The following is a 56,801-nucleotide window of genomic DNA, read 5'->3' as shown; positions in this document are numbered from 1 at the left end:
GTCATCGCTTGCGGCGCCGACCCGCAGGAGGTTTTTGACACGCTGCCGCATCTCACCACCGTGCGGGGCCGGATGCAGCTTGCCGCCACCCGCGACAATGGCGCGGCGGTTTTCGTCGATTACGCCCATACGCCCGATGCGGTGGCCACGGCGCTCGCCGCCATGCGCCCGCATGTCATGGGGCGGCTCGTCGCCATCGTCGGCGCGGGCGGTGATCGGGACCGCGCCAAACGCCCCTTGATGGGGCAGGCCGCGGCAGAGAATGCGGATATGGTCATCGTGACCGACGACAACCCGCGCAGCGAAGACCCGGCGAGCATCCGGGCCGCCGTGCTGGGCGGCGCGCCCGAGGCTTGGGAAGTCGGCGACCGGGCCGAAGCCATCCTGCGTGGGGTGGATGCGCTGGAGCCGGGCGACGCGCTGCTGATCGCGGGCAAGGGGCATGAGACCGGGCAGACCGTAGGCGACGATGTGCTGCCTTTCGACGATGTGGAACAGGCCAGCGTGGCCGTGGCGGCACTGGACGGGAGACTGGCATGAGCCTTTGGACAGCGAGCGAAGCGGCAGAGGCCACGGGGGGCCGCGCGCAGGGTGATTGGGCTTGCGACGGTATCTCGATCGACACGCGGACCCTGCAGCCCGGTGATCTCTTCGTCGCACTCAAGGCCGCGCGGGACGGGCATGAATTCGTGGCGCAAGCGCTCGACAAAGGGGCCGCTGCCGCGCTCGTGACCCATATCCCCGAGGGCGTGGCCAAGGATGCGCCGCTGCTGATCGTAAAGGATGTGCAGCAGGCGCTCGAAGCGCTTGGCCGGGCAGGGCGCGCGCGGCTTGGCCCGCAGGCCAAGGTGGCAGCGGTGACCGGCAGCGTCGGCAAGACCTCGACCAAGGAAATGCTGCTGGCGATCTTTGGCGATCAGGGAAAGGCCCATGCCAGCGTCGACAGCTACAACAACCATTGGGGCGTGCCGCTGACACTGGCGCGGATGCCGCGCGATACCGATTACGCGGTGATCGAGATCGGAATGAACCACCCCGGAGAGATTGCCCCCCTTGCCCAACAGGCGCGCCCCGACGCCGCGATGGTCACGAATGTCGCCGCCGTCCACCTCGAAGCCTTCAAGGATGTCGCCGCCATCGCAGTGGAAAAGGCCAGCATCTTCGACGGGATGGAGCCGGGCGGCGTGGCGGTGATCAACGCCGACCACGAGCACAGTGATATTGTCTTGGATAAAGCGCTGGAGCGCGGCCTGCGCGAGACGACCTTTGGTCGAGCGGGCCATCACTACAAGCTGGGCGAGGTCAAGGTTCAGGGCGATGCCACCGTGGCTCAGGCCGAGGTCGAAGGCGCGCCGCTGATCTTCAAGATCGCCACGCCGGGGCGGCATTTCGCGATGAACGCGCTTGGCGCGCTGGCTGTGGCCGAGGCGCTTGGCGCGGATCGGGCGCTGGCCGTGCAATCGCTGGGCCGCTGGTCGCCCTATGCCGGGCGCGGGGTGCGCGAGCGCATCCAGCTCGATCCCGTGGACACCTACCTGGCGTTGGAATTGATCGACGACAGCTATAACGCCAACCCAACCTCCATGGCCGCGGCGCTTGAGGTATTGGCCGCCTCGGAAGTGACCCATGACATCGGGCGCGTCAGCAAAGGGCGGCGGATCGCCTTTGTCGGCGATATGAAAGAACTCGGCCCCGAGGCCGTGGCGCTGCACGCCGGTCTCGCCGAACTCGATGCCACTCGCGCGCTCGACGTGGTGCATTGCGTCGGCCCGCTGATGAAAGCCTTTTACGACAATCTGCCCGAACATCAGCGCGGCGATTGGACGGAAACCGCCGAAGAGATGTTGCAAGGACTCCGCGCAAGGCTCGATTCCGGCGATGTCGTGCTGATCAAAGGGTCGCTTTCGATGAAGCTGGGCGGTATTGTTGACGCCATCCGCAAAATGGGCCATCCGGTCCCGACCGCCTGATCGGCGATTCACCCCACATGATGAGTTAGGACGCGATATATGCTCTATTGGTTGACGCTGCTGTCGGATGGCGGCGATTTCTTTAACCTGTTTCGCTATATCACCTTCCGCGCAGGCGGGGCATTTCTGACGGCATTGGTGTTCGGCTTTATCTTCGGCAAACCGCTGATCGAAGTGCTACGCAAGCGGCAGGGCAAGGGCCAGCCGATCCGCGATGACGGCCCAGAGGGGCATTTCGCCAAGGCGGGCACACCCACCATGGGCGGGCTGCTGATCGTGGGGGCTTTGCTGACCTCGACCCTGCTTTGGGCGCGGCTCGATAATCCTTTCGTCTGGCTGGTGCTATTCGTCACCATGAGTTTCGCCGCCATTGGCTATGCCGACGACCACGCCAAGGTCAGCAAGCAAAACACCGATGGCGTGCCGGGTAAGCTGCGGCTTTTGCTGGGCTTTCTGATTGCGGGCATCGCGGGCTTTTGGGCCGCGCAATACCATCCGGCAGAGTTGCAGTACCAACTGGCGCTGCCGGTGTTCAAAGACACGCTGATCAACCTCGGGGTGCTCTTCGTGCCCTTCGCCATTATCGTGATCGTCGGCTCGGCCAATGCGGTGAACCTGACCGATGGACTGGATGGTCTGGCCATCATGCCGGTGATGATCGCCGCCGGTGCGCTTGGCGTCATCGCCTATGCCGTGGGCCGCGTCGACTTCACCGAATATCTCGACGTGCATTACGTTCCGGGCACGGGCGAGATCCTGATCTTCACCGCCGGTCTCTTCGGCGGCGGTCTCGGGTTCTTGTGGTACAATGCGCCCCCCGCCGCGGTCTTCATGGGTGACACCGGCTCGTTGGCGCTTGGCGGCGCCCTGGGCGCCATCGCCGTGGCCACCAAGCACGAGCTGGTGCTGGCGGTGGTCGGCGGGCTTTTCGTGGTGGAGGCGCTCTCGGTCATCGTGCAGGTGCTCTACTTCAAACGCACCGGCAAGCGGGTCTTCCTGATGGCGCCGATCCACCACCACTACGAGAAAAAGGGCTGGGCCGAGCCCCAGATCGTGATCCGCTTCTGGATCATCTCGCTGATCCTCGCCCTGCTGGGTCTGGCGACGCTGAAGGTGCGCTGAGCGCCTAGAAGATCGACCAATCCATGTGACGCGCCAAAAGGGCCAGTGCTTCGGTGCCCTTTTGGCTGTTGCCATAGCGGTTGAGCCCCGGGGACCATACCGCGATGCTGGCCCGCCCCGGCACGATGGCGAGAATGCCGCCGCCCACACCGGACTTGCCCGGCAGGCCCACGCGATAGGCAAAATCGCCTGAGCCATCGTAATGCCCGCAGGTCAGCATCAGCGCGTTGAGCCGTCGGATGCGGCTGGGGGCCACCAAGCGCGGCACATCGGGGGCTTCGATCAAGAAACGGCCCGCCATGGCAAGCTGCTCCACCGTCATCTCCATCGCGCAGTGGTGAAAATAGGTGCCAAGCGTCCGTTCCGGCGCGTTGATGAGGTTGCCATAGCTCGCCAGAAAATGCGCCAGCGCAAAGTTGCGGTGGCCAAAATCGGTTTCTGACGCGGCGACGGTGTCATTGATGTGGATGTCGTCCGTCCCCGCCGCTTCGCGCACGAAGCGCAGGATCTCGGCCAGCGCTTCACGCGGCTCGCGGTTGCCCAAGACTTCATCCGTGGTGACAATCGCGCCTGCGTTGATGAAGGGATTGCGCGGGCGGCCCTGTTCCTGCTCCAACTGCACGATGGAGTTGAAGGCCCGGCCCGAAGGCTCCCGCCCCACGCGGTGCCACAGTTGGTCACCCGAGCGGCCAAGGGCGATAGCCAATGTGAAGACCTTGGTGATGGACTGGACCGAAAAGGGCACCTGCGTATCGCCCGCCACATGACATTTGCCATCCGCCGTCACCACGGCGATGCCGAATTGCGCCGGGTCCACCTTGGCCAGTTGCGGAATATAGGCCGCCACATCGCCCCAGTGGTCATCCTCGCGCATCATGGCATTGAGGCGCGGCAACACATCGTCAAGGTCAGGTTTGGTGGGGCTGGACATCTTCGGCGGCCTCTGGCTTGTGATGGGCGCATCATGCCCCCATTCTGGGGTCAACGGGTAGCAGGGGATTGCAGATGATTCCAGTACAGGGCTTGGAAGGCGCACGCGTGGCGGTGCTGGGATTGGGCCGCTCGGGCCTGAGTGCGGCGCGCGCGTTGCAAGCGGGCGGGGCCAAGGTCAGCTGCTGGGACGACAACCCCGCCGCACGGGCGCGGGCCGAGCGGGAAGGCTTCGCCTGTGTCGATCTCAACGCCCCCGGTGCCTTGGACAAGATCGCCCGGCTGATCGTCAGCCCCGGCATCCCGCATCTCTACCCCGCGCCGAACCCGGTGGTGGCGGCGGCGCTTTCCGCAGGGGTGCCGGTGGACAATGACATCGGCCTCTTTTTCCAAAGCTTCGCCACGCTGGCATGGGATCACTACGATGTGGCCCCGCGGGTGGTGGCGGTGACCGGATCGAATGGGAAATCGACGACTTCGGCGCTGATTCACCACATCCTTGAGCATGTCGGGCGGCCTTGCCAATTGGCAGGCAACATCGGACGCGGGGTGCTGGACCTCGATCCCGCCGTGGATGGGGAGGTCGTGGTGCTGGAGCTTAGCAGCTACCAGACCGAACTGGCGCGCGCGCTGACGCCGGATGTGGCGGTCTTCACCAATCTCAGCCCCGACCATCTGGACCGCCATGCGGGGATGGGAGGCTACTATGCCGCGAAGCGCCGCCTCTTTGCCGAGGGCGGGCCGGACCGCGCGGTGATCGGCGTGGATGAGGCCGAGGGCCGCTTCCTTGCCGGGCAACTCAGCGAGGGGCCGAGCGACGACCGTGTGATCCGCATCAGCGCCGAGAGCAAGCTCACCGGCCCCGGCTGGCATGTCTTTGCCCGCAAAGGGTTCTTGAGCGAATATCGGCGCGGCAAACAGGTCAGCGCGATCGACCTGCGCGGCATTCAAGGGCTGCCGGGCGCGCATAACCACCAGAACGCCTGCGCCGCCTATGCCGCCTGCCGGGCACTCGGCCTTGCCCCACGGGTGATCGAGGCGGCGTTCCACAGTTTCGGCGGTCTGCCCCATCGCAGCCAGACTGTGGCCGAGGCGCATGGCGTGCGCTATGTCAATGACAGCAAGGCCACCAATGTCGACAGCGCGGCCAAGGCGCTGGCGGCGTTCAAGAACATCCGCTGGATCTGCGGCGGGCTTGAGAAAGAGGGCGGCCTGAAGGGGCTGGCAGAGGCGCAAGGATCGGTCCGCAAAGCCTATGTGATCGGGCGCGAAGCGGCGCATTTCGCCATGCAGCTCACGGCAGAGACCGAAGTCTGCGGCACGATGGAGCAGGCCGTGGCGCGGGCGGCGGCAGAGGCGGAAGAGGGCGATGTCGTTCTGCTGGCCCCGGCGGCGGCGAGTTTCGATCAATACGATAGTTTCGAGCGCCGCGGCGAGGATTTCGTGGCGCAGGTGCAGAAGGTGCTGGCGGAGTAGGGCGGTGCCTAGCCCGCAATCGCCCGTGCCGCCGCCATGCCCGAAGACCACGCCCACTGAAAGTTATAGCCGCCGAGCCAACCGGTCACATCCACGGCCTCGCCGATGAAATAAAGCCCCGGCACCTTTTTCGCGGCCATGGTCTTGGAGGATAGGCCCTCGGTATCGACCCCGCCCAAAGTGACCTCTGCCGTGCGATAGCCTTCGGTGCCGCCGGGGTGAAGCTGCCAGTTCTCGATCCCTTGAATGAATGCGGAAAGCCGCGCGTCTGACCAATCTGCCAGATTGCCCGACAGGTCGAACGCCTGCCCCAAATGCTCCACCAGCCGCGCGGGCAGGTGCTGCGCGAGAACGGTGGTGAAGTTCCGCCGCCCCGCGCGTTGCCGCTGGTCGCGAAGCGCGTCCAGAAGGGTGCCTTCGGGGGCGAGGTTCACGGTGATCGGCTCCCCCTCGCGCCAGTAGGAGGACGCCTGCAAGACGGCAGGGCCAGAGAGGCCGCGATGGGTAAAGAGCAGTGCTTCGTCAAACGCGGCCTCTCCGGCCGTGACCCGCGCCGGGGTGGCCACCCCGGCCAGCGGGGCAAAGCGGCTTTCGGCAAAGGTAAAGGGCACCAGCCCGGCCCGCGTATCGGTGACGCTCAGCCCGAATTGGCACGCGATCTCATAGGCGATCCCGGTCGCGCCCATCTTGGGGATCGACTTGCCCCCGGTGGCGATCACGAGGTTTCGGGCCGTGACTTTCACCGACCTATCAGGCGTTTGCAGGTCGAAGCTGAACTGCCCATCGACCTTCGCGAAATTGCTGGCGCTGCTTTTCAGTTGCAGATCGACCCCGGCGTTCTGCATCAACCCGCGCAGCATTGCGATGATCTCTTTCGCGCTGGTGTCGCAGAAAAGCTGGCCAAGGGTTTTCTCATGCCAAGCGATGCCGTGACGGTCGACCAACTCGATGAAATCCCACTGCGTGTAGCGGGCCAAAGCGGATTTGGCGAAATGCGGGTTTTGGCTGAGGAACGCTTGCGGCTCACAATACATATTGGTGAAGTTGCAGCGCCCGCCGCCCGAGATGCGGATTTTCTCGCCCGGGGCTTTGGCATGGTCCACCACCAGCACCCGCCCGCCCGCATGGGCGGCGCACATCATGCCCGCGGCACCGGCTCCGATAATGGCTGTATCGACTTGCATGGGCGCGCTCTGCCTCAATGCGCGGCCCCGGTCAAGAAGACGTGAGACCGGTTGCCGCTTTGCCAAGGTGCCATAGCTGAGGTGCAACGCAACTGACGAAAGGAGCAGAGAATGACCAAACTGACCGCAGAACAGGATTTTCCGAAGATGGACGTGGCCAAGCTCGGCAGCGGCACGCTGACCTTGGGCCAGCCGCAAGAGGGGCGGGATTGGCAATTGGTGGTGGTCTACCGCGGCCTGCACTGCCCGATCTGCAAAAAATACCTCGCGCAATTGGAAAAGCTGCAAAGCCAGTTCCATGAGATCGGCGTCGACGTGATCGCCGTCTCCGGCGACCCCGAGGAGAAGGCCAAGGCCATGGCCGAAGAAGACGGCCTGACTCTGCCCATCGGCTATGACCTGAGCCTCGACCAGATGGCGGAACTGGGGCTCTACATCTCTGACCCGCGCAGCCCGCAGGAGACCGACCGGCCCTTTGCCGAACCTGCGACCTTCGTCATCAACGGTGACGGCAAGGTGCAGATCATCGACATTTCCAACGCGCCTTTCGCGCGGCCTGAGTTGGAAGGTCTGCTGAACGGCCTCAAATTCATCCGCGACAAGGGCTACCCGGTGCGCGGCACCCATAAGGCCGCCTGATTGCGTGCGACCTGAAAGGGCGCGGTGATCGCCCGGCAGCGGGGCTTGGCAAAGCCCCGCAGACCCCGCCCGCCTTAGCGGGGTGAAATGCACTAGCTTCATATGACAATTCGGGCTATTCTTCCCGGATGAGACCCCGCAAAGGGGCCGTTGAGGCAGTTAAGGCAGATACCCATGACAGAGATGGTCTATGGCGCGGTCCCGGTGCGGGATGGTGAACCGATCCTTCCAAAATGGTGGCGCACGGTCGACCGTTGGGGCTTGTCCTGCGTGTTGATCCTCTTTGCCGTCGGCATGCTTTTGGGGCTGGCCGCTTCCCCGCCGCTGGCCGCGAAAAACGGCTTTGACGCTTTCCACTATGTGCAGCGGCAGGCATTCTTCGGCGGATTGGCGCTGATCGCGATGCTGCTGACCTCGATGATGTCCCCAGTGCTGGTGCGCCGTCTGGCAGTGCTGGGCTTTGTGATGGCCTTCGTGGCGCTGGCGCTATTGCCATTCTTCGGCACCGATTTCGGCAAGGGGGCGACGCGCTGGTATTCGCTGGGCTTCGCTTCGTTTCAGCCTTCTGAATTCCTGAAGCCCGGTTTCATGGTCGCAGCCGCATGGATGATGGCCGCCGCGACCGAGATAAACGGCCCTCCGGGCAAAACCTGGTCCTTCGCGCTTTGTATCTCCATCGTGTTGATGCTGGCGATGCAGCCCGACTTCGGGCAGGCCTGTCTGGTGCTTTTCGGCTGGGGCGTGATGTATTTCGTGGCCGGCGCGCCGATGGTGCTGCTGGTCGGCATGGCGGGGCTCGTCGTTCTGGCGGGCACCTTCGCCTATTCCAATTCCGAACACTTCGCCCGGCGGATCGACGGCTTTCTCAGCGTCGATGTCGATCCGACTACACAGCTTGGCTATGCCACAAACGCCATCCGCGAGGGCGGGCTTTTCGGCGTTGGCGTCGGCGAGGGCGAGGTGAAATGGTCGCTGCCTGACGCGCATACCGACTTCATCATCGCCGTCGCGGCCGAGGAATATGGCCTGATCATGGTCGTCTGCATTATTGCCCTATATACTGTCGTGGTCGTCCGGTCGCTGCTGCGTCTGGTGCGCGAGCGTGACCCCTTCATCCGGCTGGCCGGAACCGGGCTGGCCTGCACATTCGGAGTACAGGCAATGATCAACATGGGTGTGGCAGTGCGGCTTTTGCCCGCCAAGGGCATGACCCTGCCTTTCGTGAGCTACGGCGGCTCTTCGGTGATCGCCAGTGGCATCGCCGTGGGCATGCTGTTGGCCTTTACCCGGACCCGCCCGCAGGGTGAGATCAGCGATATTCTGGGCCGGGGCCGCCGCTGATGGCCGCCCCACTGCTGATCATCGCCGCCGGGGGGACCGGCGGGCATATGTTTCCCGCGCAGGCTCTGGCGGAGGTGATGCTGAAACGCGGCTGGCGGGTGAAGCTCAGCACCGATGCGCGCGGCGCGCGCTATACCGGCGGCTTTCCCGAAGCGGTCGAGATCAGCCAGATCAGCAGCGCCACCTTTGCCCGAGGCGGGGTGGTGGCCAAGGCATTGGTGCCCTTCCGCATCGCCGCCGGTGTGGTCCGCTCGGGTCTCAACATGCTGCGCGACCGGCCTTCGGCTGTGGTGGGTTTCGGGGGCTACCCGTCGATCCCCGCGCTCGGCGCCGCTTGGGCGCTGCGCCTGCCGCGGATGATCCATGAACAGAACGGCATTCTGGGCCGCGTGAATGAGATTTTTGCCAAACGGGTCCACGCCGTGGCCTGCGGCATCTGGCCCACGAAGCTGCCCGAGGGCGTGCGGGGCTGGCATGTGGGCAATCCGGTGCGCGCCGCCGTGCTCGACCGTGCCGGATCGGCCTATATCCCGCCGGGCGACTACCCGATGGAAATACTGGTGATGGGCGGCAGCCAAGGCGCGCGCATCCTCTCGGACGTGGTGCCGCCCGCACTTGCGGCCCTGCCGATGAACATGATCCGCAACATCCGTGTCAGCCATCAGGCCCGCGACGAAGACGGCCAGCGGGTGGCGGACTACTACGCCGAATCCGGGATCAGCGCCGATGTGCGGCCCTTCTTTGATGATGTGCCCCGCCGCATGTCCGAGGCGCAGCTGGTGATCAGCCGCTCCGGTGCCTCCAGCGTGGCGGACCTGTCGGTGATCGGGCGTCCGTCGATCCTGATCCCCTTTGCCGCCGCGGCGGGGGATCATCAAAGCGCCAATGCCCGCGGCTTGGTCGAAGCCGGGGCCGCGATCATGGTGCCCGAACGCAAAGCCAACCCAGATATCATGACCGATCAGATCCTCGCCGTGCTTGAGATGCCGGAAGGGGCGATGCAGATGGCGCGCGCCGCGCTTTCGGTCGGCAAACCCGACGCGGCCGAGACATTGGCCGATATGGTCGAGCAGCTTGCCGCCCAAGGCACGCTCACCCCCGCAGAAGAGGAACACCCGCAATGAACGCCGCCGCCACCAAACTGCCGACCGATGTCGGCCCGATCCATTTCGTCGGCATCGGCGGCATCGGCATGTCCGGCATCGCCGAAGTGCTCTTGAACCACGGCTACAAGGTGCAGGGGTCGGACCTCAAAACCACCAAGATCACCGTGCGGCTGGCCGAGTTGGGCGGGCGCATTTTCGAAGGGCAGGCGGCCGAGAATATCGAGGGCGCGGCGGTGATCGTGATCTCTTCGGCGATCAAGCCGGGCAATGCCGAATTGGACGAAGCGCGCCGCCGTGGCCTGCCGGTCGTCCGCCGGGCCGAGATGCTGGCCGAGCTGATGCGGCTCAAGTCCAACATCGCCGTGGCGGGGACCCATGGCAAGACGACCACCACCACCTTGGTGGCCGAATTGCTCGTCGCCGGGGGCATCGACCCCACGGTGGTCAACGGCGGTATCATCCACGCCTATGGCTCCAACGCGCGCATGGGGCAGGGCGACTGGATGGTGGTCGAGGCGGACGAAAGTGACGGCAGTTTCAACCGCTTGCCCGCCACCATCGCCATCGTCACCAATATCGACCCCGAGCATATGGAGCATTGGGGCAACTTCGATACGCTGCGGCAGGGGTTTTTGAACTTCGTCTCGAACATCCCCTTCTACGGGCTGGCGGTCTGCTGCACCGATCACCCGGAGGTGCAGTCGCTGGTGGGCAAACTCACCGACCGCCGTGTGATGACCTATGGGTTCAATGCGCAGGCCGATGTGCGCGCGGTGGGGTTGCACTACAAAGACGGGGTGGCGCATTTCGACGTGCATCTACAATCCGAAGACATGGTCATCGAAGACTGCGCCCTGCCGATGCCCGGCGATCACAACGTCTCGAACGCGCTGGCAGCGGTAACCGTGGCGCGGCACCTTGGGATGAAGCTTGAGCAAATCCGCGACGCTTTGGGCAGCTTTGGCGGGGTGAATCGCCGCTTTACCCGCGTGGGCGAGGTGGACGGCGTGACCATCATCGACGACTACGGCCACCACCCGGTCGAGATCGCTGCCGTGCTGAAAGCCGCCCGGCAGGCCAGCAAGGGGCGCGTGATCGCCGTGCACCAGCCGCACCGCTACTCGCGCCTGAGCCATCACTTTGACGAATTCTGCGCCTGTTTCAACGATGCAGATGTGGTGGGCATCGCCGATGTCTATGCAGCGGGGGAAGAGCCCATCCCCGGTGCCGACCGTGACGGTCTGGTCACCGGGTTGATCCAGCACGGCCATCGCCACGCCTATGCGGTCGAGGATGCCGAGGCGCTGACCCAACTGGTCCGGCGCGAGGCGCGTCCGGGCGATATGGTGGTCTGCCTTGGGGCAGGCACGATCAGCAGCTGGGCCAATGATCTGCCCGATGCGCTCCGCGCGGCCAAGGGGGCGGCTGCGTGACCCTCGTCTGGCTGTCGATCCTCTGGGTCTTCGCCGCCGTGACCGTGGCCATGTTGCCAATGCGCTCTCAATACCTGCCGGGGGTGGTCCTGCTGATTGCCGCGCCCGTGCTGGTCGTCGCCATCGGTGTGACGCAGTCTTGGGCCTATGCGCTTCTGGCGCTGCTGGCGGTCCTGTCGATGTTCCGCAATCCGCTGCGCTATCTTTGGGCGCGGCTGCGGGGCCATAAGCCGGAGCTGCCGAAATGAGCCTGTCTCTCATCCTTGCCTGTTTCTGGTTCGTGATTGCCAATATCCTTGCCATGACGCCGAGCAAAGACTCCCACTGGCGCAGCGCCTATCTGCTGATCGCCCTGGGCATCCCGATCGTCGGTTTCGTTACCGCGCAGCACGGCCCGTGGCTGGGTCTGCTGGTGCTGGTGGGGGGCTGTTCGGTGCTGCGCTGGCCCGTCGTCTATCTGGCGCGTTGGCTGCGCCGCAGCGCGGGCCGGGTCAAAGGCCCGGCGGAATGACCCTGACGCCGACCCTCGCGGCGCTGCTGTCGGTCTTTGCGGTCTGGATGATCGCCTGTATCTGGACCGGTTTTCGCGCCCGTGTGCTGTGGTTCTTTCTCGTGCTGGCGACCGGCTTTGCGCTCAACGCCACATGGATGGTTTTCGGACTGGATGCGCGGGTGCTCGAGCCGCATGCGCTTTTGGCGCAGCTTTCGGTCCTGCTCTATGCCGTGGGCGGGTTTGGTCTGGGCTGGCTTGCAGGACGGGTGGCCAAACGCTGGCGCGAGAGCCGTGTCGATCCGCCGTCTTCTTGATGGTTTGCCCTGCCGTGCAAATGCGCTAAGTCCGGCGCCATGATTAAGCTGAATATCCCCGACCTGCGCGGCAGGCTGACCCCAAATCGCGCCCTGAGCGACCTGACATGGCTCCGCGTCGGCGGCCCTGCGGATTACCTGTTCCAACCCGCCGACGTAGAGGATCTTTGCCTCTTCATGCGCCGCCTGCCGCAGGGGGTCACGGTTTTCCCCATGGGCGTGGGCAGCAACCTCATCGTGCGTGACGGCGGGCTGCGGGCGGTGGTGATCCGGCTGGGCCGCGGTTTCAACGGGATCGAGATCGACGGGGATCAGGTGACCGCGGGGGCGGCGGCGCTCGATGCTCATGTGGCGCGCAAGGCGGCGGATGCGGGGCTGGATCTGACCTTTCTGCGGACCATTCCCGGCAGCATCGGCGGCGCGTTGCGCATGAATGCGGGCTGTTATGGCAGCTACACGGCGGATCATTTCGTCTCGGCCCGGGCCGTGACCCGCGCGGGGGAGGTGGTGACCCTCACGGCAGATGACCTCAACTTCCGCTACCGGCAGAGCGATCTGTCGCCCGGCGCGGTGTTGATCGGGGCGACCTTTGCGCCGCCCAGAGGCGTGCCAGAGGAGTTGCACGCCCGGATGGAGGAGCAACTTGCCAAACGGGATGAGAGCCAGCCCACGAAAGACCGCAGCGCCGGGTCCACTTTCCGTAATCCGGCGGGCTTCTCCTCGACCGGGAAGGCGGATGATGTGCATGATCTGAAGGCGTGGAAAGTGATCGACGATGCCGGGATGCGCGGGGCGACCGTAGGCGGCGCGCAGATGAGCCCGAAACACTCGAACTTTCTGATCAACACCGGCGACGCCACGGCCCATGATCTTGAGACATTGGGCGAAGAGGTGCGAAAAAAGGTTTACGCTTCAAGCGGTATAAGGCTAGAGTGGGAAATTAAGCGCGTCGGTGAAAAATTGGGTGATCCGGCGCCGCAAAGCTAAGCCGCGGCGCAGCAGCTAAGCCACGGCAGAAGCAAAGAAAACAATGATAGGGGCCGCAAACGGTCCGAGGCGAAGAGGCACTTTGGTGGGTAAGTCGAGCGGACAGACCCCGACAGTGGCGGTATTGATGGGTGGCCCCTCGGCCGAGCGTGAGGTGTCCCTGTCCAGTGGGCGTGCATGCGCCGCTGCCTTGCGGGAACATGGCGGATATAATGTGATCGAGGTCGAAGCCGACCGCGATCTTCCAGCCGTTCTGGCCGATCTCAACCCCTATGCCGTTCTGAATTGCCTGCATGGCCGCTGGGGCGAAGATGGCTGTGTGCAGGGGCTGCTCGAATGGCTCAAGCTGCCCTACACCCATTCCGGCGTGCTGGCCTCGGCGCTGGCGATGGACAAACAGCGCTCGAAGGATGTGTTCCGCCACGCCGGGCTGCCGGTGTTGGAAAGCGTTATCGCGCCCAAGGCCGATGTGATGGCCGCCCATGTCATGGCGCCGCCCTATGTGGTGAAGCCCAACAACGAAGGCTCTTCGGTCGGGGTGTACCTCGTGGCCGAGGAAAATAACGGCCCGCCGCAATTGTCCGACGACATGCCCGCCGAAGTGATGGTCGAGACCTTCGCGCCGGGGCGTGAGCTGACCACCACCGTGATGGGCGACCGGGCACTGGCGGTGACGGATATCATTACCACCGGCTGGTATGATTACGACGCGAAATACAAACCCGGCGGTTCGCGCCACGTGGTGCCCGCCGATCTGCCGCAAGAGATCACCGATCTGTGTTTCGACTATGCCCGCCGCGCCCATGCGGCGCTTGGCTGCAAGGGCATCAGCCGAACCGATTTCCGCTGGGACGAGGCGCGGGGGGCCGAGGGGCTGATCCTGTTGGAAACCAACACCCAGCCCGGCATGACCGCCACTTCGCTCTCGCCCGAGCAGGCCGCCGCCTGCGGCATTTCTTTTCCTGAGCTTTGCGCCTGGATGGTGGAGGATGCCTCATGCGATCGCTGATCCGCCGCCGCCCGGAAACTGGCAAAGCCGATCCCGCCCCCTCGCGGTGGTCATGGCGGATGCAGCGGTTGATGCTGACACCGGGGTTCCGTTTCGCCCTGCGCGTGGGGCTGCCCTTCACGCTGAGCCTGCTGGCCGGCACGATCTATATGGCGGACGAAGAGCGGCGCGGCACCGTGGTGCAGGCCATCGCCGATGTCCGCGCCAGCATCGAAGAGCGGCCCGAATTCATGGTCAAGCTCATGGCCATCGACGGGGCGAGCGACATGCTCTCGACCGAAATCCGCACCGCGCTGCCGCTGGAATTTCCGCTGTCCTCCTTCGATCTCGATCTGCCGCAGATCCGCGAGAAGATCACCGATATCGACGGGGTGAAACAGGCCAATGTGCGCATCCGCCCCGGCGGCGTGCTGCAAATCGACGTGACCCCGCGCGTGCCCGTGGCCGTCTGGCGCAGTGAAACGGGGCTGGCGCTGGTGGACAATACCGGTGCCCATGTGGCACGGATCGAAGCGCGGCGCGATCACGCCAATCTGCCGCTGATCGCCGGGGCAGGGGCCGACAAAGCGGTGCCGGAGGCGCTTAAGCTGATCGGGGCCGCGAATGTCTTGGGCGACCGTCTGCGCGGTTTGGTCCGCGTCGGTCAGCGCCGCTGGGACGTGGTGCTGGACCGCGATCAAACGATCATGTTGCCCGAAGAAAACGCGTTGCAAGCGCTGGAACGGGTGATCGCGCTGGAAGGCGCGCAAGAGGTTCTTACGCGGGACGTGGCGCGTGTGGACATGCGGTTGGCGGCAAGACCGACCCTTAGAATGAACGAAGATGCCACCCGCGAATGGTGGCACATCAGGCAGCTTTCCGGCCAGTAAGATGGCCATTGGACTCGGGACAGTAACGAAATGATGGACCTATACGACAGTCAGCGTTCGATGCGGCACATGCGCAAATTGGCGATCCAACGCGGGGTGGTTGCCATTTTGGATGTGGGCAGCTCCAAGATCGCCTGTCTGGTGCTGCGCTTTGACGGTGCGGGGCTTGATAGCGACAGCGGCGACATCGGGTCTTTGGCCGGGCAGTCTGGGTTCCGGGTCATCGGGGCGGCGACCACCCGCTCGCGCGGGGTCCGCTTTGGTGAGATTTGCGCCATGGGCGAGACCGAGCGCGCGATCCGCACCGCGCTTCAGGCCGCGCAGAAAATGGCCGGCATCCGCGTCGATCACGTGATCGCCTGTTTCTCGGGCGGGGAGCCGCGCAGCTATGGGCTCGACGCCTCGGTCGAGCTTGAGGGGCAATCGGTGTCGGAGCAAGACGTGGCGCGGGTGCTGGCGGGCTGCGATGTGCCGGAATATGGCGAGGGCCGCGAGGTGCTGCACGCTCAGCCGGTGAACTTCGCGCTGGATCACCGCAGCGGTCTGGCCGACCCGCGCGGCCAGTTGGGCAACAGCCTGTCGGTGGACATGCATATGCTGACCGTTGACGCCGATACGGTGCAGCATCTGGCCCATTGCATCAAGCGCTGTGATCTGGAACTTGCGGGGATCGCCTCCTCCTCCTATGCCTCGGGCATCTCGGCGCTGGTCGAGGATGAGCAGGAGCTCGGTGCCGCCTGTATCGACTTTGGCGGTGGCACCACCGGCCTGTCGATCTTTATCAAGAAACATATGATCTATGCCGATACGGTGCGGATGGGCGGGGATCACGTCACCTCCGACATCTCCATGGGCCTGCAAGTGCCGATGGCCAATGCCGAGCGGATCAAGACCTTCTACGGCGGGGTGCATGCCACCGGCATGGACGACCGCGACATGATCGAGATCGGCGGCGAGACGGGGGATTACGAACACGACCGCCGCACCGCCAGCCGGGCCGAGTTGATCGGCATCATGCGCCCGCGCGTCGAAGAGATCCTCGAAGAGGTCCGCGTTCGGCTGGATGCCGCCGGTTTCGACCACTTGCCAAGCCAACAGATTGTGCTTACCGGGGCGGGCAGTCAGATACCGGGGTTGGATGGGCTGGCCAGCAAAATCCTTGGCCAGCAGGTCCGTCTGGGGCGTCCGCTGCGCGTGCATGGGCTGCCGCAGGCCGCGACCGGGCCGGGCTTCGCCTCTGCCGTGGGGCTGGCGCTTTTCGCGGCGCATCCGCAGGACGAATGGTGGGATTTCGACATTCCCGCCGATCGCTACCCCTCCCGCTCGCTCAAACGCGCGGTGAAATGGTTCAGAGACAACTGGTGACCCCAATATCGGGTGAGAAGCCCGAGATAAGGCGGAAACTGGCAAGTTTCTGCCCATATTTAGCGTCAAAACGATGTTTTTTAGGTGACCTTTTCCGCCTAGGCCGATAGGGTTGTGGAAATTTGGTCGAAAAAACCCCCGCGGGACGCGGGCAACTGGACAGGCGGACAGCACATGACACTCAACCTTTCAATGCCAGGACATGATGATCTGAAACCCCGTATCACCGTCTTCGGTGTTGGCGGGGCAGGCGGCAACGCGGTCAATAACATGATCGAAAAGCAACTTGACGGTGTTGATTTCGTCGTGGCCAACACCGACGCGCAAGCGCTGCAGCAGGCGCAGGCCGAGAACCGCGTGCAACTGGGCATCAAAGTGACCGAAGGTCTGGGTGCGGGCGCGCGCGCCTCTGTCGGCGCCGCCGCTGCCGAAGAGAGCATCGAGCAGATCGTCGACCACCTTGCGGGCGCGCATATGTGCTTTATCACCGCTGGCATGGGCGGCGGCACCGGCACCGGGGCGGCCCCGATCATCGCGCAGGCCGCGCGTGAACTGGGCGTGCTGACTGTCGGCGTCGTGACCAAACCCTTCCAATTCGAGGGCGCCAAGCGCATGCGTCAGGCCGAAGACGGCGTTGAGACGCTGCAAAAGGTCGTCGACACGCTGATCATCATTCCCAACCAAAACCTCTTCCGTCTGGCGAACGAAAAGACCACCTTCACCGAAGCCTTCTCGCTTGCCGATGACGTGCTGTACCAAGGTGTGAAAGGCGTGACCGATCTGATGGTCCGTCCGGGTCTCATCAACCTCGACTTCGCCGATGTCCGCGCCGTGATGGACGAGATGGGCAAGGCGATGATGGGAACGGGCGAGGCCGAGGGCGAAGATCGCGCCATCCAAGCCGCCGAGAAAGCCATCGCCAACCCGCTGCTGGACGAAATCAGCCTGCGCGGCGCCAAGGGCGTGCTCATCAACATCACCGGCGGTCAGGACCTTACCCTGTTCGAACTCGACGAAGCGGCCAACCGCATCCGCGAGGAAGTGGACCCCGAAGCGAACATCATCGTCGGCTCCACGCTGGACGAAAGCCTTGGTGGCCTGATGCGCGTCAGCGTTGTCGCCACCGGCATCGACGCCACCGATGTGAACACCGAAATCCCGGTCCCGCGCCGCTCCATGAGCCAGCCTTTGCGTCAGAACGTATCGGTTGACGATGTGGCGCAGGTGTCCGCCGCGCAGGCGCCCGTCGCCGCTTCCATCGCTGCCGAAGCGCCGCAGGAAGTCGAGCAGGCCGCCCTGTTCCAAGACCTCCAGCCGAGACAGCGCGAGCAGGATCAGTATGAGGACGAGAACGTTGTCGAAGACGACGACGGTCTGCCCGCACCGGCCTACCAGCCCGAGGTCGCCGCATTCGAGCCGCGTCAGGAAGAGGCTATCGAAGCCGAGCCCGAAGCCTTCGTCGCACCGCGTGCGCCGACCCCCGGCACACCGTCCCCCGAAGCGCTGGCCCGTCTGCGCGCCGCCGCGCAGAAGGCCGCGCCCGAGCAGCACCGTCAGGCGCAGCAGCAGCAGGGTGAACAGGGCGACAAGAGCCGTTTCGGCATCAACTCCCTGATCAACCGGATGACCGGCCACGCCGAAGGTGAAGCGCAAGCCCGCCCCGCACGTCAGCAGCCGCCGGTGCAAACCCGCGCCTCTGCCGCCGCGCCGCAGCCGCAGGAAAACAACGATCCCGATCAAGAGCGCATCGAAATTCCCGCGTTCCTGCGCCGTCAGGCCAACTGAACTGATCACAATAGATGACGAAAGGGCTGCCTTGGGGCGGCCCTTTTTCTTTTTGGAACAATTGCTTGCAGTAAGGTCGGCACGCGGGCGCCCAAATGTTACGGGCATGTTTCAGACCGTTGCAAAGATTGAGTTGAGCAAAATGAACCCGCCCCTTAATCCAGAGTTCAACACACAAGAAGATGTTCGAAGCTTGAGGATGACCCGGTGCAGACAACGATCAAATCAGCGGTAAGTTTTACTGGCACAGGCCTGCACTCCGGTCTGCCTGCGACGGTGACACTGCGCCCGGCGTCGGCCCATCACGGCATTTGGTTTTCGCGCAGCGATGTGGCTGTTGGTGACCGTCTGATCCCCGCTCGTTGGGACGCGGTGAACCGTTCGCCGCTCTGCACCAAGCTGGAAAACCCAACCGGCCTGTCGGTCTCGACCGTCGAGCATTTGATGGCCGCCGTGGCGGGTTGTGGCATCCACAACCTTTTGGTCGAGATCGACGGCCCCGAAGTGCCGATCCTCGATGGCTCCTCGCTGCCTTTCGTGCGCGGCATCATGCAGCGCGGCCTGCGCCAGCTTGCCGCCCCCGTGATGGCCTTCGAAGTGCTGAAAACCGTCACCGTGCAGGATGGCGACGCGGTCGCGACGATCTCGCCCGCCAATACGCTGCGCATCGATTTCGAGATCGACTTTGCCGATGCCGCCATCGGGCAGCAGCGCAAGTCGTTGGTGATGAACAACGGCTCTTTCGCACGCGAACTTTGCGACAGCCGCACCTTCTGCCGTCAGGCGGATGTGGAGGCGATGCAGGCCAATGGTCTGGCCCTCGGCGGCGAAGCGGGTGAGAATGCGGTGGTTTTCGACGGCGATGCCGTCGTCAGCCCCGGCGGTCTGCGCCACGCGGATGAGCCGGTGCGTCACAAGATGCTCGACGCGCTTGGCGATCTGGCACTGGCAGGGGCGCCGCTCTTGGGCCATTACGAAGGCAAGCGTGCGGGCCATTCGCTGACCAACACGCTGCTGCGCGCGCTCTTTGCGACACCTGATGCCGTGCGTCTGGTGGCCTGCGATGCGGCGCAAACGGCGCGGCTGCCCGGCTCTGGTCTGATCTGGGACGAAATCCCCCAGGTTGCCTGATCCCGCGGCAGGCCAGCGGCACCGCGACGCGCAGGGCGCTTCGGCGGCGAAGTGCCATTGAACGCCTTGCCAATGCCTTGTATTCACTAAGCCGAAGTGACAAGCCTGACCCAGCGATGCGCCGCCGCGCAGCCGGTTGCGGACGGGGGCGGAATGGGCGTTTTGCAACGCAGTTTATTGTGCTAGTCACATGCGCAAGAGGGTCAAAGACCATGGGTTGGACGATGCAAGGGGTGCGGGCATGACGGTAGCGGGATCGCGCAAGCGGACGATCAGTGCGGTGCTTCTGGTCGCGACATTGGCAGCCTGCGGCGGTGGTGACGGACGCTCTGACGGGAACTTCTTCAACCCGCAGGAAATCCCGCTTGAAACCTATTCGGCCGAGCAGATTTTCGAGCGCGGCGAATATGAGCTAACCAACAGCAACCCCGGTGAAGCCGCGTTCTACTTTGCTGAAATCGAGCGTCTCTATCCCTATTCCGAATGGGCCAAACGCGCCCTGATCATGCAGGCGTTCGCCTATCACAAAGATCAGGACTATCCCAACAGCCGCTCCGCTGCGCAGCGCTTCATTGATTTCTACCCCGCCGATGACGATGCCGCCTATGCGCAGTATCTCTTGGCGCTGAGCTATTACGATCAGATCGACGAGGTGGGCCGCGATCAGGGGTTGACCTTCCAAGCGCTGCAATCCCTGCGCGCCGTGATCGAAGGCTACCCGGACAGCGAATATGCCCGCTCCGCGATCCTGAAATTCGACCTCGCCTTTGATCATCTGGCGGGCAAGGAGATGGAGATCGGCCGCTACTACCTGCGCCGCGATCACTATACCGCCGCGATCAATCGCTTCCGCGTCGTGGTCGAGGATTTTCAGACCACCACCCACACCGCCGAAGCGCTGCACCGTTTGGTCGAAGCATACCTGTCGCTCGGCCTGAACCATGAGGCGCAGACGGCGGGGGCCATCCTTGGCCACAACTACCGGGGCTCCGACTGGTATGAGGACAGCTACAAACTGCTGACCGGGCGCGGCCTTGCGCCTGCCTTCTACAAAGACAATTGGCTGGGTGCGGCCTATCGCCAGACCATCAAGGGCGAGTGGCTTTAAGGGGGGTGGGGTCGCCCATCCGACGGTTTTAGATGCTGCGCGGACTCGATATTTCAGACATGCTGATCATCGACCGGCTGGAGCTTGGCTTCCAGCCGGGGCTGAACGTGCTGACCGGTGAAACGGGCGCGGGCAAGTCGATCCTATTGGATTCGCTCGGCTTCGTTCTGGGCTGGCGCGGGCGTGCCGATCTGGTGCGCCAAGGGGCCGAACAGGGCGAGGTGACCGCTTGGTTCGATCTGCCGCCCGGCCACCCGGCCCATGTGGTGCTGGAAGAGGCGGGACTGCCTGCCGGGGATGAGTTGATCCTGCGCCGCATCAACACCTCCGACGGGCGCAAAACCGCTTGGGTCAATGACCGCCGCTGTTCGGGTGAGGTGCTGCGCCGCCTGTCCGAGACATTGGTGGAATTGCACGGCCAGCATGATGACCGCGGCCTGCTGAACCCACGCGGCCACCGTGCCATCCTTGACGACTATGCCGGAAATGCCCCTGCGATTGCCAATCTGCGCGCGGCGTGGCACGCGCTCGGGGCCGCGCGCAAAGCCGCCGCCGCCGCTGCCGCCGAACGCGAGGCCATCGCCGCCGAGGAAGAGTTCCTGCGCCACGCGGTGGCCGAGTTGGACAAGCTCGACCCCGAAGCGGGCGAGGAAGCCGCCCTCGACACCCGCCGCCGCCAGATGCAAGGCGCCGAGAAAATCCGCCGTGATGTGGTCAACGCCTATGAGCTGTTGGGCCAAGGCGGGGCAGAGACCGCCATGGGTGACGCGCTGCGCTGGCTTGACGGTGTGGCCGACAAGGCCGAAGGCGCGCTGGAGGGCCCGCTTGCCGCGCTCAACCGCGCCATGGTGGAATTGGACGAGGCGATGTCCGGCGTGGCCGATGCAATCGACGGCATGTCGTTCGACCCCTATGAGTTGGAAGCCTGCGAAGAGCGGCTTTTTGCAATCCGCGGCCTCGCGCGCAAACATGACGTGCAGCCCGATGACCTGGCCGGTTTCGCCGACACGCTGCGCGCCAAGCTCGACGCGCTTGATGCGGGCGAAGCGGCGCAGGAGGGGCTGGAGAAGGCCGTTCGCGACGCGCAGGCGCTTTACGACGAACGGGCCAGAGCGCTGACCGAGGCGCGCCGTAAGGCCGCAGCCAAGCTCGACAAATCCGTGGCGGCCGAGCTTGCCCCGCTCAAGATGGAACGCGCAGTGTTCCAGACGCAATTGACCGAAGAACCCGCTGGCCCCGAGGGGCGCGATGCGGTCTCCTTCACCGTGGCTACGAATCCCGGCGCGCCTGCCGGACCCTTGGGCAAGATCGCCTCGGGCGGGGAACTCAGCCGGTTCCTTTTGGCGCTGAAGGTTTGTCTGACCCAGACGCAATCCGGCCTCACCCTGATCTTTGACGAGATCGACCGTGGGGTAGGGGGCGCCACCGCCGATGCCGTGGGCCGCCGCCTAAAGGCGCTGGCCGCCGAGGGGCAGGTCTTGGTCGTCACCCATTCGCCGCAGGTCGCCGCCCTCGGCGCGCATCACTGGCGCGTGGCGAAATCGGTGACAAAGGGCATGACCACCTCCACCGTCACGCCCCTTGCCGCCGAAGAGCGGGTCGATGAGGTCGCCCGAATGCTTGCAGGCGATACGATCACCGATGCGGCCCGGGCGGCGGCAGAGGCATTGCTCAACGGGCAACAGGGCGCGACGACTTCTTAAATGGCGGTTTTACCCAAGGTCAGCTTGCCCTAGACAGAAAGGGTTCAACTGGTCTTAGTCCCATGCCTTCGCAAGATAACGCTTTCTTTTCGCAACAACTTCAGCAGGCGCTTGGCGGCTGCAAACAGGGCTGGACGGTGCTGCGCACCCGCGGGCCGGGGAAGGTGACATTTTGGTTTATCGCGCTGCTGGTGGGCATCGCCGCGGGCTTTGCCGCCCTATTTTTCCGTAAGGGGATCAACTGGTTGCAGGCCACGCTTTACGTCACGGACGATGTGCAATTCCTGCACAGCTTCCTTGCCGGGCTGCCGTGGTATTGGGTGGTGCTGATCCCGACCCTGGGCGGGCTGCTCGTGGGGTTGATCCTGCACCGCTTCACCCGCGACGGGCGCGCGCGCAGTGTGGGCGACGTGATCCTCGGCGCCGCCATGCACGACGGTCGGGTCGAGACCCGTGCCGGGGTCGCCTCGGCGCTGGCTTCGCTCATCACCCTGTCCACGGGCGGCTCATCGGGCCGCGAAGGGCCGGTGGTGCATCTGGCCGCCGTGATCTCGACCAAGGTCAGCCGCTTCATCAAGGCCGATGGGATCACCGGGCGAGATCTGCTGGGCTGCGCCGTGGCGGCGGCGGTCTCGGCCAGCTTCAATGCGCCCATCGCTGGCGCGCTTTTCGCCCTCGAAGTGGTGCTGCGCCATTTCGCCGTCCATGCCTTTGCCCCCATCGTCATCGCCTCCGCCGCGGGCACAGTCATCAACCGGCTTGAGTTCGGCGGGCTGACGGAATTCGTCCTGCCCGGCCTTGGCGATGTGCAATTCTACGTCGAACTGCCCGCCTTCCTGCTTTTGGGGCTGACCTGCGGTCTGGTCTCGGTCGTGCTGATGCGCGCGATCTTCTGGGCCGAGGATTTCGGCAACTACCTGCAAGCGCGCACCGGCCTTGCCCGCTGGCTGCGCCCGGCGGTGGCGGGGGCGATCCTAGGGGTCATCGCGCTCTGGTTCCCACATATCATCGGCGTGGGCTATGAGACGACCTCCCGCGCGCTGGTCGGCGAACTGGTGCTGCATGAGGCCATCATCTTTGCCGTGCTCAAGGTCGCCGCCGTGGCGATCACGCTTGGCGGGCGGATGGGCGGCGGGGTGTTCTCGCCCTCGCTGATGCTGGGCGCCTTGACCGGCCTTGGCTTCGGGATCATCGCCACCGGTGTCTTCCCCGAGATTTCGGGCTCTTCGTCGCTCTACGCTCTGGCGGGGATGGGTGCGGTGGCCGCCGCCGTGCTGGGCGCGCCGATCTCGACCACGCTCATCGTGTTTGAGATGACAGGCGACTGGCAGACCGGTCTGGCCGTGATGGTCGCCGTCAGCATGTCGACCGCGCTGGCCTCCCGGCTGGTCGACCGGTCTTTCTTCCTCACTCAGATGGAGCGGCGCGGCATCCATCTGGCCGCAGGGCCGCAGGCCTATCTGCTCTCGATGTTCATGGTGGGCCGCATCATGCGCCGCCCCGATGATGAAGACGCGGCCTCGGAAGACGCCTGTTGGGATTTGATCGACAAGGGCACCTATATCGACGGCAGCGCCACGCTAGAGGCCGCGCTGCCGCTGTTCGATCAGACCCATTCCAATTTCATCCCGGTGGTCACCCTCAGCGCGGATGCGCCGCCCGAACTGCTGGGCGCGCTGTTCCACGTCGATGCGCTGAAGGCCTATAACCGCGCCCTCGCCGCCACGGCGGCTGAGGAGCATTCCTAAGCCGCGCTCAGATCCGTTCGATCGCGATTTCTTCCATCGGGGTGAAAGCCAGATAGCCCTTGATCTCGGCCATATCCGCCTTCGGGTCTTCATAAGACCAGACGGCGTCTTGCAAGGTCCGGCTTTTGGTCACCACCGAGAAATAGCTCGCGTCGCCCTTATGCGGGCAGTGGGTGGTCTTGTCGGTGCCATCGAGGAACGCCATGGCGATGTCGCCACGCGGAAAGTAGATCACCGGCGGATAGTCCCCCTCGCGCAGTTCCAACGCGCCCGTGGATTCGCCCAATACGGCCCCGCCAGCGCGAACAACCCATGTGCCCTCCGCCGGAGTAATCTTGATATGGTCGGCCATGCCGTACCCCCCTTTACTTAAATCGGACGCTCACAGGGGCGCCGTTGCCGCATCCAACCACAGTTTTGTAACAGGTGATACCCGCGGCCCGATCTTTTCCGCCACGTCGCGGTGATAGGCGTTGAGCCAGTCCCGCGCCTCGGGGCTGAGCGCCGCCACATCAATCAGACGCCGATCAATCGGCACCAGCGTCAGGGTGCGCCAATCGAGCATCTTGCGATGCGCGTCCCCGCCGGGCAGGGCGGGGGCTTCTTGCACCACCAACAGGTTCTCGATCCGAATGCCAAAAGCCCCCTCGCGGTAATAACCCGGCTCATTGCTCAGGATCATGCCCGGCGCCAGCGGCACATGGCTCATCCGGCTCAGCCGCTGCGGCCCTTCATGGACCGACAGATAGGCGCCAACTCCATGGCCCAGACCGTGATCGAAATCCTGCCCCGCCATCCAAAGTGGCAAACGGCCCAGCATTTCGATATCCCGCCCCGCAAGCCCGCGCGGCCAGCGCAGACGGCTCATGGCGATCATCCCCGAAAGCACCCGCGTGAAAGCCGCGCGCGCCTCCTGATCGGGGCTGCCGATGGCGATGGTGCGGGTGATATCGGTGGTGCCGTCCAGATACTGCCCCCCGCTGTCGAGCACCAGAAGATGCCCCTCCTGCAAGACAGTATCGGTCTCTTCATTCACCCGGTAATGGATGATCGCCCCATTCGCCCCGGTGCCCGAGATAGTCTCGAAACTGATGTCGCGCAGGGCAAGCTCCCGGCGCCGCAGCGCTTCGAGCTGCCGCACCACCTGCGTCTCGGTGACCGTGCCGGGCGCCTGCGCATCCAGCCAGGCGAGCAGCTCGACCATTGCGGCACCATCGCGCAAATGCGCCTCTGCTGCCCCGGCAACCTCGGCGTCATTCTTGCAGGCTTTGGGCAAGGCACAGGGGTCTTCACCAGCCTGCGCCCGATCCCCCAGCAGATCCGCGAACAACAACGGGGCCGACTGCCGATCAAGCCGCACCGGCCCCTCAAGCGCGCGCAGGTAATCGGGCAGCCCCTCAGGATGCCGCTGCACCACCTCTGGCCCCAGATGGTCCTCCACATCCACAAGCTTCTCAGCCGCCACGAACAGATCGACCCGCGCATCGTCATGCAACACGGCAAACCCATGCGCCACTGGGTTGCGCGGAATGTCCTGCCCGCGAATGTTCAACAACCAGTTGTGGCTGTCGGGCAGGGTGATCAATGCCGCCTTCTGCCCCGCCGCGCGCAGATCCGCGGCCAAACGTTGGCGCTTGGCCTCATGGCTTTCCCCTGCAAAATGCTCAGGATGCGCCGCCACCTTGCCCATCGGGGCCCCGGGCTGGTTTTCCCAAATACGGTCGACAATATTCGAGACGCGCCGCATCTCGATCCCAGACCCCGCCAAGGCCTCGAACAAAAGATCCATCTGCGCGGGCGTATGCAACATTGGATCGAAACCAACCACGCCGCCCTCGGGCAATTGGTCCTTCAACCAATCGGCCAAAGACACCTCGGGCCAGGGCACGGGTGTAAACACTTCCGCCACCTGCGCTTTGACCTGCGTGCGATAGCGCCCGTCGATGAAAACCCCCGCCACATCGCGCAGCGCCGCACAGAACCCGGCAGAGCCGGTGAACCCCGTCAGCCAAGCCAACCGATCATCCCGCGGGGCGACATATTCACCCTGATGCGCATCGGCGCGCGGCACGAGGAAACCGTCCAACCCCGCCGCCTGCAACTCCGCCCGCAGCGCCGCCAAACGCGGGGGCCCCTGTTCCGGACGCGCGGTGACCTCGAAACTCTGGAACACGCGGCCCCTCCTTCATCCTTTTTCAAATACCGACCCGACGGTTCAGCCCACGCGGCGCATGCCCATGACACGCGCCCGTTTCCGCGGATCGCTGTCAAAGAGCGCTGCAAGCTGTTCCGTCATCGCCCCGGCAAGCTGATCCACATCCGTGATCGTGACGGCGCGGTCGTAATAACGCGTCACGTCATGGCCGATGCCAATCGCCAACAACTCCACCGCGCGGCGTTTCTCGACCATGGCGATCACATCGCGCAGGTGTTTTTCCAGATAGTTGGCCGGGTTTACCGACAGGGTGCTGTCGTCCACCGGCGCGCCATCGGAAATCACCATGAGGATCTTGCGCGCCTCATGGCGTGCCAGCATCCGCCGGTGCGCCCATTCCAGCGCCTCACCGTCGATGTTCTCTTTCAGCAGTCCCTCTTTCATCATCAGACCCAAATGGTCCCGCGTCCGGCGCCAGGGGGCGTCGGCGCTCTTGTAGATGATGTGGCGCAGATCGTTCAGCCGTCCAGGCTGCGCGGGGCGGCCGTCGTTGAGCCACGCCTCGCGCGCCTGTCCGCCCTTCCAGGCGCGGGTGGTAAAGCCAAGGATCTCGACCTTGACGTTGCAACGCTCCAGCGTGCGGGCCAGCACGTCGGCACAGATCGCGGCGATGGAGATCGGGCGGCCCCGCATCGAGCCGGAGTTGTCCAACAGCAGCGTCACCACGGTGTCGCGGAACTCGGTGTCCTTTTCGACCTTGAAGCTGAGCGGCGTTGTCGGGTTGGCCACCACCCGCGCCAGACGGCCCGCGTCGAGCGTGCCCTCTTCAAGGTCGAATTCCCACGAACGGTTTTGCTGCGCCTGCAAGCGGCGCTGCAACTTATTCGCCAGACGGCCGACAGCGCCTTTCAGCGGCTCGAGCTGCTGGTCCAGATAAGCGCGCAGGCGTTCCAATTCGATCGGCTCGGCCAGTTCCTCGGCCCCGATCACCTCGTCATGCGCGCTCTGATAGACACGGTATTCCGGGTCGGCGTCTGAGACGGGCGGCGGCGGCGGCGGGTCCATGGGAGCATCACCCTCGGGCATCTCCGCCTCATCGCCCAACTCCTGATCGGCCTCGTCATCCATCGAGACCTGCGCCTGACTTTCGTCCTGCTGCTGCTCTTGGCTGTTCTCGGGGGTGCCCTCGGCCTCTTCCTCGTCCTGATCGTCTTGGCCGGTGCTGTCGGGATCCTGCTCCTCTTCGCTGCCCTCTTCGGCCTGATCCTCTTGATCCTCGTCTTGGCTGTCGGGGTCATCGCCCAACTGATCGCCATAGCCGAGGTCCGAGATCATCTTGCGCGCCAGCCGCGCGAAATCTGCCTGATTGGCAAGGCTGCCGTCGATCCCCTCAAGCGTGCCACCCGCCTGATCCTCGATAAAGCCGCGCCAGAGTTCCATGGCGTTCTCAGCCCCTGCGGGCAGGGGGCGCCCGGTGGCCATATGACGGACCATATAGCCCGCCGCGACCGAGAGCGGCACGTCGCTGGCCTGTTTGGCCTGATCATAGCCGCGGCGCAGCGCCTCGTGCTTGATCTTGACATCGATGTTGCCGGCGGTGCCGGGCATATCGCGCGCGCCCATGGCCTCGCAACGGGCGGTCTCCATCGCCTCGTAAAGTTCGCGCGCCATGTCGCCCTGCGGCGCATAGCGGGCGTGGGTCGCGGCATCGTGGTAGCGGCGGTTCAGCGCCAGCGCGTCGGCGGTGCCGCGGGCCAGCAAAACCTCTTCGCGGGTCATCCTCCGGCTCACCTGCGGCAGGCGCATCGCGTCACCGGAAAGCCCCGAGGGATCAACGGAGTAGCTGACATTCAGCTCGGCGTCATCGGCCATCACCTTGGTCGCCTCGGCGAGGGCCTTTTTGAACGCGTCAGCGGGGTTGTCGGATTTCTTCATGAGCCCATGCCTCTATCAGCTTTGACATGAGGTTTGGCAGGTTTTCGCAGGAGGGTCAAAGGGGCAGGGCCCCTGCACGGTATGCGCCAGTTTCCGCCCATGTCACCCGTTAAGCGGGAACCCCCAACCTCGGATCGGCATTTCCCCAGCAGTCGACGCACCGGTGCCTCTCTGAACCCTGGCAGCAACGCGTCCCAGCAAGTAGGAGTAAGAAAATGACCAAGTTCATGCAACATGCGAGCCGTCTGGCCATGATCGCCGTTTTGGGTGCCGCGCCCTTGGCCGCCACCGCACAGGATGCCACCAAGCCCGCAACGGACGAAGCCACTGCCGAGGCACCGCAGACCGATGAGGCAACGCAGAACGGTGAGGCGGGTGCAAGCGACGATGCGGTAGAGGCCGAGACCGAGACAGACACTGCCGAAGCCTCCGAAGGCGATGCGGAAATGGAAGCCGATACCGCCGAAGCCCCTGATGGCGACGCAGAGATGGGGAACGACACCGCAGAGACACCCGATCCGGAGGCTGCCACCGAGAGTGCCGAAGCACCGGCCACGACAGAGCCGATGACCGAAGACACGGCAGAGGCCCCGGCGACAGAACCCTTGGGCGATACCGTTGCCCCCGCTGAAACAACCGCCGAAGTCCCCGCGGAAGAGCCTGCAAAGCCGGTTGAAGGACAGATCACCATGCAGAGCGAGAATACGATCCTCGCGGATGATCTGATTGGCAGCAACGTCTATTCCGACGCAGGCGAGAAGATCGGTGATGTGGATGACCTGATCGTCAACTTAGATGGCACCGTCGAAGGCGTTGTGATCGGTGTTGGAGGTTTCCTCGGCATGGGTGAAAAATGGGTTGCCGTGAAAATGGACAGCCTGTCGACCATGACCGACGAAAGCGGCACGCTGCGTTTGGTATCCTCGGCCACGAAGGCTGACCTTGAGGCTGCAGAAGCCTTCAAAACCGCGCAGGATATGGAAGCCGAGCAGCAAGCGCTTGAGAACGCAGCCCCGCAAGACCCCAACGCGGTCACGACCGAGCCCGCACCGGTCAATTAAGCAGAGGGCCATAGCCTGAACGACAAAGGGGCGCTGATATCAGCGCCCCTTATCTTTAGTCAGTGGTCTGAGCGTCTTAGCCCAGGCTCAGGCTGGCCGCGCTTTCGGGGAGTTCCTCATCGAACAGACGCTGATAGAACTCGGCCACGGTCTGGCGCTCAAGCTCGTCGCATTTGTTGAGGAAGGACAGCCGGAAGGCATAGCCCACGCTGCGGAAAATCTCGGCGTTCTGGGCCCATGCGATCACGGTGCGCGGGCTCATCACGGTTGAGAGTTCACCATTCATAAAGGCGGTGCGGGTGAGGTCGGCCACGGTGACCATCTGCTTGAGGGTCTTGCGGCCCTTCTCGGTGTTGTAATGCGGGTTCTTGGCCAGCACGATCGCGGTCTCGGCGTCGATGCTGAGGTAGTTCAGCGTGGCGACAAGGCTCCAACGGTCCATCTGCGCTTGGTTGATCTGCTGGGTGCCATGGTAAAGCCCGGTGGTGTCGCCCAAACCCACGGTGTTCGCGGTGGCGAAGAGGCGGAAATAGGGGTGCGGGGTGATGATCTCGTTCTGATCCATCAGCGTCAGCTTGCCGTCATGCTCCAACACGCGCTGGATCACGAACATCACATCGGCGCGGCCCGCGTCGTATTCGTCAAAGACAATCGCGGTCGGGTTGCGCAGCGCCCAAGGCAGGATGCCTTCGTGGAATTCGGTGACCTGTTTGCCGTCGCGCAGCTTGATCGCGTCTTTACCGATGAGGTCGATCCGGCTGATGTGGCTGTCGAGGTTGACGCGCACGGTGGGCCAGTTCAGCAGGGCGGCGACCTGTTCGATATGGGTCGATTTGCCCGTGCCGTGGTAGCCTTGGATCATGACACGGCGGTTGTGGCTAAAGCCTGCAAGGATCGCCAGCGTGGTGTCGGGATCGAATTTATAGGTGCTGTCGATGTCCGGCACGCGGCTGGTGCGCTGCGGGAAACCCTTGACGACCATATCGGTGTCGATGCCAAAGACATCGCGCACCGAGACCTCTTCGGTGGGTTTCATGTCATGTTCCAGTGCACCGTCGGCCATCGCTCGTCATCCTTTTCCTTAGGCGCGCGGTCGGGGCCGCGCGCGTATCTGGTGCAACATATCGTGCGTATCCGCAAGGGGAAGGGGGCAACTGGCATTATCCGCACCCGGCCGCTGGTCCGGTCGCGGGATCAGTCCTTGAAGTTGCGGCTGCCCTTGATCTGGTCCCATGCCCAGACCACCAGTTGCAACTGCTCTTCCTGACTGCGGTCACCGCCGTTCATATCGGGGTGCAGCACCTTGATCAGCGCCTTGTAGGCTTTGCGGACCTCGGGCTTGGTCCATGTGTCCTTGGCTTCGAGAATCTCGATCGCGCGGCGTTCGGTGGGCGGCAGGCGGCGGCCCGCCTGCTGGCCCTTGCCGGGGTTCTGGGTCGCGTTCTTGCCCAAGACCTGATGCGGGTCTTCGATGCCAAGACGGGCCCATGCGCGCTGCTCGGGGTCGCCCAGCGGTTTGGTGCTGCGCTCCCAGACCTTGTCCTTGGACATCTGCGCGTTCATCTCGGCCTCGGTGGTGCCGTCGAAGAAGCTCCACTTCGCGTTATATTCGCGCACATGTTTTTGGCAGAACCAGAAGTAGTCATCCAGCACATCGGGCGCCTTGGGGGCGCGGAACTTGCCCGGTTCGTCGCAGCCTTCGTGGTCGCAGATCCGGGTCGAGGTTTCCGACGCACCGGACATGCCGCGGCGGCCGCGGGGGTTTTTCTTTTTGGAGGACGACACGGACATGTCGAATCCGAAGGGATCAGGTTTTGGCATGTGGATAGACCTTTCCGACTCAGGCCGGTCACCATATACCCTGCGTCGCAGGATTGAAGGGGGCCGGGGGTAAAAACATGTCCACAACACAAGAGATTTCGGATCGGCTGGAAGCCGCTTTTGCGCCGCGTGAACTGGAGGTGGTGGATGACAGCGAAAGCCATCGCGGTCATGCCGGATTTCAGGAGGGGGGCGAAAGCCACTTTAACGTGCGCATCCGGTCAGAGCGTTTCAAGGGTCAGAACCGGCTGGCGCGGCACCGGGCGGTGCACAGCGCGTTGGGGCCGGATCTGATGGCGCGCATTCACGCGCTGGCGCTTGACCTAGACGAATAAGGCCCGCGTTTAGGGCTTTGTTTTATCGTCGTTTTCGTCGCCCTCTTGCGGCGAAGCTTCATCCGCTGAGGGGCCGGACAGAAACGCGGGCGGCGTCGCCGCTTTGGCGGGTTCCTCTTTCGCGGGCGCGTCATCCTCGGGCGTGATGGAGGCGGGCGCATCGGCCTGCAGCGCGGTGTCTTCGCCTTCGATCGTGGCGGCCAAGGCGGGCGGTGCGGCTGCAGTGGCGGGCGGCAGAAGATCGCCATCCTCCTGCGGGCCCGCAGCAGTCGCCAAGCGGCGGAACACCAGAACATTGCGCCATTCCGTAGTGGTCGAGGTCAGGCCCGACCGCTCTTGCGAGGGCAAAGTCTCGGCCCGCTGGTATTCCCAGCCCTCGGCGGCCTGTTCGTTAAGGCATTCTTCCAAGGTCTTGGCGAAACGCGCTTCGGGGGCCTTCAGACCTTTGGCTTTCTGCCCTTTGCTGGGGGCGGGAAGGATCTTGTATTCGTAGCGCATAGGGGCCTCGGCTGGGTTGGCGACATAAGCCGCATCAGGTGAGTTTCAGGCGGATTTGCGGCGGATGCCGATGCTGCGACCGGCCTGCGCCGGTTTGGGCAGTTTGGCATGGTTTTGCCGCATCGCGTCAAGACGGGTCAGGATATGGTCCGGCATGGGGGCCACACGCGGGCCGGACTGGTCCACATGCAGCGTCAGCCCTTCGGCGGTGGCGGCGAGCCACCCGTCAACGTGCCATAGTTCCTGAAAACTGTGAAACCGCTTCTCGTCATGGTCGAGCAGTTGGAAGGTGGTATAGACGCGGTCACCCTCATGCAGTTCGCGCAGGTAGCAGACGTGGAATTCAGCCACATAGGTGGTGCAACCCGTGCGCTGATACGCCGGCCCCAGACCGATTTCGCCATAAGCTTGGTCAACGCCCTGATCGAACAGGACGTTGTAATAGGCCATGTTCAAATGACCGTTGAAATCGATCCATTCGGGGAGAACCGTCATCTCGTCCGAACGGAAGGGGACCGGTGCGTCGCTCATTGCTGGGCGAGCTTGCGCGACACGATTTCGTTGACCGCCTTGGGGTTGGCCTTGCCGCCCGTGGCCTTCATCACCTGACCGACGAACCAGCCCGCCAGCTTGGGGTTCTGCTGGGCCTTTTCGACCTGCGCGGGGTTGGCGGCGATGATTCCGTCCACCGCCGTCTCGATCGCGCCGGTGTCGGTGACCTGCTTGAGGCCCTCGGTCTCAACGATCTCATCCGGTTCGCGCCCGGTTGTATACGTGATTTCAAAGACTTCCTTGGCGATCTTGCCCGAGATTGCATCGGAGGCGATCAGATCGACAATGCTACCCAATTGCGCCGGGGTGACCGGGCTTTCGGTGATGCCCTTATCGTCTTTCTTGAGGCGACCAAACAGCTCGTTGATGACCCAGTTCGCGGCCATCTTGCCATCACGACCCTGCGCCACGGCCTCGAAATAGCCCGCGCTGTCGAGATCGGCGGTCAGCACGGAGGCATCGTAGTCCGACAGGCCGAAGTCATTGATGAAACGGGACTTCTTTTCGTCCGGCAGTTCGGGCAGGTTGGCCTTGATGTCGTCCACCCATGCCTGTTCGATTTCCAGCGGCAGCAGGTCGGGGTCGGGGAAATAGCGGTAGTCATGCGCCTCTTCCTTTGAGCGCATGGAGCGGGTTTCCTGCTTGTCGGGGTCGAAAAGGCGCGTTTCCTGCACAACCTCGCCACCGGCTTCGACAATCGCGATCTGGCGTTTCGCTTCGACTTCGATGGCCTGCTGGATGAAGCGCATGGAGTTCATGTTCTTGATCTCGCAGCGGGTGCCGAGATGCGAGAAATCCTGCGTTTCCTGATACTTCTCGTATTGCCCAACACGGCAGACCGAGACGTTCACGTCCGCGCGCATTGCGCCCGATTGCATGTCGCCGTTGCAGGTGCCCAGATAGCGCATGATCTGGCGCAGTTTGGCGAGATAGGCGGCGGCTTCCTCGGGCCCGCGAATGTCAGGACGGGAGACGATCTCCATCAGGCAGACGCCGGTGCGGTTGAGATCGACGAAGGACATGTTCGGGTCCATGTCGTGGATCGACTTGCCCGCGTCCTGTTCCATGTGGATGCGCTCGATCCGGACCAGCCGCGCAGTGCCGTCGCCCAGTTCCACCAACACTTCGCCTTCGCCCACGATGGGCTCGTAAAGCTGGCTGATCTGGTAGCCCTGCGGCAGGTCGGGGTAGAAGTAGTTCTTGCGGTCGAAAGCGGATTTGAGGTTGATCTGCGCCTTGAGGCCAAGACCCGTGCGCACCGCCTGTTCGACGCAATATTCGTTGATCACCGGCAGCATGCCCGGCATCGCGGCATCGACAAAGGCCACGTTGCTGTTGGGCTCGGCGCCGAACTTGGTCGAGGCACCCGAAAAGAGCTTGGCGTTCGACGCGACCTGCGCGTGCACCTCCATCCCGATGACCAGTTCCCAGTCATGTTTGGCACCGGCAATCACGCGCGGTTTCGGGGTGTCGTAACTCAGATCAAGCATCGCGGCCGCCTTCGGTCAATTGGAACTTGGCCGGTCATACTGGAGCGCACCACGCGCTTCAAGAGGCAGGCTTAGCCCGGCATGGCAATCTGGCGGCGGCCTTCGGTGAAAATGACCCGTTTGCCCGCTTCGATCTCACGTTGGAAGAGGCCGGTGATGATGCGCATGGCCTCATCCCGGCCCGAGGCGGCAAAACGCCGGGCGGAGCGGACGCGCAGGTTGTTGTCAAAGCCGCGGGCGGCATGGGCCCAGAGCATCGGGTGCAGTTCGGTCATGTGGTCGCGCACGATCCAGCGCGCGCAATCGGCGATCTCGGCCCGCACGGCCCCGGCGGCATCCTCTGTTTCTGCAGCCTGACCGATGGCGCTGGCGCAATAGGCGGCCAGCAGGTTGGCGGTATGCGGGTCGGGGCGGCGGGCAAGGATGTCGTGCAGCCCTTCGATGAAAAACGGCACATCTAGGTTGGCACAGGCCTGCGCATCGCAACTAATCGCGTCAAATTGCACCCAAGTGTAGCCGCCCGCGCCCCAAGTCTCTTCGGTCCGCGCGGCGGTGCGGCGGGCCTCGAGTTCCAACTGGTCATATGAGCCATGCCACCTTGGCAGAAGGTGGTTGCCCATGGCCCGCATGGGGCGCGGGTTTGCGGGGTTCAGGTCGATGAGCCGCGCGTAGCGGTCCGCCACGGCGCGGGCGTCACCGCCGGTTCCCCCAAGCAGGGCACAGTGCGTCGCCGCGAGCAGAGGCGAGGCGGCTGTGTCCTTGTCGAATGGCGCGAGGATTTGCTCGGCGCGTTCAAAATGCGCGGCGAAGACCGCATGGTTGCGGGCGGGCACGTCGCTGTCCCAGCCCGTGCCGCGCCAGGCCCAGCCGATGTCCATATGCGCCTGCGCCACGATGGCGGCGATCATGGCGTTGCCGGCGTGATCGGCCAGCACATGTTCCAGCGCTTCGATCCCGGCCATCAGCGGCGCGTCACTGGCCGGTTTGCCGTCGTAAAGCGCGTGTTCCGCGGCGAGAATCACATCCGCCCGCGCGCCAAAGGCCATCAGCTCGGCCACCGGCATGGCGCCCGGTGTCATCTCGCGGTTCTTGTCGGCGTCGTGCAAAAGCTCCGCCATCTCCTCCCAACGTTCTTGGCGCACCAGCCATTGCGCGCGGTATTGGTGACGGTCGCGCTGCATCTCTTCGGCGGTGGGGTCGGGGCAGGAAATGCGCAGCAGCGCGTCACGCGGCGCGCGGCGGCGCAGGAGCGGCATTTCAAGCGGCTCGAACTCGCAGGCTTGGGGTGCGGGCTTAACAAAGAACCCTTGCAAGGCGGACGGGATTATATGCGAGAGTTTCTTCATCTGGGGCCGGTCCTGCCTGCTGTTTGTCGGTGATTTAGGTTTGACCGGGCAATGGGGCGGAACCGTGTCCGGCGTGCGGAGCTTTCGGGAAAATTCTGCAGCGCAGTCGGGCAAGCGGGGGCGATCCTTCGCGACAATCCGGCGGCGCGGCGGGCGCTGTTTCCCGATCAGAGGAAATCTGCCGATCCCGCGCCCCCGCCGCGCTTGCCAAGCGCGTTTCGGGGCGGTCTTATGCGCGCCATGAAACCTGCCATGATTGCCCTATTGCTCTGCGCCAGCCCCACCATGATTTGGGCCGAATTGCCCAAACAGCCCGCCCCGGTGGTAGCGGTGGATAACGTGGTGCAGGCCGCTGCCACATCTTTGTCCTTCCCCGATGCGGTCGAGCCCGAGGACGCACCGCCCGCGCTTGAGACTGCGCCCTTTACCACAACGCTGCGCCCGCCCGCGCGCCCGGGCAATCTGCCGCGCACCCGTTGGCAGCATATGCGGGGGCATTCGCTGTGGACCCGTGCGGCAATCTCGGCGCTGAAATCCCATGGCAAGCCCCTGGTGGATATGGTGCCCGCCGATGTGGCGGAGTGGTGCCCGGCCTATCCCACGGCATCCGACAGCCAGCGCCGCGCCTTTTGGGTCGGCTTCATGTCGGCGCTGGCCAAACATGAAAGCACCTATCGGTCTTGGGCCGTGGGCGGCGGTGGCCGCTGGTATGGGTTGTTGCAAATCCTGCCGGGCACCGCGCGGGGCTATAAATGCAATGTCGGCAGCGGTGACGCGCTCAAGAACGGGGCCGCGAACCTCAGTTGTGCCGTGCGGATCATGGCGACGACCGTGCCGCGCGATGGGGTGATCGCCGGAAACGGCAGGCGCGGCGTCGGGGCCGATTGGGGGCCGATGCGCAGCGCCTCCAAACGGGCGGATATGTCTCGCTGGTTGCGGCAGCAGTCCTATTGCAAACCGTTGAACGCGACCCGGCCCCGGGGCCGTCCGTAGATCACTGGATCAGCGTGAAGTGATGCCGTTCCGTCGTGATGCCGCGCGCCTGAAGCGCGGCTTCCAATGCGCGGTGCGGTGGGGTGGCCTCGAAAGGCAGTTTGATCTTGCGGCCCGTGCGGAGAATAACCGTCGCGCGCACGGACATATCAAGGCGCGTATCGAGCCGAACCCGGTCGACCTGCGCCAGCGCGATTTTCGCATCCCGTTTGCCGGTGAACCACGACAGGCTGCGCTGGTCGAGCGTCAGTCCGCTCGCTGGATTGCTGAAGACCTCCCATAGCGCGGGCAGGGTAAAAAGCCCCAGCAGCCCCACAAGCCACCCCGAAGCGTCGAGCCAGTGCCACGCCGCGCCGAGGGCCAGCCAGATTAGCGGCAACAGCAACAGGGCCGTCCGGCTGCGGGCATGGCGGCGATAGGTATAGGCCGCCATGCCCACTGTCTGAATGGGCGTGTCAGGCACCGCGAATGCGGCTGAGCATCTCGGAGGTGTCCCGGCTGAGATCGGGACTGGCGAGGATGCGGTCGAGTTGGGTCTCGATCATCTTTTGCCGCGCCATGTCATAGCGCCGCCATGTCTGGAAGGCCGAACACATCCGTGCCGTGGTCTGCGGGTTTACCGGGTCGAGTTTGATCAGCCAGGCGGCCAGCAGCGCGTAGCCCTTGCCGCTCTCATGGTGGAATCCGGCGTGATGCATGGCAAGGCTGCCAAAGACCGCGCGGAAGCGGTTGGGGTTCTTCCAGTTGAAATCGGCGTGTTCGGTAAGCCTGCGCGCCACTTCGGCAGCCTCTTCCGGTGCAGCTTGGCTGACTTGCAGCCCGAACCATTTGTCCATCACCAGACGGTCATCCCGCCACTGCGCCTCGAAGGCCGCCAATGCCTTGTCGCCCTGACCCGCACGCAGTAGGGCGGCGAGCGCGCTGAGCTGTTGGGTCATATTGTCGGCCTCGTCGAACTGCGCCTGTGCACGGGCCGGTCCCTCAACGCGGGTCAGCAGGGCAAGGGCCGCGTTGGTCAAGGCGCGTTTGCCCGATTGCGCCGCATTGGGCTGGTAGGGGGCATCGACCCTATGACGGTCAAAAAGATCGCTCAACAGCGCGGCGAACCGTTCGGCCATGGCGTCGCGGGTGGCCTCCACCGCCTGATGGATCGCCGCCGGATCCGGCGTTTTGCCAGCGTCATAAAGGGTGCTGGCCAGATCGGCATGGCTGGGCAGCCCCAGCATCAGCGCGCGGTAGGCAGGCTCAAGGGTCTCATCCTCCAACACGGCCCGCAGGGCGGCGAGCCAAGCGTCATCGGGCGCGCGGTCTTCGGTGATCGCGGCCTGCAAGGATTGCCGCGCCAAGGTGCGCCCGGCCTCCCACCGGTTGAAGGGATCGCTGTCATGCGCAAGCAGCAGCAGCCGCTCTTCTTTCGAGAGGTCTTGATCCAGCACCACCGGGGCGGAGAAACCACGCAGCACCGAGGCCACGGGGCGCGCATCCAACCCGTCGAAGGTGAAGCTCTGTTCCGCCTCGGTCATCTCCAACACGCGAGAGGGGGCCACTTCGGCCCCATCTGCGCCGATCAGCCCCACGGTGATGGGCAGAACCTGCGGTTTGGGCTCGGGCGTGGCGATGCTGGGCGGGGTGTGCTGGGTAAAGGTCAACGTAAAGACGCCTTTGCCCGCATCCCAAGCCTCTGCCACCGAAAGACGCGGCGTGCCCGCCTGCGAATACCAGCGCTTGAACTGGCTGAGATCGCGGCCCGTGGTGTCTTCGAACACCTTCAGCCAATCTTCGATCGTCGCCGCGTCGCCATCGTGACGCTCGAAATAGAGGTCCAGCGCCTTGGCATAGGCGTCATCGCCCACCAAGGTCTTGAGCATGCCGATCACCTCGGCGCCTTTCTCATAGACGGTGGCGGTGTAGAAGTTGTTGATCTCCTGAAAGCTTTCGGGCCGCACCGGATGGGCCAACGGGCCTTGATCCTCGGCGAACTGACGTGCGCGCAGGTCGATCACATCGCCGATGCGTTTCACGGCCGGAGAGCGCATATCGGAGGTGAACTGCGCGTCGCGGTAGACGGTCAGCCCTTCCTTGAGGCAAAGCTGGAACCAATCCCGGCAGGTGATGCGGTTGCCGGTCCAATTGTGGAAATACTCATGAGCGATGATCGCTTCGATCCGCTCGAAATTATCATCCGTCGAGGTTTCGGGCGAGGCGAGAACGGCGGCGGAGTTGAAGATGTTCAGCCCCTTGTTCTCCATTGCCCCCATGTTGAAATCATCCACCGCGACGATGTTGAAGATGTCGAGGTCGTATTCGCGGCCATAAACCTCTTCGTCCCATTTCATCGACGCCTTCAGCGCCTCCATCCCAAAGGCGCATTTGCCCTCATCTCCGGGGCGTACATAGAGGTTCAGATCAACCTCACGGCCCGACATGGTGGTGAAACGGTCGGAATGTGCGACCAGATCGCCCGCCACCAGCGCGAAAAGATAGGCAGGCTTGGGCCATGGGTCGTGCCACTGGGCATGGTTCTGCCCCTGTGCCACCGGGTTGCCGTTGGACAACAGAACGGGATGCGGGCCGTTGATGGTCACGGTGAAGACGCTCATCACATCGGGACGGTCGGGGTAATAGGTGATCTTGCGAAAGCCTTCGGCCTCGCATTGGGTGCAATACATGCCGCCCGACATATACAGCCCTTCGAGGGCGGTGTTGCCCTTGGGGTCGATCTCGACCTCGGCCTCCCAGACGAAGGGGCCGTTGGGCGCATCGCAGGTCAGACCGCGCTCTGTGACCTGCGGAGTGACCGGCTTGCCGTCGATCTGCGCGGAGATAAGCTTGAGTTGTTCACCATGCAGGAAAAAGTCAGCATTCTGCGCCGCCGGGTTGGGACGAAAGGCGATGCGGCTTTTAACCCGCGTCTTATGGGGATCAAGGTCAAAAGTCAGGGCCACCTCATCCACCAGAAAGCCGAAGGGCTGGTAATCACTGAGATAGATCGTTTGGGGGGTGGCGTCGCGCATTGGGCCTCCAGTCGCGGGAACGTAATTGGTCCGGGAAATGTTATGTCCCCAGAAGGCCGCCTGCAAGCCGAGCTGCCCCAACTTCGACCAATGAGGTGTATCAATGTCCGCCCCCGACACCGATACCGAAACGCAGAAGAAACGTCATCGTCCTGCTCTGATCGGTATCAAAACCGCGATCATCGCAGGGGCGCTCTTGATGATCGCCGGCGTCGTTTATGCAGTTTTGCAAGCCACCGACCCCTCGCCGGACGGGGATGTGCAGCCCGTGGACGGCCCGGTGGAGGCCGAACCCGTGATCGCCACCCCGGAGCCGGTGGCCAACTAGCGCCGCGACCGCCTGCCAGCCGCTGCTTGCGCCCCTTTGCCTTTCTGCTAGACCTTTCACAAAGGTATCCAGCGCGGGAGAGGGCGGAGAATGACGGCTAGAATTAACAAGAACGGTTTGCAGGTAGAGCCCGCACTAGTTGATTTCATTGAAGGATCGGCGCTGCCGGGCACCGGTGTAGAGGCGGAAGGCTTCTGGGCGGGGCTGTCGGACCTCGTGCATGACCTTGGGCCGAAGAACCGTGCGCTTCTTGAAAAGCGGGCCGAAATTCAGGCCAAGATCGACGATTGGCACCGCACCCGCGCAGGCAAACCCCATGACGCGGAAAGCTACACCGCATTCCTGCGCGAGATCGGCTATCTTTTGCCGGAAGGACCGGCGTTCCAGATTGAAACGCAAAACGTGGACCCCGAAATCGCGCAGGTGCCCGGGCCGCAGCTTGTGGTCCCGATCACCAACGCCCGCTTCGCGCTCAACGCCGCCAATGCGCGCTGGGGCAGCCTTTATGATGCATTCTATGGCACCGATGCGCTGGGCGATCTGCCGGTGGGCAAGGGCTATGATGCGGAGCGCGGCGCGCGGGTGGTGGCACGGGCGAAAGCCTTTTTGGATGACGCCGTGCCGCTTTCTGCGGGCAGCCATGCGGATTTGGCCGGGTATCGCGTGGTGGATGGGCACCTCGAGGGTGTGATGGCACAGGATGCGGCCCCTTGCGGCTTGGCTGATTCAGCGCAGTTTGCGGGCTACCGGGGCGCGGCGGAAGCGCCGGATGCGATCCTTTTGCGCAACAACGGGCTGCATATCGAGATCAAGATCGACCCCGACCACGCGATTGGCAAGGACGACCCCGCCAGCGTTGCGGATGTGATCATTGAATCTGCCCTCTCGACCATCATGGATTGCGAAGACAGCGTCGCGGCGGTGGATGTCGAAGACAAGGTGCTGGCCTATGGCAACTGGCTGGGGCTGATGAAAGGGGATCTCGCCGAAACCTTTGAAAAAGGCGGCCAGACCGTCACCCGCCGCATGGCCGAGGACCGTCGCTATACCGCGCCCGATGGGGAGGGGGAGGTCACGCTGAAGGGCCGCTCTCTGATGCTGGTGCGCAATGTCGGCCATCTGATGACCAACCCCGCCGTGCTCGACCGCGAGGGGCGTGAGATTGGCGAAGGGCTGATGGATGCGATGGTCACCACGCTGATCGCCATTCATGACCTCAAACGCGCGGGCGGCAACTCGGTCACCGGCAGCGTCTATGTGGTGAAGCCCAAGATGCACGGGCCCGAGGAAGTGGCCTTTGCCGATGAGATTTTCACCCATGTGGAAAAGACACTCGGCCTGCCGCAATATACCGTGAAGCTCGGCATCATGGACGAAGAGCGCCGCACGAGCGCCAACCTCATGGAATGTATTCGCGCCGCGAAACACCGTGTGGCCTTTATCAATACCGGTTTCCTCGACCGTACGGGAGACGAGATCCACACCAGTATGGAAGCCGGTCCGATGGTGCCCAAGGGCGAGATGAAGAACAGCGCTTGGATCGCCGCCTATGAGGATCGCAACGTCGATATCGGCCTCGCCTGCGGTTTGCAGGGCCGCGCGCAGATCGGCAAGGGCATGTGGGCCATGCCCGACCGTATGGCCGAGATGCTGGAGGCCAAGATCGGCCACCCGCAGTCCGGCGCCGATTGCGCATGGGTGCCATCGCCCACAGCGGCCACCCTGCACGCTACACATTACCACAAGGTTAACGTCTTGGCGCGGCAGGAAGAGATCAAAGAGGGCGGCGCGCGCGCCTCGCTCGACGCGCTGCTGACCATCCCGATGATGGAGGGCCGCAACCTCAGCACCGAGGAAATCACCCGCGAGATCGAGAACAACGCGCAGGGCATTCTGGGCTATGTCGTCCGCTGGATTGATCAGGGGGTCGGCTGCTCCAAAGTGCCGGACATCAACGATGTGGGCCTGATGGAAGACCGCGCCACCTGCCGCATCTCGGCCCAAGCGCTGGCGAATTGGCTGCATCATGGCGTCATCAGCCGCGCGGAAGTCGAGGCCGCGCTGAAAAAAATGGCAGCCGTGGTGGACCGTCAGAACGCCGACGATCCCAGTTATCGCCCCATGGCGCCGGGCTTTGACGGGGTGGCCTTTCAGGCCGCCTGCGATCTGGTGCTGAAGGGGCGCGAACAGCCTTCGGGCTATACCGAACCGGTGCTGCACGCGCGGCGGTTGGAGCTGAAGGCACAGAGCCGAGGTTGAGGCCGCGGCGCGAAGCGCCTATGTTCGGGCCATGGTGAAGAAGAGGTAACTCATGGCCCGACCCGTCGTTGGTATCATTGGCAATTCCTACCTGCTGAACGATCAATACCCCGTCCACGCGGGCGGGCAGATGAACACCGAAGCGATTGCCGAGGTCTCGGGCTGTCTGCCGCTCATCGTGCCGAGCGATCCGCGCTTTGTCTCGGTCGAGGAATTGCTGGAAGTTTGCGACGGTTTCCTGCTGACGGGCGGGCGGCCCAATGTGCATCCCGAAGAATATGGTGAGCCCGAGACGGAGGCACATGGTGCCTTTGACCGCGCGCGCGACGCCGTGGCGCTGGCGCTGGTGCGGGCCTGTGTCGCGCGGGGCCAACCCTTCCTCGGCCTTTGCCGCGGGTTTCAGGAGGTGAACGTTGCGATGGGCGGGTCGCTCTACCCCGAAATTCGCGATCTGCCGGGGCGGATGAACCACCGGATGCCCCCCGACGGCACCATCGAAGAGAAATTCGAACTACGCCATGACGTGAGCTTTACCGAAGGCGGCGTGTTCCACCGTGTGATGGGCGCGTCCAAAGTGCTGACCAACACGCTACACGGGCAGGGGATCAAGGAACCCGGACCGCGCGTGGTGATCGACGGCCACGCGGATGACGGCACCCCCGAGGCGATCTATATCAAAGACGCCCCGGGCTTTACCCTCGCCGTGCAGTGGCATCCCGAGTGGAACGCAGCAAATGACCCCGTTTCGCGCCCGCTGTTCGAACATTTCGGCGCGGCGGTGCGGGCTTGGGCGGCGGATGGGTCGGCCATGCCGGTGATGACCGCCGCACAATAGGGCCGGGCGTAGCGGGCCGGGGGCGCTTGTCGCGCTCTGATGGCCGGTCGCCCGCTTTTCGGATTGCGACCGTCTGCATCGCGGCGCAGCTGTCCTGCCGATCCCCGCAATGAAGCTGCCAACGGGGGCTTACCTTAACGCCGCTCAACTGTGCAGCCTGCGCAAAGGCGCAACGGAAGAGATTGCATGGTTCAGCGACGTTACATCATCGTCCAAGACCGAGTCCTCCTCCGCGCCCCGTGGCGCTGTACGATCCGAGCAGGCGCGGCTGTAGGAACTGTAGGGCCAAGCCTCTGGACGGTCGCAATAGCCTGCATGGACAGGGCTGAGGTGCACCAAGCTGCAATGCCGGTCGAAATCCGCCGGGTCGCGGATCCGATGCTCCCAGAAGCGGCGCTGCCAGATCCCTTTCTCGCCCCGTTTGATCTGCCGCAGACTGCGATGCGGGGCCGGGGGGAGATGGCGGGAAAATCGCCCCTTCCACATGCCGATCCGATTGCTGTAATCGTTGTCGTCCGGCGGCAGGGTCCAGACCGTATGAAGCACATCCGGCAAGATGGCGATGGCGTCGATCCGGAAGGGTTTGCGCGCCATAGTCTCACGCATGGCTTGGCGCAGGGCCGTGATATGCCGCAGCAGCGCGTCATCATCGCGGCGCGCGAGGCGCAGGGTAAAGAAATAGCTGTTCGGGCCATGGGATGAAGGGCTGTCTTTCATGGCCCTGAGCTTGGCCCAGCTTGGTTAAAGCAACCTTAACGCCGCTACATTTGCCCGCCCGCGATCTCGATCGACTGTCCGTTGATGCTCTCGGAGCCTTCGCCAACCAGCCATGCCGCCGCGGCGGCCACTTCCGAAGGCGCGATCAGGCGTTTGTGGCGGTTGGCGTTGACCATGACATCGCGGGCCTTTTCCTCGGACAGCCCGGCGCGTTTGGAGATCGCCTGCGTGTTGCGTGCGATGATATCGGTGTCCACGTAACCGGGGCAAAGGGCGTTGAAGGTAAAGGGCTGGCCCATGTAATCCTCGCTCAGCGAACGGATCAGCCCGATCATCCCGTGTTTCGAGGCCGAGTAGCAGGCCGCCCCCGGCAGGCCGCGCAGCCCTGCCATGGAGGAGATGGCGATGACCCGGCCCCAATCGGTCTGGCGCATGGATTTCAGGCTCTCGCGGATGGTGAGAAAGGCTCCGTCGAGATTGGTCGCCATCATGTCGCGCCAAAAATCGAGGTCGGTTTTATGCAGGGACCGGCCCTCGGCCACGCCCGCATTGGCCACGCAGATTTGCACCGGGCCATGGGCCTCGACCGCGCGGGCGATTGTCTCGGTGACCTGCGCCTCGTCGCGCACGTCCATTGCCATGCCGCTGATGCCATTGCCTGCCACGGCGTCGAGCACCTCCTGCCGCCGCCCGGTGATGGTGACCTTCGCACCCTTGGCGGCCAAGTCCTGCGCAATGGCCAGCCCGATGCCTGTGCCGCCGCCGGTGATGAATGCGTGTTTGTCTTTCAGTGTCATAAAACCTCCCCTTTGCGGGCAGGGTGGCGCGGCGGGGGCGGCAGTACAATAGGCAGCTTTTGATGACGGGGCGTTACGTGCGGGGCGGCTGGCATGGCGATAGGCCAAATCTTGCCGCCCGCGATCACATTTGCGGCAGCCTTGCGCCCGACTATTGCAGCGCGGGCCGCCTTGGCGCACTGGTCGGATGGGTAACCTGATGACAGGGCCTTGCCAGAACCATTGGAGCAGTAAAATGAAACATATAGAATTTTCAATTCTCGCCCTTTCCGCCGCCCTCGCTTTTGGGGCAAGCACCGCGCAGGCGGTCGAAGTGACGGGCGGATCGGTCGGGCTTTCCTATTCCGCATTCGCGGACGACACCGATTTCAGCCGGCTTGGCCTTGATGGGTCGGTAGAGCTTGGCTTTAACCGCAACCTCAGCCTGCAGTTCGACGCCGGTTACAGCGATTTCGACTTTGTCGACGAAGACAGCCATTTGCTGGGCCTGCACGGCATTTATCACTGGGACGAAGCAACCTCTTTCGGGGCTTTTTACACCCGCGAGGAAGCCTTGGGCGGAGATGCGGATATCTTGGGTCTCGAAGCAGGCTATGAAATGCTGGATTGGGACTTCGAAGGCTATCTGGCCCATGTCGATACCGATGCAGGCGACGGCACGCTTGGCGGTATCAAGGCGCGTTATGCGCTGGCCCAAGGCTTTGGCATCAGCGGCTCCTATGATCGGCTGGGCAGCGCTGGCGACGATCTGTCGCGCTTTGCCATGCGGCTCGATCGTGAGGTTTCCCCGACCACCAATCTGTTCTTGGAAGTCGGGTCTGCCAAGGTGGACGTGGGCAGCGTTAGCGAGTCTGAGCCCTTCGTCGGTCTGGGCGGTGAGATCAACTTTGGCGCGGATCGGGGCACCACCTTTGACCAGCGCGGCTTGGCGCGTCTGATCCCCGGTCTTTGATCGTAACAAATCCGTCGTTTGACGCTTCGGCATGGCCTTTGGGGCCGTGCCATCGGCGCGGGGTAGAACGGCTGTTCTATCTCTGCGCCGAATTCAGCAAACCGTTCTCTCCTTGTCGCGGTGCAGCAATTTTGCAGCGTTTCACCCCGCGGTTTGCTTGTACTATTGCTGCGCGCGCGCTATCGCTCTGACTAACAAAGTTGCGCCAGAGCGGCGCGACGGGCCAGCAAAGGGGGACTCTTGGTTTGAAGATCGGGACACCAAAAGAAATATTTGAGGGCGAGAACCGGGTCGCGATGACCCCGGAAAGCGCACTGCAACTGCAAAAGCTCGGTCATAGCTGCGTCATCGAGACGGGCGCCGGTGCTGCTGCGGGCTTTGACGATGCCGCCTATGAGGCCGCGGGCGTCGAGGTGGTGCAATCCGCCGCTGCGCTTTATGAGGCCGCCGATGTGGTCGCCAAGGTGCGCCCGCCTTCTGACGACGAGGTCTCACGCCTGCGCGAAGGCCAGACGCTGATCTCCATGTTCAACCCCGCCGGCAACACCGAGTTGATGGAGGCCGCTGCCGCCAAAGGTGCGACCGTCATGGCGATGGACATGGTGCCGCGTATCAGCCGCGCGCAGAAGATGGACGCGCTCAGCTCGATGGCGAACATCGCGGGCTACCGTGCCGTGATTGAGGCAGGCAACAACTTCGGGCGTTTCTTCACCGGGCAGATCACCGCTGCGGGCAAGGTGCCCCCGGCCAAGGTGCTGGTCGTCGGTGCAGGCGTCGCGGGTCTTGCGGCGATCGGCACGTCGACCTCGCTCGGCGCGATCACGCTGGCTTTCGACGTGCGCCCCGAAGTGGCAGAACAGGTCGAGAGCATGGGCGCCGAATTCGTCTATCTCGACTTCGAGGAAGAGCAGCAGGACGGCTCCGCCTCGGGCGGCTATGCCTCCGTCTCCAGCCCCGAATTCCGTGAAGCACAGCTCGCCAAGTTCCGCGAGTTGGCGCCCGATGTGGACATCGTCATCACCACGGCGCTGATCCCCAACCGCGAAGCGCCGGAGCTTTGGACCGAGGATATGGTGCAGGCGATGAAGCCCGGCTCGGTGATCGTCGACCTCGCCGCCGAGAAGGGCGGCAACTGCAAGCTCACCAAGATGGACGAGAAGGTCGTGACCGACAACGGTGTCACGATCATCGGCTACACCGACTTCCCCTCGCGCATGGCGACACAGGCCTCGACGCTCTACGCCACCAACATCCGCCACCTGATGGCGGATCTGACGCCCGAGAAGGACGGTGTCATCGACCACGACATGGAAGATGACGTCATCCGCGGCGCCACCATCACCCATGAGAAGGAAGTGACCTTCCCGCCGCCTCCGCCCAAGGTCGCGGCCATCGCGGCGGCGCCGAAGAAGGAAAAGGTCAAGGAAAAGACGCCTGAGGAGAAACGCGCCGAGGAACTGGCGGCCTTCAAGCAGCAGACCAAGAGCCAGGTCACGCTGCTGGTCGTGGGCGCGGCGCTGCTGCTGGGGGTGGGGCTTGTCGCTCCGGCCAGCTTCATGCAGCACTTCATCGTCTTCGTTCTGGCGGTCTTCGTCGGTTTTCAGGTCATCTGGGGCGTGGCGCACAGCCTGCATACGCCGCTGATGGCGGTGACCAACGCGATCTCTTCGATCATCATTCTGGGCGCGCTGATGCAGATCGGCTCAGGCTCCTGGCTGGTGATCCTACTTGCTGCCCTGTCGGTCTTCATGTGCGGGATCAACATTTTCGGCGGCTTCCTCGTGACACGGCGCATGCTCGCCATGTTCCAGAAATCCTGAAGGAGCGCGCAACATGGAATACGGATTCACGACAGCGGCCTATGTGGTCGCAGCGGTTCTCTTCATCCTGTCGCTCGGCGGTCTGTCGGGGCAGGAAAGCGCGAAACGTGCGGTGTGGTACGGGATCGCCGGCATGGCGCTGGCGGTCATTGCCACGCTGATCGGGCCGGGGGCGGGGCTGTGGCTCCTCTCGCTGATCCTGATCGCCGCCGGTGGTGCCATCGGCTACCAGCTGGCCACCCGCGTGCAGATGACGCAGATGCCCGAGCTTGTCGCGGCGATGCACAGCCTCGTCGGCCTTGCCGCCGTTTTCGTGGGCTACAACGCCCATATCGAACTGGGCAACGTGTTGGCGATGGACGACGTGGCGCGCAAGGCGACCGAAGGCTTCGCGGCGCTGCTGGCCAAGAAGGACAGTGTCGAGATCGCCATTCTGCGGGTCGAGCTGTTCCTCGGCGTCTTCATCGGTGCGGTGACCTTCACCGGCTCCGTCATCGCCTATGGCAAGCTGGCGGGCCGCGTCAGCTCTGCCGCCACTAAGCTGCCGGGCGGTCACCTGCTCAATGCCGGTGCCGCTGTGATCTCGCTGCTCTGCCTGATCTGGTACTTCAACACCGGTGGCTTCCTGCCGCTGTTTGTCATGACGCTGGCAGCGCTCTTCATCGGCTATCACCTGATCATGGGCATCGGCGGTGCGGACATGCCGGTGGTTGTCTCGATGCTGAACAGCTACTCGGGCTGGGCCGCGGCGGCGATCGGCTTCTCGCTTGGCAACGATCTTCTGATCGTGGTCGGCGCGCTGGTCGGCTCCTCGGGTGCGATCCTGAGCTACATCATGTGCAAGGCGATGAACCGCAGCTTCATCTCGGTCATCCTCGGCGGCTTCGGCGGTACCTCTGGCCCCGCGATGGAGGTCGAGGGCGAGCAGGTGGCGATCGAGGCCGACGGTGTGGCGCAAGCGCTCAACGAGGCCGATAGCGTCATCATCATCCCCGGCTACGGCATGGCGGTGGCACAGGCGCAAGGTGCGGTCAGCGATCTGGTCAAGAAGCTGCGCGCCAAGGGCAAGAACGTCCGTTTCGCCATCCACCCGGTGGCGGGCCGTCTGCCCGGGCACATGAACGTTCTGCTGGCCGAGGCAAAGGTGCCCTATGACATCGTGATGGAGATGGAGGAGATCAACGAGGATTTCCCCGATACCGACGTTGCCATCGTCATCGGCTCCAACGACATCGTGAACCCCGCCGCACAGGACGATCCCAACAGCCCCATCGCCGGCATGCCGGTGCTGGAATGCTGGAAGGCCAAGACCGTGATCGTCTCCAAACGCGGGCAGGGCACGGGCTATTCCGGCATCGAGAACCCGCTGTTCTTTAAGGAGAACACGCGCATGTTCTACGGTGACGCGAAGGCGAGCCTCGACAAGCTGCTGCCGCTGATCGACTGACGTTTTCTTTCAAAGAAAACGGCAGGGAATTTTCGAAAAATTCCCTGCACAGCCCTCAAAGCGCCCCGCCGGAAACGGTGGGGCGTTTGCCATTTTGGCCAGCGGTATACTTCGGTATGCATCAAGTGATTGAAATGGCTTCATTTTTGTCTGTTATTCGACGGCAATGACGCTATTCTCGGCGGGATACACTCCCCAACAGCGGACCCCGTCATGGCCCCGATCAAAGACCACCCCCAGCGGCTTGCCCTTACCGGCGAAATGCACGCGCGCCCGTTTCCGCAACTCGCCGCGCCCTCGCGGGTGGCCTTTTTGGCAGTGAAACTATCGGCGGATGCCACGCCACAGGCCGAGTTGAACGCGCTGTTGGCCCATTACGGCGCCCCACGCGCCGATGCGGCGGCCACGCATTATTACGGAGAGATGGGCCGCTTCACCTTGAAATGGGAGCAGCATACCGAGTTCGTTACCTATACGGTCATTGCCCCCTCGGGCCGAAGCCTGCCCTTTGCCGCCACGGATTTCGACGCTTTTCCAGAGGATTGGCTGGCCGAGGTGCAGGGGGAGCGGATCACCTCGGCCCTGCTTACGGTGCTGCCGAAGCCGGAAGCCGACGATGAGATCGCGGCGCATTTGCAGGACTGGTTCGTGCCCGAAAGCCTCGCCGTGGCGGAGGTGCTGGATGGGGCGGCGGTGGTGGCCAGCGACTTTCGGATCGACCCCGCAGGCCATCTGCGCCTTGCGCTCTTTACCGATGCGACGACCGGCCAGCGGCGGATTGGGCGGATCGTTCAGCGGCTCTGCGAGATCGAGACCTATAAGGCGATGTCGATGCTGGGGTTCATGCAGGCGCGCGACATGGCCGCGGCGTTGAACGATCTGGATGGGCAGCTCTCGACCCTCATGGGGGCGATGCGCAGCGGGGCGGGCACGGCGGCTGAGGAAACGCTGCACGCGCTCCTGGATGTCTCGGTCGCGCTGGAGGCGCTGACGGCGGAAACCGCCTATCGTTTCGCCGCCACGGGGGCATATGAGGCCATCGTCTATGAACGTATCTCAGCCCTGCGTGAGGCGCGTTTTCTGGGGCGGCAGGGCTTTGGCGAGTTCATGATGCGCCGCTATGCGCCTGCGATGCGCACGGTCAAATCGACCGAGACGCGCTTGCAAACCCTCGCCGCGCGGGCACTGCGGGCCGCGGATCTTTTGCGGACGCGGGTGGATGTGGAACGCTCGGCCCAGAACCAAGCGATCCTTGCCAGTATGGACCGCCGCGCCGACCTGCAACTGCGCCTGCAACATACCGTAGAGGGGCTGTCGGTCGTGGCAATCAGCTACTACGCGGTGTCGCTGGCGGGCTATCTGCTCTACCCGCTGGCCGCGCCGCTGGGGGTCAGCAAGGGGCTGCTGACGGCCGCCGTTACGCTGCCGGTTGTGTTTGGCGTGTGGTGGATGCTGCGCCGTCTGCGGCGGAAGATCGGCTGAGCAGAGCCTGCATGGCCAAGCCGCCCAAAGCGATCATCACAATGGCTTCGATGGCCGCGACCGAAAGGGTCGGCACCCCGGAGAGCCCTGCGCCCAAGGTGCAGCCACCGGCCAAGACGCCGCCCACGCCCATCATGGTGGCCCCGGTCAGGTAGCGCCCGGTCTGGCGGGGGGCGTCAAAGCTCTGCCACTGAAACTCCCGCGCGACGAGGCTGGCGATCAACGCGCCGACAAAGACGCCCCCCAAAAGCCCAGTGCCAAAGCCCGCGGGGATCGAACTGCTGGCGATGGTCCAGAACAGCGTATCGGCAGAGGGGGAGGTGAAACTAAGGCTTTCCATCGCAATCGGGTCGAATTCATCAAACAGGATGAACCCGGTGCCCACCCATGCGGCGGGGACCAAGAGACCGATCAGCGCCGCCATCGCCAGTTGCCCCGCACGGTTGCCCGAGCGCAGCGCATAGGCCAGCGCCGCCACGGCGATCACACCAGCCCAGAGCAGCGCACCGCCGGGCAGGGCGGCGAGGCTCACGTTCTCTCCCATATCCACGGTGACAGAGCCGAGCGCCACGCGCAGCGGTGCCAAGACGCCCTTCAGCGTCGCATGGGCCACCACGGCAAAGACCAGCACCACCAGCGCCGCGCGCAGGTTGCCGCCGCCGGTCAGCACCGTGAGGCGCGAGATGCAACCGCGTGTCAGCACCATGCCCGCGCCAAACAGCAGCCCGCCGATGCCAATCGCCAGAAACGGCACTTCAGAAGCCATGAAACGATGCGCGTCAAAACTGATCCACCCGGCGGCCACGGCGGCCTGCGTGCCGATCACCGCGAGCGCCAGCGCGGTCAGCCAGATGCCAAGCGCTTGGCGTCGGTCTTCACCCACAAGGCTCCGGCGAAAGCAAAACCGCGTGCGCTGCGCCAGCACGCCAAACGCCAGCCCGATGAGGGCCGCCAGCAGAACGGACGCCTCTTTTGCTGTCGTCTCTTCAAAGCCGAAAGACTCAAACATCGCGAAAACCCTCGAAAACGGAATTATTTCCCATTTGGAGCGGGCGCGGGTCACAATCAAGTGAAAGCGTACAGGGCCGACCCCCGGAGGGGTGAAACAAATTCCGTTTCGATGGCGAAAGCGGCGACGCTGTTCACCCTGCGTCAAAGGGCGCGAAACAATCGGCCCCTGCCACAGGGGGCGGGGGCCGGTCGGTCCTTATTTTGCTCAGCGCCCGCGAATGCGCGGGTCCAGCGCGTCGCGCAGACCGTCGCCGAGGTAGTTCACCGCCAGCACCGTCAGCGAGATCGCGATGCCCGGCAGCATCACCCGCTCGGGGAACTCCTGCATCCGGTCCACGGCATCGGCCAATTGCTTGCCCCATGTCGGGAAGTCCGAGGGGAAACCGACGCCGAGGAAGCTCAGCGCGCTCTCGGTGATGATCGCGGTCGCGAGGCCAAGGGTGGCCGAGACCATGATCGGCGAGATCACGTTGGGCAGCAGGTGCCGGCGAATGATCTTGCCCGGGGTGGTACCGATGGAACGGGCGGCGAGGATGAACTCACGCTCTTTCAGCGCCAGAATGTCGCCGCGCACGATCCGCGCGGTTTGCATCCATGAGGTTAGGCTGATGACCGAGACGATGAGGATGAACATGCCGCCCTCCGGCCCGAACTGCGCCCGCAGCGGTTGGCCGAAGAGGGTCACCGCGAGCAGCACCAGCGGCAGGATCGGCAGGCTGAGGATCAGGTCCGTGAAGCGCATCAGCCAGAAATCCATACGTTTGAAAAAGCCCGAGAGCACGCCCACGGCGGTGCCGATGATCAGCGCCAGCGCCATCGCCATCCAGCCCACGGCCATTGACACGCGACCGCCAAAGAGCATCTGCGCAAGGATGTCGCGGCCCAATTGGTCGGTGCCGAAGGGATGCGCCCAGCCCGCTTTGGCATCGCCGTCCCACAGCAGGTTGTAGATCGGCCGCCAGTTCTTGTTGCGGATGTCCAGCTTCTTGGCGTCGATGTCCCACAGATAGGGGCCAAAGATCACGGCCAGCGTGATGAAGATCAGGAAGCCGCCGCCAAAAAGAGCGCCCTTGTGCTTGCGGAACTGGTCCCAAACGTCGCGCCATTGGCTGCGCGGCGGTTTTTGCGGGCCCTTGTCTTGCAGGGCCTTCATGAATTCGAGGTCGGCTTCGACCGGGCTTGCGGGAATGGGTTGCTCAGTCATAACGGATCCTTGGGTCAAGCAGGCCGTAGAGGATATCTGCGATCAGGTTGAACAGCACGATCAGCACCGCGAAGATGAAGGTCAGGGTCATCACCATCGGCAGGTCGTTGGCGCGCAGCGCGGTCAGCAGCAGCTGGCCGATGCCGTTCACCTTGAAGACGTTCTCGGTGATGATTGCGCCGCCGAAGATCGCGGGCATGCCGAGCGCGATAACGGTGACCACCGGGATCATCGAGTTGCGCAGCACGTGGACCATGACCACGACGCTTTCCTTCAGCCCCTTGGCGCGGGCGGTGCGCACGTAGTCTTGGTTGAGGTTGTCGAGCATGGCACCGCGCATGTAGCGGCTGATCTGCGCCGTGGTTTGCAGCGCCAGCACCATCACCGGCATGATCATCTGGAAGAACTGCACCTTGAAGCTCTCCCAATCGTTCACGACATGGGTCGTGTCATAGATCGAGGGCAGCCAGCCCAAAGAGACCGAGAAGATCACGATGAGCAGCGGTCCGGTGAAGAAGGGCGGGATCGAGAAGCCGATCATGGTGATGAACGTCCCGGCCTGATCGAAGACCGAGTAATGCCGGTAGGCCGAGTAGATGCCGATGGGGATCGCGATGACGATGCCCACGATATAGGCCAGCCCCACGACCCAGAGGGTCTGCGGCATGCGCTGGATCACGATGTCCATCACCGGCGAACGGGTCTGCCAGGAGATCACGCGCAGCTTGCCGTCCGACAGGTTGGTGTCGGGCAGCCAGCTAAACAGGGCGGAGCGGTTGGTCAGATAGTCGATGAAGACCTGCGGCTCGATCCAAAAGACCTGCACGAGCCATTTCCAATATTGGATATAGATCGGCTGGCCGAGGCCGAGCGCCTCGCGCATCTTCTCTTTCACCTCGGGCGGGACCGTCAGCGGCACCTGGGCCATCGGGTCGCCGGGGGCGAGTTGCAGCAGCAGGAAAATCACCAGGCTGATAAACAAAAGCGTCGGGATCGACAAAAGAAGTCGTCGGATGGTGAAGGTCAACATGGGCGTCGCCTTTGTAGGTCAGTCTGTGAGGGGGTGGGGGCGAGACGGGGCGCGCGGATGACGCACACCCCCGAAGGTCGATGAAAGGAGGCGCGGGCCCGCCGCGCCTCCGTCCTAGATCACTCTTCCATGCGGTACCAATCGGCGGCATTCCACAGTTCGGAGTCCCATGTGTTCAGCACAACGCCACCAAGGGTGTTGGAGGCAGCCGAGACGCGGCCCCGGTCCACCAGCGGCAGGATCGAGTAGCTGTCTTTGGTCAGCATGTCGTTCAGCTTTTTGGCCAGTTCGCCACGCTTCTCCATTTCGCCGGTGCGGCCCAGTTCGGCCACCATCGCATCATACTCTTCGTTGCAGAAGCGGTTGATGTTTTCGCCCTGCCACTGTGTCTCGGGGCTGGGGAATTTGGCGCAGGTCCGCTGGGCAAGGTAGCTTTGCGGGTCGGTGCCGTCGAAGTTGTTGGCGTACATTTCAACGTCGGCATAGAAACGCTGGAACGTGTCGGTCGAACCGGGGTCACCGCCGAAGAAGACCGAAGCGTCGATGTTGCGCAGCTCGGTTTCAACGCCGATCTGGCTCCACCAATCTTTGATCAGCGCTTGGAAGTCCTGACGCACGGCGTTGGTCGAGGTCTGGTAGAGCAGGGACAGTTTCTCGCCGTCCTTCTCACGCACACCGTCGCCATCGCTGTCGACCCAGCCCGCTTCGTCCAACAGCGCCTTGGCGCCTTCGATGTCTTGGGTCAGACAGTCGGTGTTGTCCGAGGCGTAAAGCTCGGGCGCGGGCACCATGTTGCAGGTCGCGCGGCCCGCTTGGCCGTAGCCCACTTCGACCAGCAATTCGCGGTCGATCGCCATGGAAAGCGCGCGGCGCACTTTTTCATCGCCCAGGATCGGGTGCGGGTGTTTGGCCGTGGCGCGCTCACCCTCCGGCAGATCGGGGGAGGGGTCGGTCATGTTCAGTTCCAGACGCTCAACCAGCGTGCCGAAAGCCGACATCGGCTTGCCCTTGCCGCCTTCGGCCATCTTGGCGATGACATCGGGGGCCAGTTGCAGGTTCCAGGCGTAGTCGAACTCACCCGTTTCCATCACGGCACGGCCCGCCGCTGTCGCGTCACCGCCGCCTTTGAAGGTCAGCGTGGCGAAAGCAGGCTTGCTCGGATCGCGATAGTTTTCGTTCGCGGCCATGGTGATCACGTCGTTCGGGCGGAACTCGGTGACGGTGAAGGGGCCGGTGCCAATGGGGTTGAAGTTGGCCTCGGTGCACTCAGGCGCTTTGGCGCCGGTGCAATCGGCAAACTGTGCCGCCTGAATGATCGGGGATTGGCCGCCCATGAAGGGGCCGTAGGGGTTTGGCATCGGTTCGGAGAAGGTGACCTTTACCGTCTGGTCATCGACCACATCGACCGAGGAGACACCTTCGAACTTAGCCAACTGCGCGCAGCCGCCTTCGGGGTTCATGCAGTAATCGGCGGTGAATTTGACGTCATTGGCGGTGACGGGGGTGCCGTCGGACCACATCAGCCCGTCTTTCAGCTTCCATGTGATGGTCTTGAGGTCTTCGCTCACGCCGCCGTTTTCCAGCGTCGGAATCTCGGTTGCCAGATAGGGGACCAGCGCGCCGGTTTCGTCATAGCGGCCCAGCGGTTCGAGGATCAGCGAGGAGGCTTCGACGTCCTTCGTGCCGCTCGACAAATAGGGGTTCAGGATCGAAGGCGCCTGCCAATAGATGATTTTGACTTCGCCGTCGCGGCCCCGCTCGCCCTCATGGGCTTCGGCAAAGGCCATAGGGGCAAACGCGGTCGATGCGACAGCCCCCATCAATAGGGTCTTCAATTTCATATCTTACTCCATGTTGGACACGTGGGCGTGCCGCATTTTGTCAACGGGATGTGCCCCGCCTTGTTGTTATCGCCCCGGAAAGAACATGAGCTTCGCCAGCTAAACATAACAAAACAAGTAATATTCAACCTGTGATCGAAGCGCTCTTTCCAAACTGCATGGGCTATATCGAAACAGGTTTGCAAAAAATTGCAAGGGCGGACGTGGCGCAATTATGGCAAAGCCCGAACTCTGCGCGTCAGGTTTGACAGTCTCGTGACATTCGCCGTAGCGTCGGGCAAATCTGCGCAATAAAAACAACAGGGAAACAGATGCTGGATCACACAAACGGGGCGCCGATCGCCCAAATTCAGGGCCTGCGCGTCGAACTTCAAACCAAAGATGGCCCCGTTGTCGGTGTCGAGGATGTCAGTTTCGACATCAATCCCGGTGAAACGGTTTGCGTGGTCGGAGAATCAGGATCGGGCAAATCGGTGTCCTCGCTGTCGCTGATGCGGCTGGTTGAGTATGGCGGCGGTGAAATTGCAGGCGGTCGCCTGCTTTTTGAGCGCGGTGAAGAAGGCCAGGTCGATCTGGCGGCCAGCGGTGGCAATCTGATGCGCAAGATTCGCGGCAACGAGATCGGGATGATCTTTCAGGAGCCGATGACCGCGCTGAACCCGGTCTTTACCATCGGCAAGCAGATGACCGAAGGCCTGCGGCTGCATCTGAACATGACCCGCAAAGAGGCCGAGGCCCGCGCGCTGGAACTGATGAAACAGGTCCGCATCCCCGAGCCCGAGCGCCGGCTCAAGCAATATCCGCATGAGCTGTCGGGCGGCATGCGCCAGCGCGTTGTGATCGCCATGGCGCTGGCCTGCGAGCCGCGCTTGCTGATCGCCGACGAGCCCACCACCGCGCTCGACGTGACCATTCAGGCCGAGATCCTCGCCCTGATGGACCGGCTCAAGCGCGAGACCGGGACGGCGGTGATGTTCATCACCCACGATATGGCCGTGGTGGCGCAGATGGCCGACCGCGTGGTGGTCATGTTCCGCGGCAAGAAGGTCGAGGAAGGCACCGTCGAGGAGATCTTCGAGAACCCGCAGCACCCCTATACCAAGGCGCTGCTGGCCGCGGTGCCGAAGCTGGGCGAGATGACGGGCAAGCCGTACCCCGAGCCGATGAAACTCTTGGGCACGCCCGACAAGGAGATCGTGCCGATCAAGGGCCGCGAGGAGGTGCTTCTGTCGGTCAAGAACCTGACCACGCGCTTCCCGGTGCAGGGCGGTTTCCTGCGCCGCACCGTGGCCAATGTGCATGCGGTGGAGGACTTGTCCTTCTCGCTCAACAAGGGCCAGACCCTGAGCCTCGTCGGCGAATCGGGCTGCGGCAAATCCACCGCAGGGCGCTCGATCCTGCGGCTGGTGGAGCCGATGTCGGGGGAGGTGAAGCTCGACGGTGTCGACATCATGTCGCTCGACCAATCGGCGCTGCGCACTGCGCGGCTCGACATGCAGATGATCTTCCAAGACCCCTTCGCCTCGCTCAACCCGCAGATGCAACTGGCCGATCAGGTGGCCGAGCCGATCCACAATTTCGCGACCCTCAGGGGTGGCGACGTCACCAAGCGAATCGAGATGCTGTTTGACCGCGTGGAACTGCCGCGCAGCTTCATGCGCCGCTTCCCGCATGAGCTGTCAGGCGGCCAGCGCCAGCGTGTCGCCATCGCCCGCGCGCTTGCGCTGAACCCCAAGCTGATCATCGCGGACGAGGCGGTCTCGGCGCTCGATGTGAGCGTGCAGGCGCAGGTGCTGAACCTGATGATGGAGCTGCAGGCCGAGATGGAACTGTCGTTTCTCTTCATCAGCCACGACATGGCCGTGGTCGAGCGCGTCAGCCATTACGTCGGCGTCATGTATCTGGGCCGCATCGTCGAGATGGGCTCGCGCCAGCGGGTTTTCGAGAACCCGCAGCACCCCTATACGCAGGCGCTGATGAAGGCCGTGCCGATCGCCGATCCGCGCCGCCGCAAGTCCGAGAAGGACCTGAACTTCAAGCCGATCCCCTCGCCAATCCATCCGGTCAGTTACCGGCCCGAGCCTTCGGTCTATCGCGAGGTGGAGCCGGGGCACCATGTGCTGATCACCGACAGCGGCTATTGAAAGAACACCCATGACCGAACG

General features: G+C 63.7%; 52 protein-coding genes (2 of these 52 only partly in view). 33 read left to right on the top strand and 19 right to left on the bottom strand.

Annotated features, from left to right (window positions below):
- The 3 genes in view from ACGYK7_RS05935 to mraY are tightly spaced (at most 39 nt apart) and all read left to right on the top strand, a layout consistent with a single transcriptional unit that may run on beyond the window.
- Positions 1–540: the 3' portion of a UDP-N-acetylmuramoyl-L-alanyl-D-glutamate--2,6-diaminopimelate ligase gene (locus ACGYK7_RS05935; RefSeq protein ID WP_394399945.1), read on the top strand. The gene continues 942 nt to the left of window position 1, outside the view; the window shows 540 of its 1,482 coding nt (coding positions 943–1,482); its start codon lies off the left edge, out of view; it ends in the stop codon at positions 538–540.
- Positions 537–1,970 carry a UDP-N-acetylmuramoyl-tripeptide--D-alanyl-D-alanine ligase gene (murF, locus tag ACGYK7_RS05930; protein WP_394399943.1) on the top strand — a complete coding sequence of 478 codons (1,434 nt, stop codon included), beginning with the start codon at positions 537–539 and terminating at the stop codon, positions 1,968–1,970. The genes ACGYK7_RS05935 and murF overlap by 4 nt, the downstream gene beginning before the upstream one ends.
- A 39-nt stretch (positions 1,971–2,009) precedes the next feature.
- Entirely contained in the window at positions 2,010–3,092 is a 1,083-nt protein-coding gene (gene mraY, locus ACGYK7_RS05925) for a phospho-N-acetylmuramoyl-pentapeptide-transferase (protein ID WP_394399941.1), read from the top strand.
- A gap of 4 nt (positions 3,093–3,096) precedes the next feature.
- Here mraY and ACGYK7_RS05920 read toward each other — a convergent pair whose 3' ends face one another.
- A complete protein-coding gene (locus ACGYK7_RS05920) occupies positions 3,097–4,023 on the bottom strand; it encodes a glutaminase (RefSeq protein WP_394399939.1) in 927 nt (308 codons plus the stop codon).
- Positions 4,024–4,097: 74 nt separating this feature from the next.
- Between ACGYK7_RS05920 and murD the strand changes: the two genes are divergently transcribed.
- Entirely contained in the window at positions 4,098–5,498 is a 1,401-nt protein-coding gene (gene murD / locus ACGYK7_RS05915) for a UDP-N-acetylmuramoyl-L-alanine--D-glutamate ligase (protein WP_394399937.1), read from the top strand.
- An 8-nt stretch (positions 5,499–5,506) separates the two neighbouring features.
- Here murD and ACGYK7_RS05910 read toward each other — a convergent pair whose 3' ends face one another.
- Positions 5,507–6,682, bottom strand: a complete 1,176-nt coding sequence (locus tag ACGYK7_RS05910) for an NAD(P)/FAD-dependent oxidoreductase (RefSeq protein ID WP_394399935.1) — start codon at positions 6,680–6,682, stop codon at positions 5,507–5,509.
- A 111-nt stretch (positions 6,683–6,793) separates the two neighbouring features.
- Between ACGYK7_RS05910 and ACGYK7_RS05905 the strand changes: the two genes are divergently transcribed.
- The 16 genes from ACGYK7_RS05905 (at position 6,794) to ACGYK7_RS05830 (ending at position 23,713) form a co-directional block, all read left to right on the top strand.
- Complete coding sequence (locus ACGYK7_RS05905; RefSeq protein ID WP_394399933.1) at positions 6,794–7,321, top strand: peroxiredoxin-like family protein; 528 nt, start codon at positions 6,794–6,796, stop codon at positions 7,319–7,321.
- A gap of 174 nt (positions 7,322–7,495) precedes the next feature.
- Positions 7,496–8,662: a putative peptidoglycan glycosyltransferase FtsW gene (locus ACGYK7_RS05900; RefSeq protein WP_394399931.1), complete on the top strand. Its 1,167-nt coding sequence runs from the start codon at positions 7,496–7,498 to the stop codon at positions 8,660–8,662.
- On the top strand, positions 8,662–9,786 hold the full coding sequence (locus tag ACGYK7_RS05895; protein WP_394399929.1) for a UDP-N-acetylglucosamine--N-acetylmuramyl-(pentapeptide) pyrophosphoryl-undecaprenol N-acetylglucosamine transferase: 1,125 nt from the start codon (positions 8,662–8,664) through the stop codon (positions 9,784–9,786). Before ACGYK7_RS05900 ends, ACGYK7_RS05895 begins: the two co-directional genes overlap by 1 nt.
- The gene (gene murC / locus ACGYK7_RS05890) at positions 9,783–11,201 is read left to right on the top strand and encodes a UDP-N-acetylmuramate--L-alanine ligase (RefSeq protein ID WP_394399927.1); all 1,419 of its coding nucleotides are present in this window, start codon (positions 9,783–9,785) and stop codon (positions 11,199–11,201) included. The genes ACGYK7_RS05895 and murC overlap by 4 nt, the downstream gene beginning before the upstream one ends.
- Positions 11,198–11,449, top strand: a complete 252-nt coding sequence (locus ACGYK7_RS05885; protein ID WP_394399925.1) for a DUF2484 family protein — start codon at positions 11,198–11,200, stop codon at positions 11,447–11,449. The genes murC and ACGYK7_RS05885 overlap by 4 nt, the downstream gene beginning before the upstream one ends.
- The gene (locus ACGYK7_RS05880) at positions 11,446–11,712 is read left to right on the top strand and encodes a DUF2484 family protein (protein ID WP_394399923.1); all 267 of its coding nucleotides are present in this window, start codon (positions 11,446–11,448) and stop codon (positions 11,710–11,712) included. Before ACGYK7_RS05885 ends, ACGYK7_RS05880 begins: the two co-directional genes overlap by 4 nt.
- Positions 11,709–12,008 (top strand): hypothetical protein, encoded by a 300-nt coding sequence (locus ACGYK7_RS05875; protein ID WP_394399921.1) that lies wholly within the window; start codon positions 11,709–11,711, stop codon positions 12,006–12,008. Before ACGYK7_RS05880 ends, ACGYK7_RS05875 begins: the two co-directional genes overlap by 4 nt.
- A 39-nt stretch (positions 12,009–12,047) precedes the next feature.
- Positions 12,048–12,995, top strand: coding sequence for a UDP-N-acetylmuramate dehydrogenase (gene murB, locus ACGYK7_RS05870; RefSeq protein WP_394399919.1), 948 nt, complete (start codon positions 12,048–12,050; stop codon positions 12,993–12,995).
- 127 nt (positions 12,996–13,122) lie between these two features.
- Positions 13,123–14,004: a D-alanine--D-alanine ligase gene (locus ACGYK7_RS05865; RefSeq protein WP_394400398.1), complete on the top strand. Its 882-nt coding sequence runs from the start codon at positions 13,123–13,125 to the stop codon at positions 14,002–14,004.
- Positions 13,992–14,873, top strand: a complete 882-nt coding sequence (locus tag ACGYK7_RS05860) for a cell division protein FtsQ/DivIB (RefSeq protein ID WP_394399917.1) — start codon at positions 13,992–13,994, stop codon at positions 14,871–14,873. Before ACGYK7_RS05865 ends, ACGYK7_RS05860 begins: the two co-directional genes overlap by 13 nt.
- Before the next feature lie 30 nt (positions 14,874–14,903).
- A complete protein-coding gene (gene ftsA / locus ACGYK7_RS05855) occupies positions 14,904–16,238 on the top strand; it encodes a cell division protein FtsA (protein WP_067263257.1) in 1,335 nt (444 codons plus the stop codon).
- A gap of 174 nt (positions 16,239–16,412) precedes the next feature.
- Positions 16,413–18,023 carry a cell division protein FtsZ gene (ftsZ, locus tag ACGYK7_RS05850; protein WP_394399915.1) on the top strand — a complete coding sequence of 537 codons (1,611 nt, stop codon included), beginning with the start codon at positions 16,413–16,415 and terminating at the stop codon, positions 18,021–18,023.
- A 207-nt stretch (positions 18,024–18,230) separates the two neighbouring features.
- Entirely contained in the window at positions 18,231–19,154 is a 924-nt protein-coding gene (lpxC, locus tag ACGYK7_RS05845; protein WP_394399913.1) for a UDP-3-O-acyl-N-acetylglucosamine deacetylase, read from the top strand.
- Between the two features lie 241 nt (positions 19,155–19,395).
- The gene (locus ACGYK7_RS05840) at positions 19,396–20,262 is read left to right on the top strand and encodes an outer membrane protein assembly factor BamD (protein WP_394400396.1); all 867 of its coding nucleotides are present in this window, start codon (positions 19,396–19,398) and stop codon (positions 20,260–20,262) included.
- Between the two features lie 32 nt (positions 20,263–20,294).
- Positions 20,295–21,965, top strand: a complete 1,671-nt coding sequence (gene recN, locus ACGYK7_RS05835) for a DNA repair protein RecN (protein WP_394399911.1) — start codon at positions 20,295–20,297, stop codon at positions 21,963–21,965.
- 62 nt (positions 21,966–22,027) lie between these two features.
- Complete coding sequence (locus ACGYK7_RS05830) at positions 22,028–23,713, top strand: chloride channel protein (RefSeq protein ID WP_394399909.1); 1,686 nt, start codon at positions 22,028–22,030, stop codon at positions 23,711–23,713.
- A 7-nt stretch (positions 23,714–23,720) separates the two neighbouring features.
- Here the strand turns inward: ACGYK7_RS05830 and ACGYK7_RS05825 are convergent, their stop codons facing one another.
- The 3 genes from ACGYK7_RS05825 to cobT are packed head-to-tail and all read right to left on the bottom strand — an operon-like array spanning position 23,721 to position 27,803.
- Positions 23,721–24,065: a DUF427 domain-containing protein gene (locus ACGYK7_RS05825; RefSeq protein ID WP_394399907.1), complete on the bottom strand. Its 345-nt coding sequence runs from the start codon at positions 24,063–24,065 to the stop codon at positions 23,721–23,723.
- Between the two features lie 30 nt (positions 24,066–24,095).
- A complete protein-coding gene (locus tag ACGYK7_RS05820; protein WP_394399905.1) occupies positions 24,096–25,886 on the bottom strand; it encodes an aminopeptidase P family protein in 1,791 nt (596 codons plus the stop codon).
- Between the two features lie 42 nt (positions 25,887–25,928).
- Positions 25,929–27,803, bottom strand: coding sequence for a cobaltochelatase subunit CobT (gene cobT, locus ACGYK7_RS05815; protein WP_394399903.1), 1,875 nt, complete (start codon positions 27,801–27,803; stop codon positions 25,929–25,931).
- A 215-nt stretch (positions 27,804–28,018) separates the two neighbouring features.
- Here cobT and ACGYK7_RS05810 point away from each other — a divergent pair, with 215 nt between their 5' ends.
- On the top strand, positions 28,019–28,864 hold the full coding sequence (locus ACGYK7_RS05810; protein ID WP_394399901.1) for a PRC-barrel domain-containing protein: 846 nt from the start codon (positions 28,019–28,021) through the stop codon (positions 28,862–28,864).
- A gap of 76 nt (positions 28,865–28,940) precedes the next feature.
- On the opposite strand, the gene cobS is transcribed toward ACGYK7_RS05810, so the two are convergent.
- Both cobS and ACGYK7_RS05800 read right to left on the bottom strand, forming a co-directional pair.
- A complete protein-coding gene (gene cobS / locus ACGYK7_RS05805) occupies positions 28,941–29,927 on the bottom strand; it encodes a cobaltochelatase subunit CobS (RefSeq protein ID WP_394399899.1) in 987 nt (328 codons plus the stop codon).
- Between the two features lie 131 nt (positions 29,928–30,058).
- Positions 30,059–30,685: a J domain-containing protein gene (locus ACGYK7_RS05800; protein WP_067263283.1), complete on the bottom strand. Its 627-nt coding sequence runs from the start codon at positions 30,683–30,685 to the stop codon at positions 30,059–30,061.
- Between the two features lie 77 nt (positions 30,686–30,762).
- Between ACGYK7_RS05800 and ACGYK7_RS05795 the strand changes: the two genes are divergently transcribed.
- Positions 30,763–31,020, top strand: a complete 258-nt coding sequence (locus tag ACGYK7_RS05795) for a BolA family protein (protein ID WP_394399897.1) — start codon at positions 30,763–30,765, stop codon at positions 31,018–31,020.
- 9 nt (positions 31,021–31,029) lie between these two features.
- Here the strand turns inward: ACGYK7_RS05795 and ACGYK7_RS05790 are convergent, their stop codons facing one another.
- The 4 genes from ACGYK7_RS05790 to ACGYK7_RS05775 all read right to left on the bottom strand — a co-directional run bounded on the left by ACGYK7_RS05790 (position 31,030) and on the right by ACGYK7_RS05775 (position 34,906).
- Positions 31,030–31,518: a DUF4177 domain-containing protein gene (locus tag ACGYK7_RS05790; RefSeq protein WP_394399895.1), complete on the bottom strand. Its 489-nt coding sequence runs from the start codon at positions 31,516–31,518 to the stop codon at positions 31,030–31,032.
- Between the two features lie 45 nt (positions 31,519–31,563).
- The gene (locus tag ACGYK7_RS05785) at positions 31,564–32,049 is read right to left on the bottom strand and encodes a thioesterase family protein (protein ID WP_394399893.1); all 486 of its coding nucleotides are present in this window, start codon (positions 32,047–32,049) and stop codon (positions 31,564–31,566) included.
- Complete coding sequence (gatB, locus tag ACGYK7_RS05780) at positions 32,046–33,560, bottom strand: Asp-tRNA(Asn)/Glu-tRNA(Gln) amidotransferase subunit GatB (RefSeq protein WP_394399891.1); 1,515 nt, start codon at positions 33,558–33,560, stop codon at positions 32,046–32,048. The genes ACGYK7_RS05785 and gatB overlap by 4 nt, the downstream gene beginning before the upstream one ends.
- Before the next feature lie 71 nt (positions 33,561–33,631).
- A complete protein-coding gene (locus ACGYK7_RS05775) occupies positions 33,632–34,906 on the bottom strand; it encodes a hypothetical protein (protein WP_394399889.1) in 1,275 nt (424 codons plus the stop codon).
- A 240-nt stretch (positions 34,907–35,146) separates the two neighbouring features.
- On the opposite strand from ACGYK7_RS05775, the gene ACGYK7_RS05770 reads away from it, so the two are divergent.
- The gene (locus tag ACGYK7_RS05770) at positions 35,147–35,899 is read left to right on the top strand and encodes a transglycosylase SLT domain-containing protein (RefSeq protein ID WP_394399888.1); all 753 of its coding nucleotides are present in this window, start codon (positions 35,147–35,149) and stop codon (positions 35,897–35,899) included.
- Between the two features lies 1 nt (position 35,900).
- Here the strand turns inward: ACGYK7_RS05770 and ACGYK7_RS05765 are convergent, their stop codons facing one another.
- Complete coding sequence (locus tag ACGYK7_RS05765) at positions 35,901–36,362, bottom strand: hypothetical protein (protein ID WP_394399887.1); 462 nt, start codon at positions 36,360–36,362, stop codon at positions 35,901–35,903.
- Positions 36,355–38,913, bottom strand: a complete 2,559-nt coding sequence (pepN, locus tag ACGYK7_RS05760; RefSeq protein WP_394399885.1) for an aminopeptidase N — start codon at positions 38,911–38,913, stop codon at positions 36,355–36,357. The genes ACGYK7_RS05765 and pepN overlap by 8 nt, the downstream gene beginning before the upstream one ends.
- 103 nt (positions 38,914–39,016) lie before the next feature.
- On the opposite strand from pepN, the gene ACGYK7_RS05755 reads away from it, so the two are divergent.
- The 3 genes from ACGYK7_RS05755 (at position 39,017) to ACGYK7_RS05745 (ending at position 42,335) form a co-directional block, all read left to right on the top strand.
- A complete protein-coding gene (locus tag ACGYK7_RS05755; protein WP_394399883.1) occupies positions 39,017–39,241 on the top strand; it encodes a hypothetical protein in 225 nt (74 codons plus the stop codon).
- A 90-nt stretch (positions 39,242–39,331) separates the two neighbouring features.
- On the top strand, positions 39,332–41,500 hold the full coding sequence (locus ACGYK7_RS05750; RefSeq protein ID WP_394399881.1) for a malate synthase G: 2,169 nt from the start codon (positions 39,332–39,334) through the stop codon (positions 41,498–41,500).
- A 52-nt stretch (positions 41,501–41,552) separates the two neighbouring features.
- Positions 41,553–42,335: a gamma-glutamyl-gamma-aminobutyrate hydrolase family protein gene (locus tag ACGYK7_RS05745; RefSeq protein WP_168612018.1), complete on the top strand. Its 783-nt coding sequence runs from the start codon at positions 41,553–41,555 to the stop codon at positions 42,333–42,335.
- 144 nt (positions 42,336–42,479) lie between these two features.
- Here the strand turns inward: ACGYK7_RS05745 and ACGYK7_RS05740 are convergent, their stop codons facing one another.
- Positions 42,480–43,052 carry an REP-associated tyrosine transposase gene (locus tag ACGYK7_RS05740; RefSeq protein ID WP_394399879.1) on the bottom strand — a complete coding sequence of 191 codons (573 nt, stop codon included), beginning with the start codon at positions 43,050–43,052 and terminating at the stop codon, positions 42,480–42,482.
- Positions 43,053–43,096: 44 nt separating this feature from the next.
- The gene (locus ACGYK7_RS05735; RefSeq protein WP_394399877.1) at positions 43,097–43,849 is read right to left on the bottom strand and encodes an SDR family NAD(P)-dependent oxidoreductase; all 753 of its coding nucleotides are present in this window, start codon (positions 43,847–43,849) and stop codon (positions 43,097–43,099) included.
- A gap of 62 nt (positions 43,850–43,911) precedes the next feature.
- On the opposite strand from ACGYK7_RS05735, the gene ACGYK7_RS05730 reads away from it, so the two are divergent.
- From ACGYK7_RS05730 to ACGYK7_RS05710, 5 genes are all read left to right on the top strand, one after another.
- Positions 43,912–44,049 carry a hypothetical protein gene (locus tag ACGYK7_RS05730; protein WP_394399875.1) on the top strand — a complete coding sequence of 46 codons (138 nt, stop codon included), beginning with the start codon at positions 43,912–43,914 and terminating at the stop codon, positions 44,047–44,049.
- Positions 44,050–44,084: 35 nt separating this feature from the next.
- The gene (locus tag ACGYK7_RS05725) at positions 44,085–44,801 is read left to right on the top strand and encodes a hypothetical protein (RefSeq protein ID WP_394399873.1); all 717 of its coding nucleotides are present in this window, start codon (positions 44,085–44,087) and stop codon (positions 44,799–44,801) included.
- A 245-nt stretch (positions 44,802–45,046) separates the two neighbouring features.
- Positions 45,047–46,621 carry a Re/Si-specific NAD(P)(+) transhydrogenase subunit alpha gene (locus ACGYK7_RS05720; protein ID WP_394399871.1) on the top strand — a complete coding sequence of 525 codons (1,575 nt, stop codon included), beginning with the start codon at positions 45,047–45,049 and terminating at the stop codon, positions 46,619–46,621.
- A 13-nt stretch (positions 46,622–46,634) separates the two neighbouring features.
- Positions 46,635–48,068, top strand: coding sequence for an NAD(P)(+) transhydrogenase (Re/Si-specific) subunit beta (locus tag ACGYK7_RS05715; protein WP_394399869.1), 1,434 nt, complete (start codon positions 46,635–46,637; stop codon positions 48,066–48,068).
- A gap of 213 nt (positions 48,069–48,281) precedes the next feature.
- The gene (locus ACGYK7_RS05710; RefSeq protein WP_394399867.1) at positions 48,282–49,550 is read left to right on the top strand and encodes a DUF3422 family protein; all 1,269 of its coding nucleotides are present in this window, start codon (positions 48,282–48,284) and stop codon (positions 49,548–49,550) included.
- On the opposite strand, the gene ACGYK7_RS05705 is transcribed toward ACGYK7_RS05710, so the two are convergent.
- The 4 genes from ACGYK7_RS05705 to ACGYK7_RS05690 form a co-directional block, all read right to left on the bottom strand.
- Positions 49,486–50,559, bottom strand: a complete 1,074-nt coding sequence (locus ACGYK7_RS05705; protein WP_394399865.1) for a YeeE/YedE family protein — start codon at positions 50,557–50,559, stop codon at positions 49,486–49,488. The genes ACGYK7_RS05710 and ACGYK7_RS05705 overlap by 65 nt on opposite strands.
- 207 nt (positions 50,560–50,766) lie before the next feature.
- Positions 50,767–51,765, bottom strand: a complete 999-nt coding sequence (locus ACGYK7_RS05700; protein WP_394399863.1) for an ABC transporter permease — start codon at positions 51,763–51,765, stop codon at positions 50,767–50,769.
- Positions 51,758–52,795: an ABC transporter permease gene (locus ACGYK7_RS05695; protein WP_271687693.1), complete on the bottom strand. Its 1,038-nt coding sequence runs from the start codon at positions 52,793–52,795 to the stop codon at positions 51,758–51,760. The genes ACGYK7_RS05700 and ACGYK7_RS05695 overlap by 8 nt, the downstream gene beginning before the upstream one ends.
- A gap of 119 nt (positions 52,796–52,914) precedes the next feature.
- Positions 52,915–54,636, bottom strand: coding sequence for a peptide ABC transporter substrate-binding protein (locus ACGYK7_RS05690; RefSeq protein ID WP_394399861.1), 1,722 nt, complete (start codon positions 54,634–54,636; stop codon positions 52,915–52,917).
- Positions 54,637–54,947: 311 nt separating this feature from the next.
- On the opposite strand from ACGYK7_RS05690, the gene ACGYK7_RS05685 reads away from it, so the two are divergent.
- On the top strand, positions 54,948–56,780 hold the full coding sequence (locus ACGYK7_RS05685; RefSeq protein ID WP_394399859.1) for a dipeptide ABC transporter ATP-binding protein: 1,833 nt from the start codon (positions 54,948–54,950) through the stop codon (positions 56,778–56,780).
- Between the two features lie 10 nt (positions 56,781–56,790).
- Positions 56,791–56,801, top strand: the start of a protein-coding gene (argE, locus tag ACGYK7_RS05680; RefSeq protein ID WP_394399857.1) for an acetylornithine deacetylase. It continues 1,153 nt past the right edge of the window; 11 of the gene's 1,164 nt are visible here — the first part of the coding sequence; its start codon is at positions 56,791–56,793; the stop codon falls past the right edge of the window.

This window comes from Sulfitobacter sp. 1A15299 (assembly GCF_043556915.1).
Lineage (GTDB): Bacteria > Pseudomonadota > Alphaproteobacteria > Rhodobacterales > Rhodobacteraceae > Sulfitobacter.
This window is presented reverse-complemented; position numbering and strand designations above follow the sequence as displayed.

Coding starts and splice junctions, on each gene's coding strand:
- murF (WP_394399943.1), top strand. CDS start 537: ATGAGCCTTTGGACAGCGAGCGAAGCGGCAGAGGCCACGGGGGGCCGC.
- mraY (WP_394399941.1), top strand. CDS start 2,010: ATGCTCTATTGGTTGACGCTGCTGTCGGATGGCGGCGATTTCTTTAAC.
- ACGYK7_RS05920 (WP_394399939.1), bottom strand. CDS start 4,023: ATGTCCAGCCCCACCAAACCTGACCTTGACGATGTGTTGCCGCGCCTC.
- murD (WP_394399937.1), top strand. CDS start 4,098: ATGATTCCAGTACAGGGCTTGGAAGGCGCACGCGTGGCGGTGCTGGGA.
- ACGYK7_RS05910 (WP_394399935.1), bottom strand. CDS start 6,682: ATGCAAGTCGATACAGCCATTATCGGAGCCGGTGCCGCGGGCATGATG.
- ACGYK7_RS05905 (WP_394399933.1), top strand. CDS start 6,794: ATGACCAAACTGACCGCAGAACAGGATTTTCCGAAGATGGACGTGGCC.
- ACGYK7_RS05900 (WP_394399931.1), top strand. CDS start 7,496: ATGACAGAGATGGTCTATGGCGCGGTCCCGGTGCGGGATGGTGAACCG.
- ACGYK7_RS05895 (WP_394399929.1), top strand. CDS start 8,662: ATGGCCGCCCCACTGCTGATCATCGCCGCCGGGGGGACCGGCGGGCAT.
- murC (WP_394399927.1), top strand. CDS start 9,783: ATGAACGCCGCCGCCACCAAACTGCCGACCGATGTCGGCCCGATCCAT.
- ACGYK7_RS05880 (WP_394399923.1), top strand. CDS start 11,446: ATGAGCCTGTCTCTCATCCTTGCCTGTTTCTGGTTCGTGATTGCCAAT.
- ACGYK7_RS05875 (WP_394399921.1), top strand. CDS start 11,709: ATGACCCTGACGCCGACCCTCGCGGCGCTGCTGTCGGTCTTTGCGGTC.
- murB (WP_394399919.1), top strand. CDS start 12,048: ATGATTAAGCTGAATATCCCCGACCTGCGCGGCAGGCTGACCCCAAAT.
- ACGYK7_RS05865 (WP_394400398.1), top strand. CDS start 13,123: ATGGGTGGCCCCTCGGCCGAGCGTGAGGTGTCCCTGTCCAGTGGGCGT.
- ACGYK7_RS05860 (WP_394399917.1), top strand. CDS start 13,992: ATGCGATCGCTGATCCGCCGCCGCCCGGAAACTGGCAAAGCCGATCCC.
- ftsA (WP_067263257.1), top strand. CDS start 14,904: ATGATGGACCTATACGACAGTCAGCGTTCGATGCGGCACATGCGCAAA.
- ftsZ (WP_394399915.1), top strand. CDS start 16,413: ATGACACTCAACCTTTCAATGCCAGGACATGATGATCTGAAACCCCGT.
- ACGYK7_RS05840 (WP_394400396.1), top strand. CDS start 19,396: ATGACGGTAGCGGGATCGCGCAAGCGGACGATCAGTGCGGTGCTTCTG.
- recN (WP_394399911.1), top strand. CDS start 20,295: ATGCTGCGCGGACTCGATATTTCAGACATGCTGATCATCGACCGGCTG.
- ACGYK7_RS05830 (WP_394399909.1), top strand. CDS start 22,028: ATGCCTTCGCAAGATAACGCTTTCTTTTCGCAACAACTTCAGCAGGCG.
- ACGYK7_RS05825 (WP_394399907.1), bottom strand. CDS start 24,065: ATGGCCGACCATATCAAGATTACTCCGGCGGAGGGCACATGGGTTGTT.
- cobT (WP_394399903.1), bottom strand. CDS start 27,803: ATGAAGAAATCCGACAACCCCGCTGACGCGTTCAAAAAGGCCCTCGCC.
- ACGYK7_RS05810 (WP_394399901.1), top strand. CDS start 28,019: ATGACCAAGTTCATGCAACATGCGAGCCGTCTGGCCATGATCGCCGTT.
- cobS (WP_394399899.1), bottom strand. CDS start 29,927: ATGGCCGACGGTGCACTGGAACATGACATGAAACCCACCGAAGAGGTC.
- ACGYK7_RS05800 (WP_067263283.1), bottom strand. CDS start 30,685: ATGCCAAAACCTGATCCCTTCGGATTCGACATGTCCGTGTCGTCCTCC.
- ACGYK7_RS05795 (WP_394399897.1), top strand. CDS start 30,763: ATGTCCACAACACAAGAGATTTCGGATCGGCTGGAAGCCGCTTTTGCG.
- ACGYK7_RS05790 (WP_394399895.1), bottom strand. CDS start 31,518: ATGCGCTACGAATACAAGATCCTTCCCGCCCCCAGCAAAGGGCAGAAA.
- ACGYK7_RS05785 (WP_394399893.1), bottom strand. CDS start 32,049: ATGAGCGACGCACCGGTCCCCTTCCGTTCGGACGAGATGACGGTTCTC.
- gatB (WP_394399891.1), bottom strand. CDS start 33,560: ATGCTTGATCTGAGTTACGACACCCCGAAACCGCGCGTGATTGCCGGT.
- ACGYK7_RS05775 (WP_394399889.1), bottom strand. CDS start 34,906: ATGAAGAAACTCTCGCATATAATCCCGTCCGCCTTGCAAGGGTTCTTT.
- ACGYK7_RS05770 (WP_394399888.1), top strand. CDS start 35,147: ATGAAACCTGCCATGATTGCCCTATTGCTCTGCGCCAGCCCCACCATG.
- pepN (WP_394399885.1), bottom strand. CDS start 38,913: ATGCGCGACGCCACCCCCCAAACGATCTATCTCAGTGATTACCAGCCC.
- ACGYK7_RS05755 (WP_394399883.1), top strand. CDS start 39,017: ATGTCCGCCCCCGACACCGATACCGAAACGCAGAAGAAACGTCATCGT.
- ACGYK7_RS05750 (WP_394399881.1), top strand. CDS start 39,332: ATGACGGCTAGAATTAACAAGAACGGTTTGCAGGTAGAGCCCGCACTA.
- ACGYK7_RS05745 (WP_168612018.1), top strand. CDS start 41,553: ATGGCCCGACCCGTCGTTGGTATCATTGGCAATTCCTACCTGCTGAAC.
- ACGYK7_RS05740 (WP_394399879.1), bottom strand. CDS start 43,052: ATGAAAGACAGCCCTTCATCCCATGGCCCGAACAGCTATTTCTTTACC.
- ACGYK7_RS05735 (WP_394399877.1), bottom strand. CDS start 43,849: ATGACACTGAAAGACAAACACGCATTCATCACCGGCGGCGGCACAGGC.
- ACGYK7_RS05730 (WP_394399875.1), top strand. CDS start 43,912: ATGACGGGGCGTTACGTGCGGGGCGGCTGGCATGGCGATAGGCCAAAT.
- ACGYK7_RS05725 (WP_394399873.1), top strand. CDS start 44,085: ATGAAACATATAGAATTTTCAATTCTCGCCCTTTCCGCCGCCCTCGCT.
- ACGYK7_RS05715 (WP_394399869.1), top strand. CDS start 46,635: ATGGAATACGGATTCACGACAGCGGCCTATGTGGTCGCAGCGGTTCTC.
- ACGYK7_RS05710 (WP_394399867.1), top strand. CDS start 48,282: ATGGCCCCGATCAAAGACCACCCCCAGCGGCTTGCCCTTACCGGCGAA.
- ACGYK7_RS05705 (WP_394399865.1), bottom strand. CDS start 50,559: ATGTTTGAGTCTTTCGGCTTTGAAGAGACGACAGCAAAAGAGGCGTCC.
- ACGYK7_RS05700 (WP_394399863.1), bottom strand. CDS start 51,765: ATGACTGAGCAACCCATTCCCGCAAGCCCGGTCGAAGCCGACCTCGAA.
- ACGYK7_RS05695 (WP_271687693.1), bottom strand. CDS start 52,795: ATGTTGACCTTCACCATCCGACGACTTCTTTTGTCGATCCCGACGCTT.
- ACGYK7_RS05690 (WP_394399861.1), bottom strand. CDS start 54,636: ATGAAATTGAAGACCCTATTGATGGGGGCTGTCGCATCGACCGCGTTT.
- ACGYK7_RS05685 (WP_394399859.1), top strand. CDS start 54,948: ATGCTGGATCACACAAACGGGGCGCCGATCGCCCAAATTCAGGGCCTG.